This window comes from Rhizobium sp. CC-YZS058 (assembly GCF_034720595.1).
Lineage (GTDB): Bacteria > Pseudomonadota > Alphaproteobacteria > Rhizobiales > Rhizobiaceae > Ferranicluibacter.
This window is the reverse complement of the sequence record NZ_JAYESJ010000001.1, coordinates 227,110-284,780: the sequence shown is the minus strand read 5'-3', so window position 1 is coordinate 284,780 and position 57,671 is coordinate 227,110. Positions and strand designations below refer to the sequence as shown.

Genomic DNA, 57,671 nt, shown 5'->3' with positions numbered 1-57,671 from the left:
GAAAATGTAGAGCGTGCCGAAGACGATCGGATAATCGCGCTTGATGATGGACTCATAGCCGAGCCGACCGAGACCATCGAGCGAGAAGATATATTCGATCAGCAGCGAGCCGGTGAAGAAGGCGGAAATGAAGGCCGAGGGAAAGCCGGCGATGATGATCAGCATCGCATTGCGGAAGACATGGCGATAGAGCACCTGCCGCTCTGCCAGGCCCTTGGCCCGCGCGGTCACGACATATTGCTTGCGGATCTCGTCGATGAACGAGTTCTTCGTCAGGAGCGTCGTGGTGGCGAAGGCCGATAGCAGCAGCGTGATCAGCGGCAACGTCATGTGCCAGAAATAGTCGAGCACCTTCTGCCACCAGTTCAGCTGGTCGAAATTGTCCGACACGATGCCGCGCAGCGGAAACCAGTCGAAGAAGGACCCGCCCGCGAAGAGCACGATCAGCAGAATGCCGAACAGGAAGCTCGGCACGGCATAGCCGACAACGATCAGGGTCGAGGTCCAGACGTCGAAGGGCGAGCCGTCGGAAACCGCCTTCTTGATGCCGAGCGGAATGGAGATGACATAGGAGAAGAGGAGGATCCAGATGCCAAGTGAAATGGAGACCGGCATCTTGTCGAGGATCAGATCGACGACGCTCGTATTGCGAAAGAAGCTCTCGCCGAAATCGAAGCGCGCATAGTTCCACATCATGCTGACGAAGCGCTCCAGCGGCGGCTTGTCGAAGCCGAACTGCCGCTCGAGCTTGGCGATCAACTCCGGATCGAGCCCCTGGGCGCCACGATAGCTGCCGCTGCCTTCCAGGTTGAAGTTCTGCCCGGACAGCTCACTGCCGCCGCCCGACAGGCGATCGCCACCGCCGCGGTCGCCCTTGGTCAAGTCGGAAATCACCTGTTCGACCGGGCCGCCCGGGGCGAACTGCACGACGGCGAAGGAGATGGCCATGATGCCGATGAGGGTGGGAATCATCAGCGCCAGGCGCCGGAGGATATAGCCGCCCATCAGCTGCATGCCCTTTCGCAAGCGGGTGCCAGGCACCCGCTTGCGATTGCATTCAAGAGTACGTCCACGCCTTGCTCGATCCCCATGATTGATTCGTGACCTGCATTTGACAGGGAGGGTCTTCTGTCATGCAAGGCTTTCATGGGGCTGTCGACCACCAGATGGCCGGGAAGCCGATCGAGTAGTACGGTAGCGTATCGGGATGAGCCAAGGTGTTGACATAGGCGAGCCGCTCGTCCGTGGCGCCGTAGCTAGGCACGACGATATGCTTGGAGAGCAGCACCCGATCGAGTGCCCGGGTCGTTGCCACAAGGGTCTCGCGGTCCTTGGCAAAGATCACCTGCTGGACCAGCGCATCAACTGCCGGATCGGAAAGACCCGCGTAATTGTCCGAACCCTCTACATCAACGGACGTCGAACCCCAGAACCCTGTCTGTTCGTTTCCAGGATGCAGGGACTGCGACCAACCGTCATACAGAACGTCGAAATCCATTGTCCGTCTGCGGTTGCCGTACTGCGATTCATCGGCTGTACGTATGCTGGCGTCGATCCCGATCTTGCGCAGGTTTTCCGTCCAGGTCAGAGCGATGTCCTCGATGGTGTCTCCTTCCAGCAGGACCTCAAAGGTCAGCGGCTTTCCGGTCTTCACATTCACCATCTTGTTTTTCTTGAGCTCGTAGCCAGCCTCCTTGAGAAGCGCGATTGCTTTCTTCAAATTCTCGCGCAGCGCCTTCGGCGTGCCGCCTACCGGGTTCTCATAGGGCTTCGTGAAAATTTCCGGCGGCAGCTTGTCCTTAAGCGCAGTCAGAATTTCCAGCTCCTTGCCCTGCGGCAAGCCGGAAGAGGCAAGTTCGGTCGGGAAGAAGAAGCTGTTGATCCGCTTGTACTCGCCAAAGAACAGCGTGCGCTGAATCTCTTCGAAATCGAAGGCGTAGTTGAGCGCCTCGCGCAGCTTCGGCTCCTTGAAGATGTCGCGCCGCATATTCATGATGAAGCCGACCAGGAAGCCGCTCGACCGATCTTCGTTCTCCAGCCGGACGCGCTTGATGCGGCCATCCTTGACGGCGGGGAAATCATAGCCTGTCGCCCAGCGTTTCGAGCCGTTCTCCCATCGATAGTCCGCATTGCCGGCCCTGAACGCCTCGAAGGCCACATCGAGATCGGCATAATAGGTCGACGTGATTTCCCGGAAGTTGTTGAAGCCGACGTTGATGTTGAGGTCCTTGCCCCAGTAATCGTCGCGCAGACGGTACTGCAGGACTGCGCCTGGTTCTGCTTTGACGAGTTCATAGGGTCCGGAACCGACCGGGATCTCGAGCGTCGTCTTCGAAATGTCGCGCGGATTTCCGGATGCATCCTTGCCTTCCCACCAGTGCTTCGGCACGATGAGCAGACTTCCGACGATTGACGGCAACTCGCGGTTTCCGGGCGCATCGAAGGTGAAGGTGATCTCGCGCTCACCTGTCTTTTCGGCCTTGGTGACGTGCTCATACTGCATCGCCTTGCTGGGATCGAGCTCCTTGGCCTTGTCGAAGCTGAAGACCACGTCCTCGGGCGTCACCGGCTGCCCGTCCGACCACTTCGCCTCCGGCCTCAGTCGGAATTTGGCCCATGTGAGGTCATCCGGGTAGGAGACGGCCTCCGCGAGCAGGCCATAGGACACGCTCAGTTCATCGAGGGAGTCCTGCATCAGCCGCTCGAAGACGAGCCCAGCCGTAAAGCCCGAGGCATCCGCGACTGGCCCGCGAAGCCCGAAAGCAATCTCGCCTTTGTCGAGGACCGGGTTCAGCGTGTCGAAGGTGCCGAAGTTGGTCAGCCGCAGGGTGCCAGCTTTGGGTGCATTCGGATTGACGAAATCGAAATGGGCAAAGCCGGCCGGATATTTGACCGGCCCTTCGATGGAGATGGCGTGGCGCCAGATGGGTTCGGCAACGGCGGTTGGGGTTGCCGCGGGGGCTGGAGAACTCTGCGCGTAAGACGCCTGCGGGGCAAGAAGCAACAAGGTTGCCAGTGACAAGGCCGCCGCTGTTCGCGCGGGTCTCAAAAATTGCATTCCCCTTCTCCTTTGTTTTATTGGTTTCGGATGAGCTAATTATCGATTGCGGCCGAATAAGGGCCGGAACCCAACGATCTGCCCCATTTTTGCCTCAATTCATCGACCGCAAGTCTGACACAAAGACAGTGTGAAAGATGGCGGATCGACCGACCATGCCCAGCCCGGGCCGTTCCCTTTCAGGATCACGTCTGCATGAGAGTTGCTTCCTCTGCTCCGCTCCGCGCCTTGCGCCCGCTCCGCCGCTGCCTGCCAGCTCTTCTTGCGGTCTCGCTTCTTGCCACACCCGGCACGGGCTTTGCGGCAGATGCAAGACCGGCCAAGGAAATCTTCGGCGCGGTGACGCTGCCGAGCGCCACGGCGCCGGCTTCGCTCGGCTCCTATGCCAAGGGCTGCCTGACCGGGGCGGTGGCGCTGCCGGCGGATGGGCCGACCTGGCAGGCCATGCGGCTCTCGCGCAACCGGCGCTGGGGCAATCCGCACATGATTGCCTTCCTCGAGCAGTTCTCACAGGACGCACGGCAGATCGGCTGGGGGTCCGGCATTCTGCTCGGCGATATTTCCCAGCCGCGCGGCGGGCCGATGCTGACCGGCCATGCCTCGCACCAGGTGGGGCTGGATGCGGATATCTGGTTCCAGCCCATGCCCGCAACGCGGATGAGCGCCGCCGAGCGCGAGTCGAAGCCCTTCGTCTCGATGCTCGACAAGACCAAGTTCCTCACCGTCAACCCGGCCCGCTGGACGCCGACCCATGCCCGCGTCGTCATGCTGGCGGCGAGCTACCCGCAGGTAGACCGGGTCTTCGTCAATCCGGCGATCAAGAAGAAGCTCTGCGAGAGCTGGACGGGCGATCGCAGCGCCATGGGCAAGGTGCGGCCGATCTACGGCCATGACGAGCACTTCCACATCCGCATCAAATGCCCGGCCGATTCCCCCGGCTGCAAGCCGCAGGCGCCGCCGCCGCCGGGCGATGGCTGCGACAAGTCGCTTGCCTGGTGGTTCACCAAGGAGCCCTGGGCCAAGCCGAAGCCGGACCCGGCGGCAAAGCCGGTCAAGCCGCGATTCACCATGCTCGCCGATCTCCCGCAGGCCTGCACCACGGTGCTGAATGCGCCGGCGGCGTCCGAAGCCTCCGCCACCTTCACAGGCGGGCCCGATGGAGGCCCGGCCACCCCGCAGCCGGTCGCCTCCCCTGCCGTGCCGGTCACCATCGACCCCGTCCCGCCGGAATCCGTGGTTCCGAAGCCGCGGCCGGCGCCTTGAGGGAAATTCAATCGATTTGATCTTGATCCCTGCGGATTTCTGGAAAAGATGCGGCGCAGGATGATGCGCGGTCGCTCCGGCTGCGCCGTCCGGCGCGGCTGGGGCCGCAAGGAGACGCCATGGACAGGAAGCGATGCGTGGCGCTGATCGCCCACGACCTGAAGAAGCAGGACATGGCGGATTTCGCCAAGGCGCACGAGCAGGCGCTCGCCCGCTACGACATCGTCGCGACCGGGACGACCGGTGGACGGGTGCTTGCCGCCTGTCCGGATCTAGCCGTGACCCGACTGAAGAGCGGGCCGCTCGGCGGCGACCAGCAGATCGGCGCCCTGATCGCGACGGGCGATGTCGATATCCTCGTCTTCTTCATCGACCCCCTGACGGCGCTTCCGCATGATGTCGACGTGAAGGCGCTGACGCGGCTTGCCACGGTCTATGACATTCCCATGGCACTCAACCGGGCGACTGCCGAGCGCATGATCGATTTCCAGCCCGCCTGAGAGAGCACATGGGTCCGGCATCCTGTTGGCCGCGCCGCCAAAATCCACTAGACGGAACAGGAACGCAGGCGCCGCGCCTGCCGCCTGTCTGACATAACCGCGACGACTGCAGGAGACCTCATGACCGCCTCTGCCCCCAGCCTGACGAGCAGCTTCGCCTTTCCGATTCTGATCGGCGATATCGGCGGCACCAATGCGCGGTTTGCGATCCTGGCCGATGCCGAAAGCGAGCCCCGCGTGTTTCCGACCGTGCCGACCGGCGGTTTCCCGAGCATCGAGGCGGCGCTGGAACAGGCGGTCCTGCCGCAGGCCGGATTGCGGCCGCGCTCGGCGATCATGGCCGTCGCCGCGCCGGTCAAGGGCGACCAGATTCCGCTCACCAATGCCGGCTGGGTGATCACCCCGTCCGACATGATCGCCGCGCTTGGTCTTGTCGAGGTCGTCGTGATCAATGATTTCGAGGCACAGGCTCTGGCCGTCGCGGCCATTTCCAAGGGCGATCACGAGCGCATCGGCGGGGGCGCCGCGCTGGAGGGGGCCTCCTGCGCCATCCTCGGCCCCGGTACCGGCCTCGGCGTCGCCGGCCTCCTGCATGCACGCGGGGCCTATTTTCCCGTTCCGGGCGAAGGCGGCCATGTCGATCTCGGTCCGCGCAGCGCCCGCGATCTCGCCCTCTGGCCGCATCTGGAGGCGATCGACGGGCGGATCTCCGCCGAGCAGATCCTCTGCGGCCGCGGCATCGTCAATCTCTACCGCGCGCTCTGCCTGGCCGACGGCCTGACGCCGCAGTTTTCCGATCCCGCCGATGTGACCACGGCAGCGCTGGGCGGAACGGACAAGACGGCCGAAGAAACCATCTCGCTCTTTTCCACCTATCTCGGCCGTGTCGCCGGCGACATGGCGATGATCTTCATGGCCCGCGGCGGGGTCTATCTGGCGGGCGGCATCTCGCAGAAGATCCTGCCGGCGCTGAAAAAGCCCGAATTCCGCGCCGCCTTCGAAGACAAGGCGCCGCATTCGGCGCTGCTGCGCTCCATCCCCACCTCGGTCGTCACGCATCCCTTCGCCGCCCTGTCCGGTCTTGCCGCCTATGCGCGCACGCCCGGCCGCTTCGGGGTTGCGACCGAAGGCCGGTGCTGGTTCGGATAGTCGCAACCGCCCCGACTCGCCAAACGGCGCTCAAGGCTCTATAGAGCGCGGCGCAGTGTTGCTTTCCGCGCAGCCGGAGAGATCAGGAAGAGCCTTTGGGAAAACGCACGTCAAAGCCGGCCGATATCGACGCGGAAACGATCACCAGCGTCCTCAAGCGCGTCGCACGCGAAAATGGCCGCGACCACATCAAAGGCTATGTCTTCGCCATCCTGTGCCTTGCGGTGATCGCGGGGACGACGGCCTTTACCGCCTGGATCATGGAGTCGGTCGTCAACGAGGCCTTCGCCAACAAGCGGGCCGATATCGTGCTCGTCATCTGCGCCTCCATCTTCGTCGCCTTCGTGCTGCGCGGCTTTGCCAGCTATGGCCAGGCGGTGGCGCTGTCGAAGATCGGCAACGATATCGTCGCACGCTACCAGCGGCGTCTTTATTCGCATCTGATGGCGCTCAGCGTCGGCTATTTCACCGAAACGCGCTCGGCCCGCATCTCGGCCAAGATCAGCCAGAATGTCGGCGGCATCCGCGACGTCCTGAACATGACGGTCACCTCGATCGCCCGCGACTTCCTGACCCTGATCGCCCTGATCGGCGTGATGATCAGCAAGGATTGGCTGCTGACGATCATCGTCTTCGTCATCGCGCCGCCGCTGCTGCTCGGCCTGCGCTATGTCTCGCGCCGCCTGCGCCAGGCAACGCGCGAGTCGGTGGAAATCAACAGCCATGTGCTCGGCGCCATGCAGGAGACGATCCAGGGCATCACCATCGTCAAGGCCTTCACGATGGAGGACGAGCTCAAGGCCAAGGTGGAAGGCATCATCAGCCGCGCGGAAAACCGCGCCAACCGCATTGCCCGCCTTTCGGAGCGCACGGCGCCGATGACCGAGACCTTTGCCGGTTTCGCGATCGCAAGCGTGCTCGGCTATGCCGCCTTCCGCTCCATCTACAACGACGTGCCGCCCGGCGCCTTCTTCGCCTTCGTCACCGCCTTGCTCATGGCCTACGATCCCGCACGCCGGCTGGCCCGGCTGCAGGTGGCGCTCGAGCGCGCCGCGGTCAATGCGCGGATGATCTACGAGGTGCTGGACACGGTTCCTCACCAGCGCGATCTGCCGGACGCGCGCAGCCTCGTGCTGAGCGAGGCAACGATCGAGTTCCGCGATGTGCGATTCGGCTACTCGGAAAGCGAGTCGATCCTGAAGGGCGTCTCCTTCACGGCCGAAGGTGGCAAGACGACCGCGCTGGTCGGTCCGTCGGGGGCCGGGAAATCCACCGTCATCAGCCTGATCCCCCGTTTCTACGACCCATCCGGCGGCGAGATCCTGATCGACGGGCAGGACATTGCCCATGTGACAAAACAATCGCTGCGCAACGGGCTCGCCTATGTCTCGCAGCAGCCCTACCTGTTCGAAGGGTCGATCCGCGACAACATCCGCTATGGCCGCCCCGGCGCCAGCGATGCCGAGATCGAAGAGGCCGCACGGCTCGCCTATGCGCATGACTTCATCCTGGCGCAGCCGCAAGGCTACGACACGCCGGTCGGCGAAAACGGCGTGACGCTTTCCGGCGGGCAGCGCCAGCGCCTGTCGATCGCCCGTGCGCTCGTTCGCCAGGCACCGATCCTGCTGCTCGACGAGGCCACCTCGGCGCTCGACACCGAATCCGAAGCGGCGGTGCAGAAGGCGCTCGACCATGCCATGTCCGGCCGCACCGTCGTCGTCATCGCCCACCGCCTCTCCACCATCGCCAATGCCGACAAGATCGTGGTGATGCGAGACGGGCTGGTGGCGGAAGAAGGCACGCACGACGCGCTTGCGCAGCGCAAGGACGGCCTCTACGCTCGCCTTCACAATCTGCAGGGCGCCGGCAGCACGATCGGGTTCGAGGATATCGTCGTCGGCGTCGACGACCGGGAATTGGGGAAGGACAGCGCGTGAGCGGCGACGAGATGAAGCTGGTGGTCGTGGGGGCCAGCGGCCGCATGGGCCGCACCCTGATCCGCATCATCCATGAAACGCCAGGCGCCACCCTCTCCGCCGCCGTCGAGCGTCCGGGCTCAGCCAGTCTCGGCCAGGATAGCGGGCTGCTGTCCGGTATCGGCGAAAACGGCATTGCGGTGACCGACGATCCCTTGTCCGCCTTCGTTTCCGCCGATGGCGTGCTGGATTTCACCGCCCCGGCAGCCTCCGTCGAATTTTCCGAGCTCGCCGCCCAGGCGCGTATCGTCCATGTCATCGGCACGACCGGCTGCTCGGTGGAAGACGAGGCGGCGATGAAGGCGGCGGCGCGCCATGCGCGCATCGTCAAGTCCGGCAATATGAGCCTCGGCGTCAATCTGCTGGGCGTGCTCGTGCGCCAGGCCGCGCGCGCCCTGCCGGCGGCCGGCTGGGACCTCGAAATTCTCGAAATGCACCATCGCCACAAGGTGGATGCCCCCTCCGGCACCGCCCTCCTGCTCGGCGAGGAAGCGGCCGCAGGCCGCGGCGTCGATCTCGCCGGACACGCCGTCCGCGTGCGTGACGGACATACGGGCGCCCGCGCCGAGGGCAGCATCGGCTTCGCCACCTTGCGCGGCGGCTCGGTGATCGGCGAACATTCGGTGATTCTGGCCGGCGAAGGCGAACAGGTGGTTCTCTCCCACAGCGCCACAGACCGCTCCATCTTCGCCCGCGGCGCCGTGACCGCCGCGCTCTGGGCGCGGTCGAAAAAGCCCGGCTTCTACTCCATGCTCGACGTGCTCGGGCTTTCAGACAGCTGATCATCTCGCGAAAGGAACTGACCCGATGACCGGTACCCTCGTGCTCGTGCGCCACGGCCAGAGCGACTGGAACCTGAAAAACCTCTTCACCGGCTGGAAGGACCCGGACCTGACGGAGCAGGGCGTCGAGGAGGCCAAGGCCGGCGGCCAGGCTCTTGCCGCAACCGGCATCAAGTTCGACATCGCCTTCACCTCGGCGCTGACGCGCGCCCAGCGCACCTGCCAGTTCGTGCTCGATGCCGTCGGCCAGAGCGATCTGGAAACGATCCGCGACCAGGCGCTGAACGAGCGCGACTATGGCGATCTCTCCGGCCTGAACAAGGACGATGCCCGCGCGAAGTGGGGCGAAGAGCAGGTGCATATCTGGCGCCGCTCCTATGACGTGCCGCCGCCCGGCGGCGAAAGCCTGCGTGACACCGGCGCCCGCGTCTGGCCCTACTACCTCACCGAAATCCTTCCGCGCGTACTGAAGGGCGAAACCGTGCTGGTCGCCGCGCACGGCAATTCGCTGCGCTCGCTGGTGATGGTGCTCGACCGCCTGACGCGCGAGCAGATCCTAGCGCTCAACCTCGCCACCGGCGTGCCGATGGTCTACCGCCTGAACGCCGATTCGACCGTGGCCTCCAAGGAGGTTCTGGGCGACATGAGCGGCGCGCACTAAAACCGATCTTCAAGGCGCGGCAGCCGGCAACGGGCTGCCGCGCCTCTCTTTGGCTCGCGCCTTGCGTAGAGACGACGGCTGCATGACTTTCATGCAGAGCCCTTTCGGCACCGACGGACCACGCGCCTGCCGTTTGCCCCGGCCCGCTCCGAAAATTTCAGCAATCCCCCTCCCGTTTGAGCTGTGTCAAAGCAGACGCGGCACCTCTCGTTAGACTGGCGACATCTTCACCGGCTGCGAGGTGTTCGCCATGTCGACTATGATGAGAGCTGCGCGGGTGACCGCGTTCGGTCAACCGCTGACCATCAGCCAGATTCCAGTGCCCGAGCCCGGACCGGGCGAAGTCCTGGTCAAGGTGATGGCCTGCGGTGTCTGCCACACCGACCTGCACGCCGCGGATGGCGACTGGCCGGTCAAACCCTCCCTGCCCTTTACGCCCGGCCATGAGGCGGCGGGCATCGTTGCTGCCCTCGGACCGGGCGTCACCGAACTTGCCGTTGGCGATGCGGTCGGCGTCGTCTGGCTTCATGATGCCTGCATGCACTGCGAACATTGCCGCACCGGCTGGGAAACGCTGTGCGAGAGCCAGCATAACACCGGCTACAGCTGCGATGGCGGATTTGCCGACTATGTGATCGCCGCCGCGCCCTTCGTCGCGCGTCTGCCGAAGGACGCCGACCTCGCAGCCCTGGCCCCGATCCTCTGTGCCGGCGTGACGAGCTACAAGGGCCTGAAGGAAACCGAAGCGCGCCCCGGCGAATGGGTGGCGATCTCCGGCTGCGGCGGGCTCGGCCATCTGGCGATCCAATATGCCCGGGCCATGGGGCTGAGGGTGGTCGCGCTCGACCTTTCGGAAGAGAAGCTGGCAGCGGCCTTGCGCGAAGGCGCCGAAGCCGCGATCAACGCCGGCGCGGCAGACGCTGTCGACCAGGTCAAGGCCATCACCGGCGGTGGCGCCCATGGCGTGCTGGTGACCGCCGTCTCGCGCTCCGCCTTCGGCCAGGCGCTGCAATTCGTTCGCCGCCACGGCACGATCAGCCTCGTCGGCATGCCGCCGGGCGATTTCGCCACGCCGATCTTCGATGTCGTCCTGAAGCGGATCACGCTGCGCGGCTCGATCGTCGGCAGCCGGCAGGATCTTGCCGAAGCGGTGGCCTTCGCCGTCCAGGGGAAGGTCCATGCCGAAATCACCCGTGCGCCGCTGTCCGACATCAACCGCATTTTCGAGGAGCTGAAGGCAGGCACGGTGAACGGCCGCTACGTGCTGGATTTCACCCTGCCGGATGCCGCCGCGGTCCAGACCGAGGTCGAGGTCGCCGCTGCCTGAGGGCGCGGCCCCACTCCGTCCCCCATCAGACGCCGTGCCGAGTGGGATCGCGCGGCGACTGACGGCCTCGGGGCGCGGGAGCAGAGACCTGCTCGCCCGTTCGCGCCCCGAGGCCACCTGCAACCAGAACAGAGGAGCGGCCACTGCCAGCCCGCTCCGGAGAGGAAATGCCATGTCCTTCAAGACCATTCTCGCCGTCACCGCACCGACCTTCGACCCGGAGGATATCGACCGGGCCGCCAGCCTGGCAGAGGAGGCGGATGCGCATCTCTCCGTCCTGCTGCTCGGCATTGCCAGCCCACCGCCCACCATGGCCGAGCCGATGATTCCCAGTCTCTGGCTGGCTGAGCGCGAGGAGGAGCTGGAAGCAACCCGCGCCAGGGCGGCAGCACTGCGCGAGCGCCTTGCGGCGCGCGGCATCTCCTACGAGGTCAAGTGGGATTATCCCTACCTGTCCGAAGCCGACGATGTGATCGCCCGTCATGGGCGCTATGCGGATGTGACGCTGCTCGGCCGCTCGGCCGGCCGGGATCCCGATTTCCGTCGCAAGGTCTATGACGGCGCGCTGTTCTCATCCTCCCGCCCGCTCCTGGTAACGCCGGAGGACGGACGGTCGACGCTGGCGCCGCAATCGCTGGTGATTGCCTGGAACGCCAGACCGGAGGCGGCCCGCGCAGTGCGCGAGGCCTTGCCCATGGCGATTGCCGCCGAAGAGGTGATCATCGCCGTCGTCGATCCGATCGAGGCCGACACCCATCATGGTGCCGATCCCGGCGCCGACCTCGCCACCTATCTGGCCCGCCACGGCGCCCGCGTGACGGTGAAGCAGATCCGCACGCGCGACGAGACGGTGGCCGAAGCGCTGGGCCTGTTCTCCAACAGCATCGGCGCCGATCTGCTGGTCATGGGCGCTTACGGCCATTCGCGGCTGCGCGAGCGCATTTTCGGCGGCACGACGCGCGACCTGCTGATGCGCCCGCCCCTGCCGCTGTTCTTGGCGCGGTGAGACCGAGCGCCGGGTGAACGAAGGAAGTCGGCTCGCGCCGGCTTCCTTCGTCTCAATCCACCGCCGTTAAGAAATGCCGCCCGGTCAGGCTACGGATCGGCACGCGATAGAACAGATGCGGCGAGTGGTCGGAGAGCGGCAGGGCCTTGGGCTTGAGGGCGCCCGGTTCCCACCAGTCCGGCAGGCGGCTGATGAGCTCCCAGGCCTTCTGCCAGAGCGGTGCCGTATCACCCTCCTCCGACAAGGCCTCGAACCGGCCTTCCACCAGCACGCTGCGCCAGCTGGTCTTCGCATAGTCCTCGACCAGAATGGCCACCGCCGGGTTGTTGCTCAGAATGTCGATCTTGCGGCCCGGCATGGAAAAGCCGAACAGGCAGTTCTCCGCATAGGCATAGGTGATCGGCACGACATAGGGCTGGTTGTCCTGCGCGCAGGCAAGCCGCGCCACCCGGCCGTGCGCAAGCACGTCGTAACACTCCGTCTGTGACAGTTCGGTCACTTGCATGGCCGTTTCCTCCTCTTGCATCGCTTTCCTTTCGAAAGCCAAACCGATCATAGGCAGATCGAAAGGCGGGGCTTTGCTTTAGATCAATGCCGCGGATCCCGGCACGGCTAGTCTCCTCCTCATCGAAACGACGCAGCCGCGAAAGGACGCCCCATGCCGACCGATGATGTGCAAACGACGCTGACCACCCGCACCGGCGAGGTCATCCATCTCCGCCGGGCAACGCCGCAGGACCAGGCGGCCCTGGCATCCTTCTTCACCCATGTCACGGCAGAGGATCTGCGCTTTCGCTTCCTGACCGGCATGAAGGATGTCTCGCCCGACCGCCTGAAGCAGATGACCCGGCTCGACGATCCGGCGATCACCAACGTGCTGGCCTTCAACGAGGACGCAACCCTTGTTGCCGTCGCCGTGCTGGCCGGCGAGGAAGAGACCCACCGCGCCGAGGTTGCCCTGACCATTCGCGCCGATTTCAAGCAGCGCGGCATCAGCTGGGCCGTGCTCTCCCATCTCTGCCACTACGCCGCACGCCACGGCTATCAGTCGATCGAGTCGATCGAAAGCCGGGCCAACCATGCGGCAATCGCGCTGGAGAAGGACATGGACTTCGAGGCCTATGACGACGAGGACGATCCGACACAGGTGCTGCTGAAGCGCAGCCTGATCCGCCGGCCGGATACCCAGCCCGCCTGACAAGGGGCGGCGAATGCAGGATCGTGCGGCGGACCGTCGCCCGATCCTGAAACAGGCCGGAAGCGGGGCGTCACCGCCCCCCGGACCAAGCCATCCAGACGGCGACGCCGACCAGAAGGAGCGACAGAGCCCGCCGTGTCGCCTGCTCGCGTTTCGGCTGGTTCATGAAGCGGGTGAAGCTGCCCGCAAGCAGGACGATGGCCGCATGCACGCCGGTTGCGACGCCCACATAGGTCAGGGTCAGGACAAGCGCGTCGCGTGCGGCCGAAGGCCCGGGCATCACGAAGGTCGGCAGGATGGAGACGAAGAACAGCGCCGCCTTCGGGTTCAGCAGATTGGTGATGAAGCCGCGCCGGAGAAAGCGTCCCTCGCCGCTCGGCCCTGCCTCCTCGCCCCTGCCGGTCCACCCTTCCCAGGCAAGAAACAGCATGAACAGCACGCCGCCTGCATGCAGCACCGCCTGCAGGACGGCCGAGGCCGCGACGAGCCGTGCAACGCCATAGGCCGCAGCGAGGCCGATCACCCCGAGACCGAGCGCCACGCCCGCCACCGTCGAGAAGCCGCTGCGTCGCCCATGGCGGGCGGCAATCAAGGCAAGATAGGTCATGTTCGGACCTGGCGTCACCTCCAGCAAGAAGGCGGCAAGCAGGAAGGGCAGGAAGCGGTCCGGCAGGGCGGGAAAGGGTAAGGTCATGCCGGAGGCTAGCCCGACCGCCAGCCCCTCGCATTGACATGGATCAGTCGCGGCAGCCCGGCGTCCTCTGGCCCGGCGCCCCGATCACCGGCCGGGCGGGCGGCGGTCAGGCAGCGAGCGCATGCGGCAAGCGCGCATCCAGCCGGAAGCGGGAGAGAAGTGCCGCAAGATCCTCGACCTCCGTCTGCAGTTGGTCGCTGGCCGAATGGGTTTCCGCCACCAGCGCCGCATTCTGCTGGGTCATCTGGTCCATGGCATTGACGGCGGCATTGACCTCCTGCAGGCCCAGCGCCTGTTCCTGGCTGGCCTTCGCCATTTCCGAGACATTGCGGCCGATATCGAGAATGCGCCGGTTCATGCGCTCGATCATCTCCCCGGTCTCGCCGACCGATTTCACGCCGCCATTCACTTCCGCCACCGTGTATTCCACCAGCTTCTTGATGTCGCGCGCCGCGGTGGCGGAACGTTGGGCGAGTTCGCGCACCTCATGGGCAACCACGGCAAAGCCCTTGCCCGCCTCGCCGGCGCGCGCGGCTTCCACTCCGGCATTGAGCGCCAGGAGGTTGGTCTGGAAGGCGATGCTGTCGATGAGCCCGATGATCTGGCTGATCTGCTGGGAGGCGGTTTCGATGCGGCCCATGGCGCCCACGGCCTCGGCAACGACGGCGCTCGAGGTACGCACGTCGGACAGGATTTCCGACGCCATACGGTCGGTCTCGCCGGCGCGCCTGGACGAAACAGCCACCGTCTGGGTCATCTCGTCGACCGCCGCCGCGGTTTCCTCCAGCGAGGCCGCCTGATGGCCGGTGCGCTGGGCAATATCCTCGGCGCCGGCGCTCAAGATCCCGCTCTTGTCGTGAATGGCCTCGGCAGCGTGGCGCACCCGCGCCAGCGTTTCGTTCATTTCGGCAACGGAGTCGTTGAAGGACAGGCGGATCTCGTCGAGATCGCCGGCGAAACGGGTGTGGATGGTGCAGGTCAGGTCGCCCTGCGACAGGCTCTTCAGGCCGACGGCCAGCGCATCGATGGCCTGGCGCACCGCGCGGGAGGCCTCCTCCTTCTGCTGGTCGGCAAGCCGCCGCTCGGCCTCGGCGCGGCGCCGGTTCTCCGCCGCCTCGTTCTCGAAGTGCAGCTTCTCGGTGGCGTTCGACTTGAAAATGCCGAGCGCGCGCGCCATCGCGCCGATTTCGTCGCCGCGATCGGTCCCGTCGATCTCTGTTTCGAGTTCGCCCGAGGCAACCCGGCGCATGGCGAGGATCAGCCGCGAGAGCGGCCTCTTGATCGCGCCGACCAGCGCCAGAGTGGCGATCACGGTAAAGACCACCGCCGTGCCCGCCGCGGCGACCGAGAGGGTCATGGCGTGATCGGTGGTGCGCGTGGCGGTGCCGCGCTGGGAATCGGCGAAGGCGACGATCTTCATCCAGGCCTCGTCGATGACCTGCGCGGTCTTGGCGAAGGAGGCCTTGCGCTCGCTCTCGATCGTGACGAGTTCGAGCACCAGCTTGGAGACGATGACGCCGGGCTCGACCGCGGCCTGGGAGAGCCGCCGGAGTTCGCCGGCCGTGGCGACGCTCGGAACATTGGACAGCGCCGTCTGCATGTCCTTCAGCTGGAGGAGAACGGCATCGGCCTGCGCCTGGCTCGGCTCACCCATCATGGTCATGAGGTCGATCACCGTCTGGTTCATCGCATCCCGCGCCTGCGCCTCATAGGCGGCAAGCTGTGTCAGGTCCTTCATGCTGGCGCTGAGCTCGGCAAATTTCTTGATCGAGGCCTCGGCCATGCCCGCACCGATTGTCCCGGCCTTCGCCGCATGGGCGGCAAGCGCCGGGAGCAGCTGACGGATCTCGGCAAAGGCTGTCTCGCTCATGGTGCCGCTGTCTCGCGCCTCCTTGGCGATCCGCCCCAGATCCTTGCCGAGCAACAAGGCCAGCTCCGCCTCTTCCGGCGGCAAGGCATCCTTGATTCGGCTGGCGATCCGCGACAGGCGGCGCGCACGGCTGTTGACGATTGCCTGGGCGGCATCCGGCGTCGCCGCCTCTTCGAGCTGGCGAAGGATTCCGCTCAAATCCTTGGCGCTGGCGCCGATCTGGTCGCCGCTGGCAATAAGGGTCTTCGCCTCGGCATTGAGCGTGCCGAGGCCGGCGCGCTGGGTATCGGCATGCTGGCGAATGGCTTCGGCCGCGGCCTTCAACCGCTTGATCTCGGCATTGATGCCCTGGTTGTCGGCCAGGGACTTTTCATGCAGGGCCCAGAGAGCATCGACCTGGGGCAGCAGTCCATCGATCACGCTCTGGGTGTCTTCAAGGATCGCGCCCATCTCCGTTCCGGCGAAGGCGCCCTTCGAACGGGCAAGGTCGGCGGAGCGCTCCTTCAGCCGTGAGATCAGCAGATCCCGCTTTTCCACCGTGGTCTCGTTCAGGAACTCGCTCATATCGGAATAGGCCGTCTTGAAGCCGCTGAGCTCGCCGATGCTCCGCCCCGCCCCCTCGACCTGGACGCGCACGAGCGTCCCCGTCATGAAATTCAGGGCCGCGATCGCGATGATCATCAGCGAGATCGGGACGACGAACATCATCAGCTTGGCCGGGATCGAAAAAGACGCCATCCATCGGCGCGAGACTGCCCACATTCCCATGACTCCCCAATGCATTGCCCGGCTGATCAGGCGGCAGGTGCCGACTGTTGGCGAGAACGGCGGAGCGCGTCCGCCGGCTCGGCAAGAACAGCCTCACACTCAATCGCTCCTTACGTAATTTAGTCCTATTAGTTTAAGTCGCAGTTAATCGATCGGCGCCTTGAACAGGGGAAACGACGGTCATCCGTACATTTCAGACAGAGCACTCAAAGAACCCGTTCAATTAGAATTTTATTAATGTGAGTCTTTTAAAACACAGCCATCGTTAACCGTTGGATCGGCCTTCCCCCTCCAACCAATCACGCGGGATACTGATGTTTCGTCGACACTTTCTCCTCGGCGCCGCCATGGCTCTGGCCACGCCCTACGTCTCGCGCGCTTCGGCCGCAGAACCGAACACGATCTTCTACAACGCCGTCGAAACTGTCGACGACACGTCCTTGGCGGCGAAGGCGCTGAAACTGGCTCTTTCCAAATGCGCGACGAAATATTCGCTCCAGCCCTCTCCCACCGGCTACCCCACCCAGTCGGGTGCGATGAATGCGCTGGGGAATGGTGGCCAACTGGACATTCTCTGGGTCGGCACGGAGAAGTCGCTCGCCAAGCAGGCACTGCCCGTTCTCTTTCCCATCGATGGCGGCCTGCTCGGCTATCGCCTGTTCCTGATCAACGCCGCGCGCCAGGACGAGTTCTCGCAGGTCAAGTCGCTCGATGATCTGCGCCGCTTCATCGCCATCCAGGGTCCCGGCTGGGGCGATATCGCCATTCTCAGGAACTCAGGCCTGACCGTTCGCACCGGTCTTTACAAGAACCTCTTCCGCATGACCGTGGGCGGACGGGCCGATTATTTCCCCCGCGCCGGCTTCGAGGCCTTGAACGAGCAGGCCCAGCATGTCGGCGAGGCGCCGGGGCTGGCGGTCGAAAGCTCGCTCATCCTCAAATATCCCTTCTGCCTGATGTTCTATGTGTCGAAATCGCGCCCGGAGCTGCAGCGCGACATCCTGGCCGGCCTGATCGCCGCCCATGAGGACGGCTCCTACCAGGCGATGTTCAAGGCCGATGCCAATATCGGCAAGGCGCTGACCGCGGGGCATCTCGACCAGCGCCGGCTGATCGAGATCCCCAATCCCAACATGCCGGACGACGTGGCCGCCATCGACCGTCGCTACTGGTTCTCCGTCTGATCCTGCCCGAAAGAAAGGGTTTTGCTCATGAAGAATAGCACGTCCATTCGCAATCAGATCCTGTTCCCCTCGATCGGCATGGTGGCGCTCGGCCTCGTCCTGGTCACCGGCTATGCCACCTGGTCCCGGTCGCAGATGCAGGATACGATGTTTGCCAAGAAGGTCGAACTGACCGCCCAGATGGCCGTCAGCGGCTCGGCCAACGCCATGTGGCAGTTCGACAAGGACATGGCGAAAGAGACCCTGGCACCCGCCACCTCCGATCCCGACTTCCGCGCCGGCGTGATCCTCGACGAAAAGGGGCAGCCGCTCTACGCGATCGGGGATACGTCGATCGTCGACCGTGTTTCCAAGGTCGAGACCGATACGATGCTCGATGCGCTCCTGGTCAAGCCGATCCCTCTCAAGCGGACGGAAGAAGGCAAGGAGATGGTGATCGGCCGCATGGTGGTGGCTTTCGACACCGCCGCCGCCGCAGCGAGCGCGCGCGATTCCGCGCTGACCATGATCGCCATCTCGCTCGCCATCCTGGGCGCCGTCGCCACCGCGCTCTTCCTCATGCTCAAGCAGCTGACCCGGCCGATCGTTGATCTGTCCGACGTCATGCACCAGATGAGCGGCGGACGGCTGGACATGGTCGTGCCTGGAACCAAACGGCGCGACGAACTGGGTGGCATGGCCAAGGCGCTCGAAGTCCTCAAGCTGGAATCGCTGAAGGCACGGGATCTGGAGCGCGAAACGGCCTCGCTGAAACAGTCGGAGGAGCAGAGCCGCGCCGCCGAGCAGGATCGCCTGCTGCGCAATGCCGAACAGCTGCGCGATGCCACGAGCGCGCTCGGGCGCGGCCTGAAGCACCTTGCCGCCGGCAATCTCGACTGCCGCATGGACCAGCCGCTGGCGCCGGAATACGAGCCGATCCGCATCGACTTCAACCACACGGTCAACCAGCTGAATGCAATGATGGCCGCCGTGGCAGCCTCGATCCGCAACATCGACAGCGGCACAGGCGAGATCGCGCAGGGCGCAAACGATCTGGCGCGCCGCACCGAGCAGCAGGCCGCGTCGCTGGAACAAACCGCTGCGGCGCTGGACGAAATCACGGTCACCGTGACCCAGGCCACCAAGCGCACCGAGGAGGCACGAAGCCTGACCGCTCGCGCGAACGGTGCAGCCGCCCAGTCGGCCGGCGTCGTCTCCGAGGCCGAGATCGCCATGCAGCGGATCGAGGAGAGCAGCCAGAAGATTTCCAACATCATCGGCGTGATCGACGAGATCGCCTTCCAGACCAATCTTCTGGCTCTCAATGCGGGTGTCGAGGCGGCGCGCGCGGGGGAAACCGGCAAGGGCTTTGCGGTCGTGGCCCAGGAAGTGCGCGAACTCGCCCAGCGCTCCGCCCAGGCGGCCAAGGAGATCAAGCAGCTGATCCAGGAATCCTCGGTCGGTGTCGAGGCGGGTGTGACGCTCGTGCGCAGCACCGGCGTCGCGCTGAAGGCGATTGGCGAGGATATCGCCCAGATCAACGGCCATATGGAGACCATCGCCAGCTCGGCCCGCGACCAATCGGTCGGCCTCGGCGAGATCAACTCGGCGATCAACCACATGGACCAGGCAACCCAGCAGAATGCGGCCATGGTGGAGGAATCTGCCGCCGCTTCCGCAACCCTGGCCGAGGAAGCCGCCAAGCTGCGCTCCCTGATCGCCGGCTTCAAGACCCAGGACGACGCGGCGCAGATTGCCGCCCGAAGCGGCTACAACCGCGCCGCCTGACGGCGCCATCCGCCCCGCCTGACCACCATCCGGCCCCGCATCCGGGGCCGGACTTCTCGTTTCCGCACGATCGACGGTCCGATCGCACCATCAGATCGGCCGGCGTCCATTCGTGCGCCTCACTCTTGCTAACCGGAATCATCGAGATCGCGGCCAAGCTGGCGCAGATAGCGGGCGATCGGTTCCAGCGCATGATCCCGCGGCCCGAAGGCGGCGAGGATGAGCGCCACATCGCCGGCCTGCGGCTCCTCCTGCGGCTCGCCGATCACATAACCGTCGCCCAGCGCCCACATGTTGCAGCCTGCGGCCAGAAGCGCATCGACCAGTTCAGTGATAGGCGTGGGTATGGGCTGCACGCGCCTCGCTCCGCTCCGGCAGCGTGTTCTTCACATCCACCACCCGCTCGATATTGAGAAGACACATGAGGCCGGTGTCGATGGTGATCATGCCTTCGGCAAAGCGGAGGTGCGGCGCGGTGGGGCCACTCGGCATGTCCTGCACCCGGTCCCGCCCGAGTGTGAGGATGTCCGACACCCGATCGACCACGAGGCCGACGACGCTCTCGCCAGCTTCGACGACGACGATCGCCGAACGCTCATGACCCTCCTGCCGGTCCATGCCCAGCCTGTCGGCCAGGTCGATGATCGGAATGACCGTGCCGCGCAGGCTGATGACGCCGATGACTGACGGCGGCGAATGCGGAACCGGCGTGCAGGGCGACCAGCCACGAATTTCCCGCACCAGCCGCGTCTCGACGCAATATTCCTGTTCGTTGACGCGAAATGCGATGATGTCCAAGGCATGGCTTCCATCGAAATGCGACTTGAAGGGGTTCATCAGAAGTCCTCCCACTGTTCGGCAACGGCGGCATTGCCGTTGAATTGACGGCGCACGCGCTGCTGCAGGCCGCGAGGGTCGGCGGCCGGTGCGGCGGCTCGCTTTCGTTCGGTGGGCGGTGCAAGGCCGTCGATGCGGAACTGCCCGATCAGGGCGAAAAGTGCCTGGGCTTCCTTGGCAAGACTGTGGCTTGCAGCATTGGATTCCTCGACCATCGCAGCATTTTGCTGGGTGCTTTGGTCGATGAGATTGACGGCGGTGTTGACCTCCCGCAGGCCGGCTGCCTGCTCCCGCGCGCTCTCCACGATGGCGCTGACATTGGTGTTGATGTCCTGCACCCGGACGACGATCTGATCGAGCACGCGCCCGGTCTCGCTGACGAGATGGACGCCGCGGCGAACCTCCTCTCCGGAGCTGTTGATCAGCGCCTTGATCTCGCGCGCGGCCGCAGCCGAGCGCTGAGCCAATTCGCGGACCTCCTGCGCCACCACGGCAAAGCCACGTCCGGCCTCCCCCGCCCGCGCCGCCTCGACGCCGGCATTGAGAGCAAGCAGGTTTGTCTGGAAGGCGATGTCGTCGATGACGCCGATGATATTCGATATCTCGCGCGAGGACCGCTCAATGGCCCCCATTGCCGCCACCGCTTCGCCGACCACCTGGCCCGAGCGCTCCGCATCCGCCTTGGTATCCGAGACGAGCCGTCCCGCTTCATGGGCACGCTTGCTGGCATCGTTCATGGTCTGGGTGATCTGTTCGAGAGCGGCGGCCGTTTCTTCGACCGAAGCGGCCTGCCGCTCGGTCCTCTTGGCAAGATCGTCCGCCGCGGCGCTGATCTGGTTGCCGCCACCGGTAATCGCCTGCGCATTGTCGCGCACGCTGACCATCGTGTCCTGCAGCCGCGTTGCTGTCTCGTTGAAGCCGATCCGAAGCGGTTCGATGGAGGGAATGAAAGTGGTCGCGATACGGGCGGCCAGGTTTCCCGCCGCCATGTCCTGCAGGCTGCGTCCGAGCTCGATGACATTCTCGACGCGGCCCGTCACATCCGTGGCGAATTTGACGATCTTCACCACCTTGCCATCCAGGCCGCGAACCGGATTGTAGGTTGCCTGGATATAGACCTTCTTGCCGAAGCGGCTCAGACGGGTGAACTCATTGGAAGCAAAGACGCCATTGCGCAGTCGCTCCCAGAAGTCCTGATAGTCGGGGCTGCGGACGTAATCCGGCTCGCAGAACATGGCGTGGTGCTTGCCGACGATCTCCTCCAGCGAATAGCCGAGCACATCCAGGAAGTTCTTGTTGGCGTTGAGAACGTGGCCTTCCGGCGTGAATTCGATGATCGCCTGCGACCGCGAGAGCGCATCCAGCTTGCCGGCGTCCTCAAGCGCCTTCTGGCGAATGGCCGTGATATCGGTCGCAAACTTCACGACCTTGTAGGGCTTCCCGCGCCGCAAGACTGGATTGTAGGACGCCTCGATCCAGATCTCGCGGTTGCCCTTGCCGAGCCGGCGCAACTGGCCCTGTTCGTAGCGCCCTTCTCGCAGGCGAGACCAGAAGGCCTCGTACTCCCGCGAGGCGGAATCCTCGGGATAGAGGAAAAGGCGATGATGCTGACCGATGATCTCGTGACGCGCATAGCCGAGCGCAGCACAGAAATTGTCGTTGGCATTGAGAACGGTGCCGGACAGATCGAATTCGATGATGGCCTGGGATTTGCCGACCGCGGAGAGAACGGCATCGGCATCGAATGATGGAAGAAGACGAAGGGTCATGATGGGGTCTTTCAAATCCGGCCTCAGCAGGGGCCGGCGCGAAAGCGCACAAACGCCCGCGACGGTTGATGATCGATGATGTCAGTGATGGATCGACGGCGCGCCGATCCGACAGATGGGGAGAGGCCCATTCGCCGGCTCTTCGCTCTTGGACAGCCCCGTTTTTTCGGCGTCTCTGTCTTTCGATGAGCTAATGGATAGTCCCTGCGCCTTTTCCGTTCGTTAGCGGAATCGATCGCTTTTGATTGAACGTCCTGCTGGGCCGCGTATCGGCGCGGTCGGTCGCGGGCATTAACGCCCCTGCAAGGTTTTCAACACCTCGAAGGGCGCAGAACGGCGGGCGAAGAGCAGGTCTGCAAGTTTAAGATTAGTAAATATGAATGTCATGGCGTGATGATATTTTTTTCGCTGCCGGCTGATCCGCCTTCCACCTTGCGGCGTAGGCGCGCCCTCGCGTGGTGGGTAAAGCGGCGGAAACAGTCAGCGACAGTTGGCGATCGACGAACAGACTATTTTGAAAAACGCAGGAGAACATGCATCTCCGCTGTTAAACTCATGCCGGTTTTGTTCATGATCTATGAAACAATGTTTCGTAAGCTGCGACTTGTCAGGCTGGGAACAGCCGTTCCGGCATGATGCCGGCCATGTACGGCCATTGCCCCCGGCGGCGGGCCGCTGGACAGACAGCTGGAACCCTTTCCCCATCGCCCGTGACCGCGCCTTTTTAGCCTTGGCGCGGGGAGGAACATGCCGTGATAGCCCAGTCCCTCAAAACCCTGTTTGCCTGCCTGCTCTTGGTGGCGGCCAGTGCCGCGCCGGCCCTGGCGCTCGACGCGCCGAAGGGGGAGCCGATCCTGACGATCATCGGTCCGCAGCTTGCGCATCCGAATGTCGGCCAAAGCGCACAGTTCGATCTTGAGATGCTCGACAAGCTGGCCGGCCGCCAGGGCACGATGGAGACCCCCTGGACCAAGGGTGAGGTGCAGTTTACCGGTCCCCTGCTCCGATCCGTTCTGGAGGCAGCAGGCGCCAAGGGCAGCACGCTGACCATCAAGGCGCTCAATGACTATGCCGCCAAGATCCCGATGGAGGATGCCACGACGCTCGACACCATCCTGGCGACCCGCATGGACGGCCAGCTGATGTCGGTGCGCGATAAGGGCCCCCTCTTCCTCATCTATCCCTTCGATCTCGACAGCGGCCTGTACAACGAGAAATACTTCGCGCGCTCGGTCTGGCAGATTAAGGAAATCGAGGTCGGCGAGTGAGCGAGACGCTGCATTCCGACAGCAGCGCCGCGATCCGGAAAGCCAGCCGGGCCACGGCCATGCTGCAGCTTTTCGCCGTGGTTCTGCTGCTGGGGCTGGTGGCCATCCTCATCGCCATCGCCAACCGGTACTCGACGCTGCAGGACGGCATTCGCGAGAACGCGCTCTGGTCGATCTACCAGCTCGACCGCGAGGCGCGGAAGCTGCATGAATTCGTGCATGACCTGAGCCGGGAAGCCGGGCAGACGCCTGAGGATCTCAAGCAGATTTCGACGCGCTACGATATTCTCTACTCGCGCATGACGATCCTGGAGCAAGGCACCTTCGATCGAACCTTCGGCGGCGACAAGGATGCCGGGACCGATATTGCGCGGATCCGAACCACGATTCTCAAGTTCGAGCCCGTCTTCGATACCCTGGCCAAGACCGGGTCGATCGAAAAGGCGGCTCTTCGGGCGATGGACAGCGCGCTCGAGCCGCTGATCGGCGACACGGAGCGGCTGCTGATCTACGCCAACAACGCCGTCAGCTCAGACCGGGCGGAGGCGCGCTCCGAGCTTCTCTCCCTGCAGGTGAAGTCGGGCGTGCTGGTGTCGCTGCTCGTGCTCTGCGTCGTCTTCCTGGTCTTCTCCCTGCGCCGCCAGCTCTTCTCGGTGCGCGCCGCCAGCCACGGGCTCGAAACCATGGCAGCCGATCTGCAGACCTCCTATCTCGCGGCCGAAGCCGGCAATCATGCGAAATCGCAGTTCATGGCCACCATGGGGCATGAGATCCGCACGCCGCTCAACGCCATTTTGGGCACGACCGAACTCCTGCAGCTTGCCAGCCCGCATCTGTCCATGGCGCAGGGCCTGGCCACCATTCGCCATTCCGGCGAGGCACTTCTGGAAATCATCAACGAAATCCTCGATTACGCCAAGCTCGACCATGGCAAACTGTCGATCGAGCTGCGGCCGACGCTGGTGCGCGAGACCGTTGCCTCCGTCGCCGACATGCTGAAGGCGCGCGCGGCCGACAAGGGCACGGGTCTTCAGGTGCGGCTGCCGGACTCGCTGCGCTGCCCGGTGATCGAAAGCGACCCGACGCGATTGCGCCAGGTCCTGCTCAACCTCGTCAGCAATGCCGTCAAGTTCACCAATGGCGGCATGGTGACCATCTCGGTTCTCGAACTGCAGCGCGGGCGCAGCCAGGTGCTGCGCTTCGAAGTGTCCGATACGGGAATCGGGATCGACGAGAACGGGTTGAAGCGTCTGTTCCAGCCCTTCTCGCAGGTCGATGCCTCGATCAGCCGCCGCTATGGCGGCACGGGTCTCGGTCTGGCGATCTCCAAGGAGATCGTCGAGCGCCTGGGCGGAACGATCGGCGTGCGCAGCCAGCGCGGCGCGGGCAGCACCTTCTGGTTCGAAATCCCGGCCAAACACGCGGCCCTCCCCGCCGAGGAGGATAGCGCATCGCCGTCCGCAGCGGCCATCGGGCCGCCGTTTACGGGCACCGGCGGGCTGGACGTTCTGGTGGTCGAGGACAACAAGGTCAACCAGGATGTCGCTGCCGGCTTCCTGCGCCATCTCGGCCATCGCGTCACGATCGCCCAGGATGGCCTGGAGGCTGTTGAGAAAGCGGGTGCCAAGGCCTTCGACCTCATTCTGATGGACATGCAGATGCCCAACATGGACGGGATCGAGGCAACGCGGCGCATCCGGGCGCTGGACGGGACCCATCGGCATGTCCCGATCATCGCCATGACGGCCAATGCCTCAGAGGACGACCGCCGCCGCTGCCAGGAGGCGGGAATGGACGGTTTCCAGTCGAAGCCCATCCTCCTCTCGACCCTTCGCGAGGTTCTTTCCCGTTACGCCGGCGCGGCGGCCCCTGCCGCATCGACCGTGGCCGCCACGGACCCGGCTCCTGAACCGCCTCCAGCCGAAGCGCCCACCCCCGAAGCGCCACTGAGCTCGGCCTTCGAGGCGCGGCGGACGGAGATCGTCGAGGCGCTGGGCGAAGAGGCCTTCGCCATGCTGCTCGCCAGCTTTTTCAACGATGCCGAAATCCTTCTGGCACAGCTTCGCGCATCGCGCGACCCGGGCGACGCCAAGCTGGTCGACCGGCTGCTGCACACCATGAAGGGGGCGGCCGCAAGCATCGGGCTCGATGATCTCGCCTCCACCTGCCAGGCCCTGCGCCAGACCGCGCTGGAGCTGGAGGATGTCCAGCGGCTCGACACACTCATCACCCTCCATCGCAACCGCTTGGCGGCCTGAAGGAAACGCAGCATGAAGATTCTGCTGATCGACGACAACCCGACCAACCTCACCTTTCTCACCCTGCTGGTCGAGAAGCTAGGCTGCACGGCGCTTGCCTTCCCCTCGCCCGAAGCCGTGCTGACGGAGATGCCGGCGCTGGACTACGATATTGCGGTGATCGATTACCAGATGCCGGTCTATAACGGCATCGAGCTCCTGATCGAGATTTCCCGCTTCGAAAAATATCGCGGCAAGCCGGCCGTTTTCGTGACGGCGGATACGGATACGGCCACGCGGATCGCCGCGCTTGATGCCGGCGCGATCGACTTCCTGACCAAGCCGATCAACCCGCTCGAATTCCAGGCGCGCATGCGCAATCTGACAGCGCTTGTCGCCGCGCAGAACAAGCTTGCCGACACGGCGTCTTGGCTGCGGGCGGCGGTGGACGAGGCCGTGGCGGAGCTGCGGGCCCGCGAAGAGGAGATCATCGAGCGGTTGACGCTCGCCGCCAGCTTCAAGGACGCCGAGACGGCGCGGCATACGATGCGCGTCGGCGCCTATTCGGAAGCGATCGCGCTTGCTTATGGGCTGCCTGCCGGACTTTGCTCGGACATCCGCCTCGCCTCGCCCATGCATGATATCGGCAAGGTCGCCATCTCCGATGCGGTTCTGCTGAAGAAGGGCGGATTGACGGAGCAGGAGTTTGCGGAGATGCAGCGCCACACGGTGGTCGGGCGCGATATCCTGCGGGAGTCGAAATCGAGCCTGTTGCAGCTGGCCGCGGAAATCGCCAGCAGCCATCATGAGCGCTGGGATGGCCAGGGCTATCCCTTCCGGCTGATCGGCGAGGCCATTCCGCTCTCCGGCCGGATCGTGGCGGTGGCCGACAATTTCGACGCGCTGACCATGGCGCGCCCCTACAAGGAGGCTTGGCCGGTCGAGCGGGCGGTCGATCACATCCTTGCCCGCGCCGGCACCCAGTTCGATCCGCGCTGCGTCGAAGCTTTCAAGACGGCCCTCCCCTCCATCCTCGCCATTCGCCTTGCCAATTACGACGCCCTGCCGCAGCGGGCCGAGATGGCTGCCAGCGCCTAGGCACGAAGACGAGCCGTCTCTTATCATTCAACCGCAGCGCAAGACCCCGCCTCCTCGCAGGCGGGGTCTTTTTTTGCGCACGAGCGATTCCCGCCGCCTTCGAGAAATCAGATGTTTCTAAAATTAACAACCATCGGCAACGATGGCTTGTAGTCGGTCGGCCACGAAAGTTTGCTGCGTCGGTTTGGGACATTTCGATCCGGTCGCGGCTCATCTTCCGGCAAGGGAGAGTCCTTGCTCGAATGACTCTCTCGGCCTGAAGAGACGGACAGATTGCACGCCTCAGGCAAACGACAAGTGGGGAAAATTCGATTTAGGTTAAATTAACCGATCAGGCAATTTCAGAAGAAAACTGCATCGAAGATACAACTAAGGGTAAAAAATAATGGATGATCCATGCTCCATACAACCCAAGGCAAGGCGTCTCCACTGACTGCATCGCAGGCAACTGATAAAATTTTATGCACAATAAAATCAAATAAAAATCGTTAAGACTCTCTTGATTGACAATAGAGTGCGCATGCCTTTCCCTAACGGAATATTAAATTGGGGTCATTCAAATGCGTTTACTATCTCTTACATTATGGATGGTTGCCACAGTCGCAATTTTTGCTCTCATCCTTCAGCCGGTCGGCGCCGATATTCAGCTGACCGTCTCGATCATCACCATCGCCTTCCTCTTCGTCATCACCCGCTTCCAGTCGAAGGGCGCGCTTCGTTATGTGGCGCTGGCAACGGCGAGCATCATCGTTCTGCGCTACGCTTACTGGAGAACGACGAGCACGCTGCCGCCGATCGACGATCCGATGTCCTTCATTCCGGGCATCCTGCTCTACACGGCGGAGATGTTCTGCATCTTCATGTTCTTCGTCAGCGTCTTCGTGGTGGTTGACCCGATCGAACGCAAGGCCCCGGCAAAGCAGTCCGATGAAGACCTGCCGACGGTCGACGTGTTCGTTCCGTCCTACAACGAGAGCGCCGAGATCCTGTCGCTGACGCTCGCCGCAGCCGCCCGGATGGACTATCCGGCCGACAAGCTGAACGTTTTCCTGCTGGATGACGGCGCCACGGAGCAGAAGCGCAACAGCGCCGATCCGGAAGCCGCGGCAGCCGCCGTCAAGCGCGGTGAAGAGCTGCGCGCGCTGTGCAACGACCTCGGCGTCTATTACCGCACCCGTGCCGAAAACGTGCACGCCAAGGCAGGCAACCTCAATGCCGGCATGGAGCGCAGTGGCGGCCAGCTGATCGCCGTCTTCGACGCCGACCACGCCCCCGAGCGCAACTTCCTGCGCGAAACCGTCGGCTATTTCGGCGAGGATCCGGACCTCTTCCTGGTCCAGACGCCGCACTTCTTCGCCAATCCGGACCCGGTCGAGCGCAACCTCGGCACCTACAAGCACATGCCGGCCGAAAACGAGATGTTCTACTCGCTGATCCAGAAGGGTCTCGACCGCTGGAACGCCTCCTTCTTCTGCGGCTCGGCGGCCGTTCTGCGCCGCGAAGCTCTGGACGAGGTCGGCGGCTTCTCCGGCATCACCATCACCGAAGACTGCGAAACCGCGCTCGAGCTGCATTCCCGCGGCTGGAACAGCGTCTATGTCGACAAGCCGCTGATCACCGGCCTGCAGCCGGAGACCTTCTCCTCCTTCATCGGGCAGCGCTCGCGCTGGTGCCGCGGCATGATCCAGATCCTCCTGCTGAAGAACCCGCTCTTCAAGCAGGGCCTGACCTTCGCCCAGCGCATCAGCTACCTGTCCTCCTGCTTCTTCTGGATGTTCCCCTTCGTCCGCGCCGCCTTCCTGGTCGCGCCGGTCCTGTTCATCCTGTTCAACCTGAAGATCTTCAACGCGTCTGCCGAGGACTTCTTCGCCTACACGGTCACCTACCTCACCGCGTCCGAAATCCTGCGCAACTATCTCTATGGCAAGCTGCGCTGGCCCTGGATCTCCGAGCTCTACGAATATGTCCAGTCGGTCTTCCTGGTCCGGGCGATCGTCAGCGTCCTCCTCAACCCGCGCAAGCCGACCTTCAACGTCACCGACAAGGGCATCTCGCTGCAGCAGCGCCAGCTGTCCAACCTCGCCTGGCCCTTCTTCCTGATCTTCGTCGGCCTCGGCATGGTGCTCGCCTACGCCGTCTACCGCTACCAGACCGAACCGGCTCTGGGTGAGCTCATCATCATCACCGGCGCCTGGAACCTGCTGAACCTGATCATTGCCGGCGCAGCGCTCGGCATCGTCACCGAGCAGCCGAGCGACATCGACGGGATCAGCCTGCCGGTTGCCCGCAAGGCGGAACTCGAGATCGGGACCCAGATCATGCCGGTGACGGTTCGCCAGATCTCCTCGCAGAAGGCAGTTCTGGAACTGTCGAAGGGCATTCCGCCGCGCACCGGCGAATATGGGCGGCTGATCGTCACCGAGGGTGCCAACAATGCCCTGATCACCACCATCCCGCTCTTCATCGGCAAGCCGCTGGCCGACAACAACCGCAGCATCGCCGTCGAGATCGATGCCGAACCGCAGCATTACGATGCGATCGCCAATCTGATGCTGCGCGACCTTGACCTGCCCCGCTCGCTGCGTGCTGCTCGCCAGCAGCGGCGGTCCTATCCGGTCGCACTCCTGACCCTGGTCCGCTGGGCCGTGGTCTGCCCCTTCCTGGCCATCACGGCAGGGCTGTCTTCCAAGCCGACCTCGGAGCGCTCCACGCGCCGCCGTCGTCCGGTGGAAACGCCTTCGTCCGTCGCCAAGGCCGCCTGACGGCCAGCAGAGGAAACCGACCATGTTCAAGACACGCACACTCTCTCTGGCTCTCCTGTCCTCGATCGCGCTGGGCAGCCTTGCCGCCCCCGCCTTCGCCGATACGGCCGTGCCGTTCAAGTTCAACACCCCGGCGGCGGCTCCGGCCGCTGCGGGCAACGGTGCTGCGGCTCCGGCTGCCCCGGATCTCGGTCAGGATGGCGGCACGTTCCGCAAGATGGCCGCCAGCCAGTACGACCTCTTCTTCGGCGGCGAAACCGCCAGCCGCCAGCTGTCCTTCTTCGCGCTTCCCGACGAAGCCTCGACGACGGCGAAGCTGGTGCTGACCCTGCAGACCGCGATCTCCGCCGCTCCGGAACGCTCGGCCCTCGTCGTGCGCATCAACGGCAAGGACATCGGCACGGCTGGTCTCGTTGCCGGCGATCCGCGCCGGGTGGAGTTTGCCGTACCGGCCGGCGTCATCCAGCCGGGCTACAACGCGATCTCGCTCGAAGCCGATCACCGCCACCGCGTCGATTGCAGCATCGATGCCACCTACGAGCTGTGGACGAAGATCGATCCTGCGACGAGCGGCTTCGTCTTTGCCGGCCACAAGACCGGCAGCCTGTCGATGGTCGACCTGATGCCGATGTCCGGCACGGTCGAGGGGCGGACCGATCTGCGGGTGATCCTGCCCGCCGGCGCCCAGATGAACGCCTATGACCGGGCGCTGACAGTCATCCAGGCTCTCACCATCGCCGGCAACTTCAGCCACCCGAAGGTTCAGTTCGCCACGACGCCCGGCACGGGCCCCGGCATCGACATCTATATCGGCACGGTGGATGCGCTGGGTTCCGCTCCGGGCCTCAGCGAAGCCGCCAGCATGCGCGGTGGCGTGGTCGCTGCCGGCGCCACAGACGATCGCCGCAGCCTGGTCATCGCCGGCCAGAGCGAAGGCGACCTCGATGCCAAGGCTGCCGAATTCGTCCGCCAGGCGCTCAACGAACAGCCGGTCGGCACGCCGGAGGGTCTGGCTGCCCTGCAGAACATCAAGGGCCGCCTGCTCGCCCCCGGCGAAACGGTCTCTCTCTCCGACCTCGGCTACATGGCCAAGCCCTTCAACGGTCGTTACGCCAATTCGACCGTTACCTTCACCATGCCGTCCGACTTCTACCCGGGCGCCTATTCCAATATGAACTTCCACCTCAACGCGCTCTATGCCGGCGGCCTGTCGCCCAATGCCGAGCTGGTCGTGAAGGCAAACGACAAGGTGGTCGCCAACATTCCGCTGAGCTCGGCCCGCGGCGGCGCGATCCGCGACCAGCGCCTGCCGATCCCCTTTGCCGCGCTGCGCCCCGGCCAGAACACGCTGCGCATCGAGGCGCGCCTGCCCTCGGAGGCGGACAATGCCTGCCAGTCCGTCGATGCGGCGACCGCCAATGTCCGCCTGTCGATCGATGGCGGATCTTATTTCGACATTCCGAACTACGCACGCGTCGGCCGCTATCCCGACATCGCCGGCCTCTCCTCCGGCCTGCGCTCCGGGATCGACGCGGGCGACGACGCGCCGACCTACCTTCTGGCGCCGAACTACGAGGCCAAGAGCGTCGACGCCGCCGCCACCATGGTCGCCAAGATGGCCTTCTCCTCCGGCCAGGTGAAGACCATGCACTACACCTCCATCCTGCCGACCATGAGCACGAACCTGATCGCTTTCGGTGGCTATGACACGCTGCCCTCGGAACTGGTCAGCCGCATGAACCTCAACCTGGTCAACCTGCGCAACATGGCCGGTGCCAAGGCCTCGCCTTTCGAAGTGGCCGCAATGGAGAATTTCGGCCCGCATGCCGATGCCCAGCGCCAGGTCGTCGCCGGCCTGCTGGACCAGGCGGCGGATCTTTCCGCTCCGACGGACGGCGTTGCCGAAACCGCCATTCACCTCCTGCAGGTCACCCGCCAGAAGGTGGTCGGTGAACTGTCGAAGTTCGACATCGGCCCCTTCCGTTCGCTGCTGGGTGTCGATGGTGCCCGCCCGAGCTATGCCCCCACGGCCGAAACCGCCTTCCTCATTGCCCAGAACACGGCGCGCGACGGCGGGTTGTGGACGGTGGTTGCTTCCAAAAGCGCCAATGAGATTGCAGCCGGCACCGATGTGCTGACCGACGTCAATGTCTGGAACAAGCTTGGCGGCGCAGTCCAGGCCTTCTCCCAGACCGGGAGCGTGCTCGACCGGCAGGAAGCGAAGAACCAGACGCTGTTCCAGACCCAGCCGATGAGCCTCTCCAACCTGCGGCTGGTGCTGGCGAGCTGGCTGGCCAACAACGCCTCGATCTACATCGTCGCGCTTCTTGCCTCGGCGATCCTGCTTGGCATCGGCACCTACATGGCGCTTCTCACCGGGCGGGAAAAGAATGTCTAAGGCAGCATTCGGCCTGGCGGCCGGCGTGGCAATGCTGCTCTCTATCGCAGCGCCTGCCTTCGCCACCGGGCCGGTCACGAAAGGGGATGCCGCGATGACCACCATCCTCCCCGGCGATTACCTGGCCGGTGCCTGGTGGCTCTACAAGTCGGTCTTTGTGGACGAAGGCCGGGTCGTCGATCAGGCGAATGGCGGCATCTCCCACAGCGAAGGCCAGGGCTACGGCATGCTGATGGCGGTCGCCGCCAACGACCAGGCAGGCTTCGAGGCGCTCTGGTCGTGGACACAGAAGGAACTGCGCGTCCGCGGCGATGCGCTGTCCGCCTGGAAATGGGATCCGAAGGCAACGCCGCATGTCGCAGATTCCAACAATGCCACGGATGGCGACCTGCTGGTCGCCTGGGCTCTGGCCCGGGCGGCCAGGATCTGGAACGCACCGGACTATGCCGAAGCTGCCCGGATGATCCTCAAGGATCTGGAAAGCAAGGCGATCATCGAAAGCCAGGACTTCGGCACGATTCTGCTGCCGGCCGCCCATGGGTTTTCGGCGGAGGCCAATCCGGACGGTCCGATCGTCAACCTGTCCTACTGGGTGTTTCCCGCGCTCGACGAGCTCGGCCAGCTGGACGAGAGCTTCCCGGCCAAGGCGCTTCTCGCCTCCGGCCAGCGCCTCCTGGAAAAGGGGCGGTTCGGGAGCAGCAGCCTGCCGGCCGACTGGCTGTCGCTGAAAAGCGGCGACCCGACCCCGGCCAACGGCTTTGCGAGCGTCTTCGGCTACGAAGCGGTTCGCGTACCGCTCTACGCCGCCTGGCTCGGCGGCCCTTCCGTCGCGCTCTTGGCTGGCCTGGAGCGGCGGTGGTCGGAAGACCCGGCAGGCCCGCATGTCATGGAGCTTTCCACCGCGGCCCCGCTCGCCGCCATGCCCCAGCCCGGCTATCGCGCCGTCAGCGGGCTTCTGTCCTGCAGCCTGGGACGCAGCCCCGCGCCCCGCGCGATCCCTGAATTTGAACTGACCGATTATTATTCAACGACGCTTCATTTTTTGAGTGTTATCGCCCTTTCAGAGAGGTTTCCGCAATGTCTTCCCGATCAAAACTGAAGCTGTCTCTCTTCGCAGCCACCGCGCTCTTCCTATTCGATCCGGACCTTCTCCCCGCTCTTCACCAGGGATCGACGCTGCGCGCTCAGGATATTACGCAGCTGAACGCCAACAGCCTCAACATGGCCGATCTGCTTGGCGAAAAGGCCGTGCCCGGCCAGAAGGTCGAGGGCGTGAATGCCGCCTTCGCGCTGCCGGGCCAGTCCTCCGCCGCTGTTTCGGCGCCGCTCGCCCAGCCGATCACGCCGGTCGCTCCCGGGCAGAACCCCTTCCTTCGCCCCCAGCAGGCAGCCGCCGCCGCGGCCCCCGCAGCCCCTGTTCCGGTCGCTCTCGCACCGGCACCGGTTGCCACCGCCGCACCGCAGCCGGATGCAGCGGCAACGGGCTCCATCAATCCGTTTGAAACCAAGCCCGCGACAGAGGCGAACGCAGCCCCCGCCGTCGACGTTACGGCGCTGCGCTATTATGTCTCGACCCGCGACCTGAAGCGCGTCGGTGCGGAAATGCGCCGCCTGCAGAACCTCTATCCGGACTGGCAGCCCCCGCGTGATCTGTTCACGCAAGGTCCGGCGGTCGACGAACAGCCCTTCTGGGATATCTACGCGACCGGCAACTACGCGCTGGTTCGCGCAGAGATCGCCAAGGCACAGAGCGTGAACCCGAACTGGGAACCCTCTGAAGACCTGATGACCAAGCTCAAGCTCGGCGAAACCCGCAAGCTGATCGACAGCGCCTATCAGCAGGGCCGCTGGAACGACGTGATCTCGACCGCAAAGGCCATGCCGCAAATCATGGTCTGCGGCGAGATGCAGGTTCAGTGGAGCGTCGCCGAAGCCTTTGCCAAGACGGAGAACATGGCAGACGCCTTCGACGTCTATCACTATATCCTGAGCAATTGCGATGACCCGGCTCTGCGCCTCGCCACGGTGCAGAAGGCCGCCCTTCTCATGCCGCAGGCCGGCACCACCTCGCTTCTCGCGCTCGGCCGCACCCTGGCCGACGGCAGCAACGAGTTCGAGGATATCGGCTATGACGGCCTGCGCCGGCAGATCGGTGCTTTCATCGAGAATGGCGACTTCACCAAGACCCCGGACGCCGACGAGATTGCACGCTTTGTTAACTTCATCGAGCGGAAATCCTCCGCTGCCGATGCAAATCTGATCGGCTGGTATTTCTATGCCCAGAAAGAATGGGAAAATGCCGGCGCCTGGTTCCTGCAGGCTTCCAAGTACAAGCGGGATCCAAAGAGCATCGAAGGGCTGATCCTGTCGCTGCGGCAGATGGAGAAGGACGAGGACGCGTTGAAGCTCGCACGGCGCTATGCCAAGACAGCTCCCGAAGTGGGCCGCCAGTACATCGAGATCGTTGCCGGGGCTCTGACCGAGAAGGGCTCGAAGCTGGAGCTCGCCAAGGAAGACGATGCCATGTTCGAAGAGCTCGTGACCGACCAGAAGTCCGCGCTCGGCGCCCAGGCGCTCGGCTGGAAGTATCTGGCCGCAAACGACAAGGCGACGGCAAGGACCTGGTTCGACGAGTCCGTTTCCTGGGAGCCGACCGAGGGTGGGGTCGTGGGCCTTGCCGTTCTGGCGGCACGCGCCAAGAATTACCGCTCGCTCAGCGCCCTGAAGGCGGAATATGGCGACGATTACGCATCGCTGGATGCCTTCAAGATCTACAAGCAGGGCAGCAAGCGCCGCGCGCCGACGCAGGCCCGCCGGGTCGAGGTTGAAGCAAAGACCAAGTCCAAGCCGAAGACCCTGCTCGACTACCTGCGCGCGTCCGACAGCTGATCGTTCCGTCTCTTAAACGAAACACGTGATTTCGACCGGCACTTCGGTGCCGGTCAGGCCCCTCTTCTCGTCGATCAGCCAGAGGCCTGATCCCCTTACGGACCTGCTCCCATGAAGAAAAAGCTCATTTCCACTTCGACCACCGGGCCCTATGCGTTCCAGGATCCGGACACGATGCTGATCCTTGTCAAGGACGTGCTGCTCTATTCGGACCGGGAAGGCATCGTGGCGAGCGGCAATGCCCCCGATCGCATGATCGTGATCAACGGGGAGCTGACGGCCGGCGGCACGGGCATCGTGTTCGGCAGCGGTGCGGCCGGCGATATCCATGGTTCGGTGGTCGTTTCCGGCACCGGGGCGATCAATGCGCAGCGGGCCGGGATCACCGCGATCGCGGACGGCATGGAGATCATCAACCGCGGCGGAATTTCCGCCAAGCTCACCGGCGTCATCGTTACCGGCGCCGGCGCCCAGATCACCAACGAGGGAAGCATCACCTCCGGCGCCAGCAACGCGATCGACATCCATGGCGCAAAGAGCATGATCGTCAACAACGGCGCGATCGACGGCACGAAGGACACGATCCTCGTGGCCGGCGACCGGGCCAATGTGACGAACAATGGACGGATCGGCTCCACGACCGCCGATGCCATCCACCTCACAGGTGCCAAGGGCCTTGTCACCAACAATGGCACGATCGGCAACAAGGGGGACGGGATCTTCGTCAGCGGCACGGCCGACACGATCACCAACAACGGCAAGATCGGCAGCGGCGGCAGCGCCATCATCGCCCGCGGAAAAGACCAGATCGTCACCAATTCAGGCGCCTTGAATGCCGGCAAGGACGGGATCGCGCTGGTCGGCGACGAGGGCATCGTGACCAACCGCAAAAGCATCGAAGTGGGTGGTGTTGCGCTGCGGATCGCCGCCGACGATGCCATCGTCAACAATACCGGCTCGGCAAAGGGAGCCATTGGCCTCCTCGTCACCGGCGCCCATGTGGACGCCGCCAATCGCGGGACGATCTTCGGCTGGAAGGGCGCGGCGGTCGATCTGTCCAAGGCCTCCGGCGGCACGTTCGACAATGCCGGCACGCTGATCTCCGCGTCCGGCGCGACCCTGGTGGGCGGACAGGGGAAGCAGACAATCGTCAACAGCGGCACCATCAAGGGCGATGTCGACCTTTATGGCAGCAACGACTATTTCGATAACCGGGGCGGCGTGGTCATGGGCCACATCGCCGGCGGCAAGGGCAACGACACCTATGTGATCGATGATGCCAAGACCCTGCTGCTCGAAGCCGCGAATGGCGGCCACGACACGGTTCAGAGCACGAAGAGCTATACGCTCGGCGCCAATTTCGAGGTGCTGACCTTGATCGGCCATGGCACGATCAACGGCGCGGGCAATGCTGCCAATAACGGTCTGAACGGCAACGATGCCGCCAATATGCTGAACGGCATGGGCGGCAAGGACACACTGTGGGGCGGTCTCGGGGCCGATATCCTGACCGGCGGCACCGGTGCGGACCAGTTCGTGTTCAAAGCCGTCGAGGAATCGACCCTGCGGCACCCGGACGTGATCACCGATTTCAGCCGCAAGGAGGGCGACAGGATCAACCTTTCCGCGATCGACGCCAATACGCTGCGGCCGGGAGACCAGACCTTCCATTTCATCGGCGAGAAAGAATTCCACAAGAAAGCAGGTGAATTGCATGTCGATTACGCAAAGGGCGCGACGGTTCTCTCCGGCGATGTGAATGGTGATGGTAAGGCCGACTTTGCAATCAAGCTGCAGGGGCATCTGACCTTCGACAATGGCAGCTTTATTCTTTAGGAAAATCTAACTTTCATTAGATTAACCTTGAGCTTCAACAGGCGGCGTAACAACATTACGCCTCCTGCTTTGGCGAACGATCCTTGCGTGGACCCCAAGCGCAAGGAAGCGTTCGCCTTTTTTTCGCCAACTCCACTTTTGACGGTCTGCGACCGTAGGTTATCCACGTAAGCTTTTAGGCACGCATTTTCCAATTGATGAAGTGGTCGCGATTGAGGCGAATGAGCGCATTCGAAAAAAATATTTTAAGTGCCTGTGATCCAAACCGCAAGGCCTTTCGTAATTTAGATGTTACTTTATAACAATTTAATCAATCTCCGTGAAGATCGTCCTCAGCGATCAAGGTTTCGCTGAAGAGGCATGAGGCGCCTTGCCAAATCCACTGGATCATACGGAGGTAGGACAATGCTCGGAATGGGCGGAAAAGATGCGAGGGCTGTCTTGGCGGCCATGAGCAAGTCGCAGGCAATCATCGAATTCAAACTGGACGGCACGATACTCACGGCGAACCCGAATTTCTGCCGCGCCCTCAATTATGATCTGGCTGAGATCGTCGGCAAGCATCACCGGATCTTCGTCGATCCGGCAGAGGCGGCAACGGACGCCTATCGCGAGTTCTGGGCCAAGCTGGCGCGGGGCGAGTTCGACCAGCGCCAGTACAAGCGCATTGCCAAGGGTGGCAAGGAGATCTGGATCGAGGCGTCCTACAACCCGGTGTTCAGCGGCGGCAAGCCCTACAAGGTCATCAAGTTCGCAACCGACATCACCGCGCAGAAGCTGAAATCCGCCGAAGACAGCGGCAAGCTGGATGCGCTGTCGCGCGCCCAGGCCGTCATCGAGTTCACGCCGCAGGGCGAGATCCTGACGGCCAACGACAACTTCCTCAATACGCTCGGCTACCAGCTGTCGGAGATCAAGGGCCAGCGGCACGCCATGTTCTGCGACCCGGCCTATACGCAGACCCATGAATACCGCCAGTTCTGGGCGAAGCTTGCCGGCGGCGAGTTCGTAGCGGACGAGTTCATGCGCATCGGCAAGGGTGGCCGCAAGGTCTATATCCAAGCCTCCTACAACCCGATCTTCGACATGAACGGCCGTGTCTTCAAGGTGGTGAAGTTCGCGACCGATGTCACCGGCCGCGTCAACAACGTCAACACGCTGGCGGACGGCCTGCAGGCACTGGCACGCGGCGACCTGACGCGGACGATCGACCAGCCGTTCCTGCCGGCCTTCGAGCCGATCCGGATCGACTTCAACGACACGACGCAGAGCCTGTCGTCCACCATGTCGACGATTGCCGCCAATGCGGCAGCGATCGCAGCCGCGTCGCAGCAGATCCAGTCCGCCTCCAACGATCTGGCGCACCGGACCGAACAGCAGGCCGCCTCGGTGGAAGAAACGGCCGCGGCTCTGGAAGAGATCACCACGACCGTCAACGATTCCAGCCATCGCGCCAAGGAGGCCGGCGACCTCGTGCGGCTGGCCAAGAGCAATGCCGAGCAATCCGGGACGATCGTCAGCGAGGCGGTCGAGGCGATGGGCGACATCGAGCGCTCCTCCACCGAGATCTCCAACATCATCAGCGTGATCGACCAGATCGCCTTCCAGACCAATCTTCTGGCGCTCAATGCCGGTGTGGAAGCCGCCCGCGCCGGCGAGGCCGGCAAGGGCTTTGCCGTCGTCGCGCAGGAGGTTCGTGATCTCGCCCAGCGCTCCGCGGTCGCCGCCAAGGAGATCAAGGATCTCATCACCGCCTCCAACCAGCTCGTCGCCAAGGGCGTCTCGCTGGTCGATACGACCGGCAGCGCGCTGCGCAGCATGGTGGCGCAGGTGGTCGAGGTGGACAGCAATGTCGGCGCGATCGTCAAGGCCGCGCAGGAGCAGGCAACCGGACTGAAGGAAATCAACACGGCGATCAACTCGATCGACCAAGGCACGCAGCAGAATGCCGCCATGGTGGAAGAAACCAGCGCTGCCGCCCACAGCCTGGCGAATGAATCGCAGAAGCTCTTCCAGCAGATCGGCCGGTTCACCCTGCGCGATCAGATTCCGTCCTACGCGCCGTCCCGGCCCCAGGCCGCCCCCGCCGCGCCGGCTGCCCCCCCGCTGCGCGTCGTCGCTGCCCAGCGCGGCAATGCCGCAGTGAAGGAGGAACGCTGGAGCGAGTTCTGATCCGAACCCCGCCGCGCGCCTCCCACGCGGCGGGGTTCGGCACGGGCAAGAGCACCCCTTTCGCTCCTGCTCGACGGAAGGGGTGGCGCCACCGGCTCCCGCGCCACCCCTTTGTCCTGCGCAAGGACCGACGTCCGCCTTCGATACTCGGTCTGAGTGGGCTCCGACCATTCGGCCAACGCGGCCATGAGCAGACCGCGCCTTCGCAGATCGAAGGAGGAATGCTCAGGACGCAAGCTTCGGCAGGCTCGGTCGGTAAAGCTTGAGGCTCAGCGCGGAGAGCCAGCCTGTGCCCGTCATGACGCACACTTCAATTTCTGCTAATATGCACCGAACGCCACCGGTTGCCTGATGCGCCTGATCCGCCTTGCCCTCCCCCCGCTCCTTGCCCGCCAAGTCCATCAGATCTGGCTGTTCGAGAGCGCGTGCGGGTTGCCGGTGGGGGATCTGCGGACGGTGGTGCCGAATGGGCGGACGCGGCTGATCCTGCCTCTGGTGGGCGGGCTGACGGCTTCGGCGGGGTCCACACGCTGGGAGGTCCCTGCCGGCCGGGCGGTGCTGGTCGGCCAGTGGGAAAGGCCGGCTGTTCTCTCCGCACCAGCAGAGCCGCTCGCCACCATCGGTGTGGAGTTCACGACGACCGGGCTTGCGGCCTTTCACGCAGGCCCGCTCTCCGCCCTTTCCGGAGAGATCGTCGATGTCGAGGATGTTCTGGGGCCCTTGGCCCGGCGTTTGATGGAGCGCACGCGCAGCGCGCCGACGCCGCTGGAGGCGGCCCACTTGGTGCGCGCCGGGCTCGCGGCCTGGCTGCTTGGCCGCGATGTGCCGACGGCGCGCCTTTCGGATGTCGCGCTCCAGATGATGCGGAAGGGCAACTACAGAATGGGGCTGGAGGAACTGGCACAGCGCACCGGCTATTCGCGCCGGCATCTGCTCACCCAGTTCCAGCGCGACATCGGCCTTTCGCCCAGCCGGATCCAGACGATCCTCGCCTTCGAGCAGCTGTATCGCGGCCTGGCGCAGCATGGCTCGGCACGGCTGATGATCCAGTCCGCGCTCGATCGCTTTCACGACCAGGCCCATTTCACCCGCGTCTTCCGCAATCTGGCCGGCCTGCCGCCGGCCCGCTTTGCCGCCCGGGACAACCGTTTCGGCCGGCTGTTCTACGAAGAGGCCGCAGATCGATCTCCCGTCTCCTCAGCCTGAGCTCGGGGGACGCGCGCAAAGCGTCCAGCCCCTCGTCTCTTTCAAGCCGCGGCGCTGCGCAGGGCGAAACGGACCATGAGGGCCGCGGTGACGACGAGATGATAAAGCACGCGCGGATCGGCGACATTGCCGATCAGGGCGCCGAAGGCGAGCACGGTCACGAACCAGGCGAGAAGGCCGGCAAGGATCAACAGCGACAGCCCCTTTCCCGCCCCGCTTGCCTCGGCATAAATGCAGAGCGCCGCCAGGAAGAGGGCGAAGAAGGCGGAGCCCACCGACCAGGCAAGCGCCGGGTCGCTGCGCGAATAAGCAGGGAAGGAGCCATAGCCATGCAGGCCGGCGCCAATGGCGAGGATGACGGCGAGACCCTGTCCGATGCGTTCTACGATCATGGCGGCCTCCCTCAAGCCGCGGCCGAAAAGGCCGTTTCCACCCAGCGCACCAAGCGTGCGTCGATGGCCTCCGGCGTGGCAAGCCGAAGGCTCTGCCCGGCAAGGCGTTCGATAGTGGCAAGCTGCGTTCTGCTCGAAGGGGCGGTGAAATCCATGGCTCATCTCCGTGTCTCAATGGTGCGAGCTTAGGGCTCTGCCTTTCCGCGGTCTTGTATGTTTGGGAACAGCCGATGGCCCGAAGCTCGCCGCGCGGCTACGGCGCCGTCAAGCGGCAGATCCGTCCGGTCTGACAGGACGGACGTTCGATTTCGCAGACACGGGCGCAGCGCGCTCCGCCTGAGGCGAAAGAAGGACGGGCCGCAGCACCGTGCGGCGCTTCAGAAAAGGGTTTTCGAACGATGCGTCTATGCTTGGTATTGACCGCAGCCAGCCTTGCCGCCTGCTCGGCAAAGCCGCGTATGGGACATTCACTACGTACTGTCGACTATAGATAACAGGTGGGTGCGAGAGCTTGGAACTGGGTATCCCCGATGACGGTCTGGTCCGTTCGGAACGTCTGGAACACCGGCGCTCTGCAGGGCTTCACACCGAGCGAACGGAGAGCATGAGAAGACACGCGCCTACATCCGCCCGGCCTCCCAGCCGAGCATGGCGCGCTTTCGGGTCAGGCCCCAGTGATAGCCAGTGAGTGCGCCGCTTTTGCCGAGCGCGCGGTGGCAGGGGACGACGAAGGAGACGGGGTTGCGGCCGATGGCGGCGCCGACGGCGCGTGAGGCCGTCGGTTGGCCGATGCGCCGCGCGATGGTGGAATAGGTTTCCGCCCGGCCGAGCGGAATGTCGAGCAGCGCCGTCCAGACACGGAGCTGGAAATCCGAGCCGATCAGCACGACGCGCAGCGGTTCCTCCGCCCGCCAGCGCTCGGGCTCGAAGATCCGCGCCGCAAAGGGCGCCGTGGCCCGGCTGTCCTCAAGAAATGCGGCGGCGGGCCAGCGTACGGCCATGTCCGCAAAGGCCGCCTCTTCGCCGCCGGCATCGCTGAAGGCAAGACCGGCAAGCCCACGGTCGGTGACCATGACCAGCGCGGTTCCGAAGGGTGACGGGTGGAAGCCGTAGCGCAGGGTGAGCCCCTCGCCCTTGCGCTTCCACTCGCCGGGCGACATGGCCTCGTGGGTCACGAAGAGATCATGCAGGCGGCCGGGGCTGGAAAGGCCGAGCTCCAGGCTGGTTTCGAGCAGCGGCAGATCGTCCGCGCCCAGGAGCCGCTTGGCGTGATCGAGGGTGACGGCCTGCAGGAACGCCTTGGGCGAGAGCCCGGCCCAGCGCGTGAACGTCTTCTGCAGCTGGGTCGGCGATTGGCCGAGCGCGGCGGCAATCGCCTCCAGCGAAGGCTGGTCCCGGTAATCCTCGGTGATCAAGGCCACCACGCGCGATACGGTTTCGTAATCGGCGCCGGAGGGCGTGATTTCGGTTTGGAGGCGGGGTGCGATCATCATGGCGGGGCTCCTCTGACGAAGGAGAGAAGAGCATGGCAGTGAGCCCGTCGCCACCCGATTCTTGCGCCGGCCACAAAGCCCTATCGCCGCTTCACCGTGGCGAGCGCGCCGCTCAGCGCGGTGGCGAAGGTTTCGCGGTCGTCCCGGTTGAGGAAGGAGCCGATATCGGTCGCGCGCCGCCGGTCGCTGAGGCGCATGGAGACGATGCCGATCTCCTGGTGACGATCGACGGTGAACCGGGTCCAGAAGGGATTGAAGCGCAGCTCGGTCATCCGCCCGGAGGCGGCGAACTTGCGCACCGAGACATCCGTGCGCGACACGCTGACTTCCTCTCGCGCCCGCGCCGCCCGGTTGTTGAACCAGAAGGCTGCAAACAGCGCCACGAAATCGAGGCCGAAGAACAGGACGATCGGCCAGGCGCCGATCACCAGAAAGACGAAGACGTGCACGAGGCTCATCAGCCCGGCGATCATGAGGAAGACGCGCAGGCCCTTGCGACCAAGCGAGCGATAGGGCGTCAGCTCGGCGCTGAAGACAGGCCTGTCGGCCGGCGGCATCGCTTCGGCCGGCGGGGGCTGAAGGGTCGGGTCTTTCTCACCGTCGCGCATGTTGCCTTCCTTCCACACTGCAGAATATAGAGCGGCAAAGCCGCAAGCGGGAGAGGCCGCCTTGGCCTTGCCCTCCCAGAACGCCGGGACATCTCGCCGCATGACGACGCCGAAGACCAAGACGGGCCCGCATTCCAGCGCCAAGGCGCGGACGACAGTCAAGCCCGGCCCGCGCAAGAGCAGCCGCGCCCGCCGCGTGAAAACAGCCTATACGCCGGCCGAGATCGAAGAGATCTTCCGCCGCTTCTCGATCCAGCGGCCGGAGCCGAAGGGCGAGCTCGAACATGTGAATCCCTTCACGCTCGTCGTCGCCGTGGCGCTTTCCGCCCAGGCAACGGATGCCGGGGTGAACAAGGCGACACGGGCGCTCTTTGCCGCCGCCGACACGCCGGAAAAAATGCTGGCGCTCGGCGAAGACCGGGTGCGCGACTACATCCGCACGATCGGGCTCTACCGCAACAAGGCCAAGAATGTCATGGCGCTGAGCGAGATGCTGGTGCGCGACTTCGGCGGCGTGGTGCCGCAGACGCGCGAGGCGCTGGTGCTTCTGCCGGGGGTGGGGCGCAAGACCGCCAATGTCGTGCTGTCCATGGCCTTCGGCCAGGCGACGATGGCGGTCGATACCCATATCTTCCGCTTGGCGAACCGGCTGCAGCTCGCGCCGGGCAAGACGCCGGATGCGGTGGAAGATGCCCTGCTCGCGGTCATTCCGCAGGCCTATCTCTACCATGCCCATCACTGGCTGATCCTGCATGGGCGCTATGTCTGCAAGGCCCGCAAGCCCGACTGCGAGCGCTGCATCATTGCCGATCTCTGCAAGGCGGCGGAGAAGACCAATGCCATCCCCGCGCCGCTCGTCGAGCTGCCTGCCCAGGCAATCGCCGCCGAAGCCGCCACGCCGGAAGAAGCCGCAGCCTTGCCCTTGACCGACGTCTGAAACGCCGCCGGGCCGTTTAGGCTCAGCGCCTTTCCGTGCCGCTGTAGAGCAGCGCTGCGGCCGGCAGAGCGAAGCCGAGAAGCGAGGCGCCCCACCAGCCTTCCCGCGCATAGATCCACACGCCGGCCGCCGAGCCGATCGCCCCGCCGACGAAGCAGAAGGCCATGAACAGGCCGTTCAGCCGGCTGCGATGCGCCTCGCTGAGGCCATAGATCGCCCGCTGGCCGAGAATGAGATTGGTCGAAACCGCAAAGTCGAGCGTGATGGCGGCCAGCACCATCAGCGCCAGAGCGCCCGTGCTGCCGAGCGGCAGGATATGGGTGAGCAGGAAGGAACTGGCGGCTGCGACCAGCGCGATGCGGGTACCGAGGTGGCTCCAGCCGCGATCGGCGAGCCGGCCGGCAAGCGGCGCCGCGAAGGCGCCGGCCGCACCCGCCAGCGCAAACAGCGCCAGGCCGAACTGCGACAGGCCGAAGACCGGGCTCGACAGGAGGAGCGGCGTCACGGTCCAGAAAAGGCTGAAGGCGGCGAAGAGACAGGCTTGGTAGAGCGCGCGCCGGCGGAGCACCGGCTGCGTCAAGGCCAGATGCGGCAGCGACCCGATCAGCGCGCCATAGGTTAGCCCGGCCGAAGGCTGGCGGGTGGGGAGCTTGCGAGCAAGAACGAGGCCCAGCACCGCCATGGCGGCAGCCGAAAGCACGAAGACCATGTGCCAGGACAGGACGGCAGCGATCAGGCTGGAGATCGGGCGGGCGAGCATGATGCCGAACATCAGCCCGCTCATGACATTGCCGACCGCGCTGCCCCGCCGCGCTGCCGGCGCCATCTGGGCGGCATAGGGCACGATGATCTGGACCGTGACCGAGGTCAGGCCGATCGCCAGGGCAAGGCCGAGGAACAGCACCGCCCCGGTCGCGAGCCCGGCAGCCAGCACCGCCAAGGCGCCGATCGACAGCATGATGAGGATGAGGCGCCGGTTCTCGAACAGGTCTCCGAGCGGAACGATCAGCAGCAGGCCGATCGCATAGCCGATCTGCGTCAGCGTGACGACGAGACCGGAAAAGGCCGGCGTCAGGCCGAGCGAGGCGCTGATCGGCCCCACCAGCGGCTGAGCATAATAGAGGTTCGCAACGATCAATCCGCAGGCGAAGGCGAGCAGCAGGGTGAGCGCGGGCGACAATGCAGCCGGCGCGGATCGGACATCATCCACCATGTCAAACCTTTCTCCCTCCGCCGGCGCACCGCGTGGTCGTCTGCCGGCGGCCCGGCCGGTCTTCGCCAGCCGATACCTCGCCAAGGCCTATCGCACGCCGCCTGCCGGCCCGCAATGCCGGCCGGGCCTGCGCGACGATTCGCCCGGCCGCACTTAGGCAGCCGGTTTTCTCGCCGCAAGCGGGCAGCAGCATGGCGAAGAGACTTTCCTTCCGCGCGGCAAATCCGCTAAGACCCGGCCGAAGGCCATATCGAAGGCGGGGTTCATGAGCACATTCGACGTCCTGACGATCGGCAACGCCATCGTCGACATCATCGCGCGCTGCGAGGATCGCTTCCTCGACGACAACGAGATCATCAAGAGCGCGATGAACCTCATCGATGCCGAGCGCGCGGAACTCCTCTACAGCCGGATGGGCCCGGCGCTCGAGGCCTCCGGCGGCAGCGCCGGCAATACGGCGGCCGGCGTTGCCAGCCTCGGCGGCCGGGCCGCCTATTTCGGCAAGGTGGCGAGCGACCAGCTGGGCGAGATCTTTACCCACGACATCCGCGCGCAGGGCGTTCATTTCCAGACCCGGCCGCTCGGAAGCCAGCCGCCGACCGCCCGTTCGATGATCTTCGTCACCCCGGATGGCGAGCGCTCGATGAACACCTATCTCGGCGCCTGCGTGGAACTGGGTCCGGAGGATGTCGAGCCGGACGTGGTGGCCGAGGCTCGCGTCACCTATTTCGAGGGCTACCTTTGGGATCCGCCGCGCGCCAAGGATGCGATCCGCGATGCCGCGCGCATCGCGCACGCGCATGGGCGCGAGGTTGCGATGACGCTGTCGGACAGTTTCTGCGTCCACCGCTATCGCGCCGAGTTTCTGGAGCTGATGCGCAGCGGCACGGTGGACATCGTCTTCGCCAACCGCGCCGAGGTTCTGGCGCTCTACGAGACGGAGGACTTCGAGGCGGCGCTCTCGGCACTTGCCAAGGATTGCCGGCTCGCGGCAGTGACGCTCTCGGAGGACGGATCGATTATTCTGCGCGGGACAGACCGCGTGCGGATCGCCGCGCATGACGTCGCGCGCGTTGTCGACACCACGGGGGCCGGCGATCTCTATGCTGCAGGCTTCCTGTTCGGCTACACGGCAGGCTTGCCGCTTGAGCGCTGCGGTGCGCTCGGCAGCCTGGCGGCCGGCATCGTCATCGAGCAGGTGGGCCCACGGCCCATGGTATCGTTGAAGGTGGAGGCGGAGCGGCTCGGGCTTCTCTAAGACGGTTCACGCGAAGCGCGGTCGCTCCCAAGACAAGCCCTATTTGAACGCCTCGCCCGGATAGGCGCCCCAGATCTCGCCCTGGACCAGCCAGCCCTCGGCGCCGTTGACCTCGGCTCGGCACCAATCGCCCGTGCACTCGCCGACCTTGACGACGACGCCGGGCTCAATACGCGCAACGATGGCAGCATTGGCCTGCGGCTCGCGGCGCATGTTGACGAAGACGCCCTCGCCCTTTCCGCGCATCCAGGGTGCGGTCAGTGCCGTGCGCTCGCCGGACAGAAGCGCCTGGTTGACCCAGCCTTCCGTACCGTCGGCATCGCGGATGCGGCGCCAATTGTCATATTCCTGAATGATCTCCACCGGCATGCCGGAGCGCAGGTAGCGCCAGGCCACGGCGTAATCGAGGCTGGGCCCGACCCGCAGGTTGACGCTCTTCGACTTCAAGCTGACGAAGCGCGGCAACGGCAGGCCGCTCGTGCCCTTCGCCGCCTGGGCAAAGGCCTCCGCAGAGCCTCCGGCGCCACTGAGTGCAAGCATCAGGGCCAGGAACAGAAGGCGAGGGAACCGGCGCATGAGATATTCCGTTTTCAAACCGTCGATCATCGACATCTTGCCACTCCGGCATCGCTGCGCGCCCATCGGTCGCAACCTGCGTCGGGCGGCAGCGCGGGCCATGTTGTGTTCGCCTGTGTCTCTGCTAGATAACGTTTCTGCTAGATAAGGCTGCAGGACCAACGATCCCGCATCTTGGTTAAAAACCCGTCAACAGGCTGATCGTGGCAATGACATCGAAGAAGAAGCCGAGGGTCTACATCACGCGCAAGCTGCCCGATCTCGTCGAGACGCGCATGCGCGAATTGTTCGATGCCGAGCTTAACATCGACGACGTGCCACGCAGCCGCGAGGCGCTTCTGGAAGCCGTTCAGCACGCCGACGTGCTGGTGCCGACGGTGACCGACCGGATCGACCAGACGCTGATCGAACAAGCCGGACCGCAATTGAAACTGATCGCCAGCTTCTCCAACGGCGTCGATAATATCGACATCGACGCCGCCGCCCGGCGCGGCATCACGGTCACCAATACGCCGAATGTGCTGACGGAAGACACGGCGGACATGGCCATGGCGCTGATCCTCGCCGTGCCGCGCCGGCTGGCGGAAGGCGCCACGATCCTGACCGACCGCCGCCATGAATGGGCAGGCTGGTCCCCCACCTGGATGCTCGGCCGCCGCCTCGGCGGCAAGCGGCTCGGCATTGTCGGCATGGGGCGGATCGGCACTGCGGTCGCCCGCCGCGCGAAAGCTTTCGGCCTGTCGATCCACTACCACAACCGCAAACGAGTGAGCCGAGAGACCGAGGAGCAGCTGGAGGCCACCTATTGGGACAGCCTCGACCAGATGCTGGCCCGCGTCGATATCGTGTCCGTCAACTGCCCGTCGACGCCCGCGACCTATCACCTGCTCTCGGCCCGCCGGCTGCAGCTGATGCGGCCGACCAGCATCCTCGTCAACACCGCCCGCGGCGGCATCATCGACGAGACCGCGCTGATCAAATGCATCCGCGAAGGCCGGATTGCCGGCGCCGGGCTCGACGTCTTCGAGAACGAGCCGGTGGTGAACCCCAAGCTCGTCAAGCTCGCAGCGGAGGGCAAGGTGGTGCTGCTGCCGCATATGAGCTCGGCCACCATCGAGGGCCGGGTCGACATGGGCGACAAGGTGATCATCAACATCCGCACCTTCTTCGACGGGCACCGCCCGCCGGACCGCGTCCTGCCCGGCCGCAACTGACTGAAAAGAACGCCAGCCGGATCACACTCGCTTTCGGCGGTAGCGGATCGTCTCGAAGCGGGCGGCCAGACCGTCATAGAGCAGGAGCCGGCCGATCAGCGGCTCGCCGGCGCCGGTGATGAGCTTGATCACCTCCATGGCCTGAAGCGTGCCGATGACCCCCGTCAGCGCACCCACCACCCCGGCTTCCGCGCAGCTCGGCACCGTACCCGGCGGCGGGGCCATGGGAAAGAGATCGCGATAGCCTGGGTTTTGCCGCCCGTCCGCATCGTGTGCATAGGGCATCAGGACGGTCACCGACCCATCGAACCGGCCGACGGCGCCGGTGACCATGGGCACACGGGCCGCCTCGGCGTGATCGGCGGCGAGGAAGCGCGTGTCGAAATTGTCGGAGCCGTCGACGATGATGTGATAGCCGGCGAAGAGATCGGCAGCACTGGCAGTATCGAGGCGCTGCGCGTGGGGCACGACAGCCACATGCGGGTTCAGACGCAACAAGCTCTCCGCCGCGCTCTCCACCTTCGGCCGGCCGATATCCGACGTGCCGTGGATGATCTGGCGCTGGAGATTGGAAAGCGAAACGGTGTCGTCATCGACGATCCCGAGCGTGCCCACACCGGCGGCGGCGAGATAGTGCAACACGGGCGCGCCGAGCCCGCCCGCCCCGATGACCAGCACCCGCGCGGCTTTCAGCGCCTGTTGCCCGGCGCCGCCGATTTCCGGCAGAACGATGTGGCGGGCATAGCGCCCGATCTCGTCAGGGGTCAGCGCCTCGGTCATGGGCTCAGTCTTCCTCGCGGATGGTGCCGTTGGCAACGGTGAAACAGCGGGCGCGGTCTCCAAGCGCGGCAAACATGGCGCGATCGGTGCCGGTCATGAAGGCCTGGCCGCCGAGGTCGTCGACGAGATCGAAGAGCGCCGCCCGCCGGCCGGCATCGAGATGGGCGGCAATCTCGTCGAGCAGCAGGATGGGCGCTGCGCCGGTCATGTTGGCCACCAGGCGGGCATGGGCAAGCACGAGCCCGACGAGCAGCGCCTTCTGCTCGCCGGTGGAGCAGCGCTCGGCCTCGATATCCTTCTCCTGATGGCGGATCAGCAGATCGGCGCGATGAGGGCCTTCGAGCGTGCGCCCGGCTGCCGCATCGCGCCAGCGGCCGCTGCGCAGCCTGGCCTGATACTCCTCCTCGAGGTCGAAGGCGAAACGCTCGGTCTCGCCATCGAGAAAGCCGGTCAGCGCGAGGCTCGCTTTGGGGAAGCCGCCATCGGCGCGGCTGTCGGCGATCAGGGCCGTCAGCAGGCCGAGCATTTCCGTGCGGGCCAGCGCCATGGCGACGCCGAGCCCGGCCATCTGCTGCTCGATCCCATCCAGCCAGACGGGATCCGGCGAAGGCTCGCAGAGCAGCTTGTTGCGGCTGCGCATGGCGCGCTCGAAATCGCTGGCGCGCCGGCCATGGTCCGGATCGAGCGAGAGGACCAGACGATCGAGAAAGCGGCGCCGGTCGCCGGCCGGACCGGTGAAGAGCCCATCCATGGAGGGGGTGAGCCAGAGCACGCGCAAATGGTCGAGCAGTTCGTCGATCGTCTTCGCCGGCGTGCCGTTGAGCCGCAGGCGGCGCGACTGGCCGTCCTCGCTGCCCGCCGTGCCGGTGCCCATCTCCACCTCGCCCTGCATGCCGTCGAGCACGGCAAAGACGGAGAACCCGTCCTGCGCACCCACACGGGTCACATCGGCATAGGGCGCGCGGCGCAGTCCACGTCCGGGGGAAAGGAAGGAGACGGCCTCCATGAGATTGGTCTTGCCAGACCCGTTTTCCCCGGTCAGCACGATGTGATGCGGCGAGAGCGGCAGGGTAAGCCCGGTATAATTCCGGAAATCCGTGAGCTTGAGCCGGGAAAGGGAGATTTTCTGCGCCATGCGAAGCTTTCAAGCAGGACCGCATGGCTGCAACGACCATGACGGCAGAGCACCCGGCAGGCTGGAACCCTCGACGCGGATCCGCGCCTGAACCGGTTGCACACCGGCTGCTGTAGAACCTCGGCCCCGGACTGACAAGCGCCTGACAAGCGCCGACCGCCGCTTTGCCGGAGCGGGATGACGCGAAGCCCAACGCCCGGTCAGCCGGAGGGTCCGTCGAGCTCCGGATAGGCGCGGAAAATGCCGTTCTCATTGAAGGCGATCCGCCGCTCCGAGGCGAGATAGGCGGCGATTTTCGGCAGCGCGGCCACCCGGTCGTGAAGGGCGGTCAGCGCCGGATAGCGCGCGGCGTCGCCCTCCATGGCCCGCGGGAAGGCGTAGCGCAGGCCCTCCACCAATTGGAACAGCGAAAGATCGCCATAGGTCAGATGGTCGCCGACGAGCCCCTCGCCAGCCTCGTTGTTGGCGATGATCTGCTCGAAATAGGTCAAGAACTTCGGCAGGCGCTCGGCGCGGAAATCCTTGGCGCGGCGCAGCGCCTCGGGCCGCTGGTCTTCATAAAACAGGCTGCTGGCAATCGGGTGGTGAGTGTCGTGCACCTCCGTCACCATGTCGGCGATCGTCAGTTGCAGCCCGTTCAGGCGCAGGCGAAGCCCCTCTTCACTGGGCGCCAGGCCGAGCTTCGGCCCGAGATAGAAGAGAATGTTGGCGACATGGGAGACGAGCAGCGCTCCATCCTTCAGGAAGGGCGGCGCGAAGGGCGCATCGGGAAGCTCGGGATGGCCGAGCATGTCCAGCATCTGCGTCGTGCCGCCCTCCTCGCGGGCGATATCGACATAGGGCACCCCGGCTTGCTCCAGGGCCAGCCGCACGAATTCGCCGCGCCCCTGAAGACCATCCCAATAATAAAGCGTGTAGGCCATGCGTGTTCTCCGGTCTTGCCGCCGGACAGGAAGATGGAGCGCGGCAGCAGCGAGGCAACAAAAAACCGGGGGCGAGAGGCCCCCGGTTTTGCAAACGATTGGACGCGAGCAAGCTTCAGCCCTCGAAGAATTCCTTCATCCGCGCGAAGAAGCCGCTGGACTCCGGATTGTTGTCCTTCGACGAAATCTCGGCAAACTCCTGCAAAAGCTCGCGCTGGCGCTTCGTCAGCTTTTGCGGCGTCTCGATCTGGATCTGGATATAGAGATCGCCGACCTGGTTGGAGCGCAACACCGGCATGCCCTTGCCCTTCAGGCGGAACTGCTTGCCGGCCTGCGTGCCTTCCGGCACGGTGACGCGCGACTTGGTGCCGTCGAGCGTCTGCACGTCGAACTTGCCGCCCAGCGCTGCCGTCGTCATCGAGATCGGCACCGAGCAGTAGAGATCCGATCCGTCGCGCTGATAGAACTCATGCGGCTTGACGGACAGGAAGATGTAGAGATCGCCGGACGGGCCGCCGCGCATGCCGGCCTCGCCTTCGCCCGAGAGACGGATCCGCGTGCCATCCTCGATGCCGGCCGGGATGTTGACGGACAGCGAACGCTCCTCGGTGACGCGGCCCTGGCCGTGGCACTTGGTGCAGGGTTCGGGGATGATCGTGCCGCGGCCCTGGCAGGTCGGACAGGTGCGCTCGATCGAGAAGAACCCTTGCGCGGCGCGCACGCGGCCGGAGCCCTGGCAGGTGGTGCAGGTCTTGGGCTGGGTGCCCGGCTTGGCGCCGGAGCCGGAGCAGACATCGCAGGTGATGGAGGTCGGCACGCGGATCTGCGCCGTCTTGCCGGCAAAGGCTTCCTCCAGCGTAATTTCCATGTTGTAGCGGAGATCGGCACCGCGCTCGCGCCCACCCGAGGCGCGCTGGCGCTGGCGGCCGCCGCCCATCATCTCGCCGAAGATATCCTCGAAAATATCGGAGAACCCGCCGGCGCCGCCGCCCATGCCGCCCATTCCGCCGGGGCCCATGCCGCCCTGCTCGAAGGCCGCATGGCCATAGCGATCGTAGGCCGCCCGCTTCTGCGGGTCCTTCAGCGTCTCATAGGCCTCGTTGATCTCCTTGAAGGTATGCTCCGCCTGGGCATCCCCCGGATTCTTGTCGGGATGGTACTTCATGGCGAGCTTGCGAAAAGCGCTCTTCAGCTCCTTCTCGTCCGCCGTCTTGGCAACGCCGAGCGTCTCGTAAAGATCACGTTTCATATGGTCGAGGGTGTCCTGTTGAACAGACGCGACAGGACCGGACCTCCGGTCGCCGCCTGATTTCCTGTTTCCCGATTTAGTGATCCTTTGCGCGCGATGCCATAGGCAAGAGCGGCCGGATGCGATCTTTTTGTCGAAAAAACGGCGGTCAGGCCGCAGCTTGCTCCGGCGCGACAGGCCCACTGGCGTGCCGGCTGCCGAAGCGCCGGTTCAGCCAGCCGCTGACAGGGCGCTCGAACCATCGGTCCGAGGCAAGCGCAACGATGACCGTGATCGCCATGGGCACGAGAAGGAAGACGTAGAAATTCACGAGCCCGAGCGGTGCAATTCCGTGTTTCCAGCCGATCGCCAGAACCAGCGTCTCGACCACCGGGTGCCAGAGATAGATGCCGAAGGAGACGGCGCCGAGCGGCGCGAGGAGGCGCAAATGACGCGCGCCATCGGGGTTGTTGCGCTCCGCCAGCGCGGCGAGGAACATCGACACGGCCAGCAGCACGACGATGAGGAAGGCGGGCCAGACGAACAGCATGGCGGCGATGGTCAGCGCGAAGGCGCTCCAGGCCGGCAGATGGCTCTGGAGCTGCCAGCGGCTTTGCCGCACCAGCAGCATGACGAGCCCACCCAAGGCAAAATCGGCAAAAGCCCGGTAGGCGCCGAACGTATCGGCCAGAAGCCAGCTCGAGAAGGGAATGACCCCGGCTTCGGTTGCCGCCTCGAGTAGCGCGATCGCCGCGAGAGCCAGAGCGGCAAGCCCCTTCCAACCGGCATGGCGGATCACCAGGACGAAGACGGGCAGGAGCAGATAGCAGAACCACTCGGCCGAGAGCGACCAGGCGACATAGTTGAAGCTCAGCTGATCCGTCGTGCCCCAGGCCTGCACCAGAGCCAAGTTCTGCCAGAGGAAGCCCGGATCATAGCGCCCGGGCTGGGTGGAGCTGACGAGGCCGGCATGCAGCGCCATGCAGACCAGGACGAAGAACAGGAAGGTGACGAGATAGAGGGGATAGAACCGCGCCAGCCGGCGGACGAGGAAGGACCGGTAGGCGCGAACGCTGGTCAGCGTTTCGCCATAGCGCAGAAGGATCAGGAAGCCCGAGATCATGAAGAACATGTCCATCAGCGGCAGCAGCCGATAGAGCATGTCCGACACATGATGCTGGGTGGCATCATCCGGCCCGAAGCGCAGGAAGTGATAGACCATCACCAGCATTGCGGCGGAAAGCCGCCAGAATTCGAAGATGCGAAAGTGCATGCGCCGTGCCTTCAGGTCCTGGATCGGCCTGGATGCCGACGAGCCCAGTCTAGCGGATCGACGTGCTTGAACCGTTAATATAGCTTTACGTAATTAGAGTTGAACGCTGCCGCCCCTGGTCAAACCTGGGGGTGTCGCGGCGGCGGCGCGCTTCGGCGACGATTATGCAGCACTAGGTTCGAAAGAAAAAGCCCGGGCAGATCTCTCTGCCCGGGCTTCGTCCTGTCTGCCTGAAAGCGGATCAGGCGGTCTTCTTGCGATCGTCGTCGTCGCTCACGTCTTCGTAGTCGGCATCGACCACATTGTCGCGGGCGGCATCGGCGGCTGCGTCGGCATTGGCCGCTTCGGTCTGCTGCGATTCATACATCGCCTGGCCGAGCTTCATCGAGGCTTCGAGCAGGGTCTGCGTCTTGGCCTTGATGTCTTCCGCATCCGGTTCGGACGCTTCGACGGCCGTCTTCAGCGCGGCGATCGCATCCGAAATGGCGTTGCGGTCGGCTTCCGTGACCTTGTCGCCATAATCCTTCAGCGACTTCTCCGAGGAGTGGATCAGGCTTTCGGCCTGGTTCTTCGCCTCAACGGCGTCACGACGCTTCTTGTCGGCCTCGGCATTGGCCTCGGCATCCTTGACCATCTTTTCGATGTCGGCGTCCGACAGACCACCCGATGCCTGGATACGGATCTGGTGCTCCTTGCCGGTGCCCTTGTCCTTGGCCGAAACGTTGACGATGCCGTTCGCGTCGATATCGAAGGTGACCTCGATCTGCGGAACGCCGCGCGGTGCCGGCGGGATGCCGACCAGGTCGAACTGGCCGAGCAGCTTGTTGTCGGCCGCCATTTCGCGCTCGCCCTGGCTGACGCGGATGGTGACGGCGTTCTGGTTGTCCTCGGCGGTCGAGAAGGTCTGCGACTTCTTGGTCGGGATCGTCGTGTTGCGCTCGATCAGACGGGTGAAGACGCCACCCAGCGTTTCGATGCCGAGCGACAGCGGGGTCACGTCGAGCAGCAGCACGTCCTTGACGTCGCCCTGGAGAACGCCGGCCTGGATGGCGGCGCCGAGTGCGACCACTTCATCCGGGTTGACGCCCTTGTGCGGCTCCTTGCCGAACAGCTGCTTGACGACTTCCTGCACCTTGGGCATGCGGCTCATGCCGCCGACCAGCACGACTTCGTCGATCTCGGAAGCCGAGACACCGGCATCCTTGAGCGCCGCCTTGCAGGGCGCGATGGTGCGCTGGACGAGATCGTCGACCAGGCTCTCGAACTTGGCGCGCGACAGCTTCATCGTCAGGTGCTTCGGACCGGAGGCATCCGCCGTGATGAAGGGCAGGTTGATCTCGGTCTGCTGCGAGGAGGAGAGCTCGATCTTCGCCTTTTCGGCAGCTTCCTTGAGGCGCTGCAGAGCCAGCTTGTCGTTCTTCAGGTCGATGCCCTGGTCCTTCTTGAACTCGGCTGCCAGATATTCGACGAGGCGCATGTCGAAGTCTTCGCCACCGAGGAAGGTGTCGCCATTGGTCGACTTCACCTCGAAGACGCCGTCGCCGATTTCCAGGACCGAGACGTCGAAGGTACCGCCGCCCAAGTCGTAGACGGCGATGGTCTTGCCTTCGTTCTTGTCGAGGCCATAGGCGAGCGCAGCCGCGGTCGGCTCGTTGATGATGCGCAGGACATCGAGACCGGCGATGCGGCCGGCATCCTTGGTGGCCTGGCGCTGGGCGTCGTTGAAATAGGCCGGAACGGTGATGACCGCCTGGGTGACCTTTTCACCGAGATAGGATTCAGCGGTTTCCTTCATCTTCTGAAGGATCATGGCCGAGACCTGGGAGGGCGACTGGTTCTTGCCGCCGGCTTCGACCCAGGCGTCGCCATTGTCGCCCTTGACGATCTTGAAGGGAACGAGGCCCTTGTCCTTGGTCACGGTCGGATCTTCGTAGCGGCGACCGATCAGGCGCTTGACGGCGAAGAGCGTGTTTTCCGGGTTGGTGACCGCCTGGCGCTTGGCCGGCTGGCCGACGAGGCGCTCGCCATCATCGCTGAAGGCGACCATGGACGGCGTGGTGCGCGCGCCTTCCGCATTTTCGATCACCTTCGCGTCCTTGCCGTCCATGACGGCGACGCAGGAGTTGGTCGTTCCGAGGTCGATACCGATAACTTTAGCCATGTCGTTCTCTCCTTGCAGCGGGCTGTCGGAACCCGGTCAGGCATTCATGTGACAGCCCCTAACGGGATGGTCTTGCGAAGAATTTGCCGCGCCTGAAAGCCCGGCGATGCGGCGTATATAAGGACGGGTTTTTGCCACTGCAAGGCAGCACAAGCCCGCCGCGTCGGGAAAAAACGGGGGCCCGGGCGGCGGGGCGCTTGCAGGAGGAAGGCCTGGGCATGCGGGCACCGCAGCCCAGGCCGGCAAGGCGGAACACGGGGCCTTACCCTCCCGTCAGGATGTCGAGGAGCGTGGTGCGCCGCGGCGCGGGCGGCGGTGTCGCGCCGGTCGTCTGGCCGACATCGGCGGGCGGCATGGGTGCGGCGCTCATTGCATCGCCGCTGCCTGGCGGCGGCAGTTCGGCGTCGGGCGCATCCGGAAATTCCTCGCGCGACGGCTTGCGGCCCAGCGCGCCGGAAATCACGTCGGCGATCGTGCGCTGGATGCCGGGATCCTCGAAGGAGGGATCGTTGCTGCGCGCCTCGAATGTCGGCTCGACGCCGGCGGTGCCGAAGATCGGGCTGGGCGTCAGCCCCTCATGCGCGCCGGTCATGAACGTTTTCCAGGCCTTGGCCGGCAGGCCGCCGCCCGTCACCTTCTTCATCGAGCGTCCATCATCATTGCCGAACCAGACGCCCGTGGTCAGATTGCTGGTGAAGCCGACGAAGAGCGCGTCGCGGAAGGACTGGGTGGTGCCGGACTTGCCAGCGGCCGGCCATCCCTTCAGCCGCGCATTCTTGCCCGTTCCATGCTCGACCACGCCCACCATCATCTGGTTCATTTCCGAAACGATCTCGGGATCGAGCACGCGCGGCGGATTGGCGAAATCCGTCTGGTAGAGCACCTTGCCCTCCGGCGTCAGCACACGCGAGATCACATGCGGCGTCGCCTTGAAGCCGCCATTCATGAAGGGTGCATAGGCAGAGGTGAGCTCCAAGAGGCTGACTTCCGACGTGCCGAGCGCGATGGAGGCATTGGCCTGCAGCTCCGATTCGATGCCGAGGCGATGCGCAAGCTTGGAGACCTGGGCGGGCCCGACTTCCATGACCAGCTGGGCAGCGATGGTGTTGAGCGAATTGGCAAGCGCGCTCGCGAGCGTCACCTCGCCGCGATATTTCTGGTCGTAATTCTCCGGCGTCCAATTGCCGAATCTTACTTTTTCATCGACGCGGACCGACATGGGCGTGCGGCCGATCTCCATCGCCGCCGCATAGACGAAGGGCTTGAAGGCCGAGCCCGGCTGGCGCTTGGCCTTGACCGCGCGGTTGAACTGGCTGTCGGCATAATCCCGCCCGCCGACCAGAGCCCGGATGGCGCCGCGCGAATCCAGCGAGACGAGCGCGGCCTGCGAGGCCTTCAGCTTTGCGCCCTCGCCCTCCAGCGCGTCCGCGATCGTCCCCTCGGCAAGCGTTTCGAGCGCCGGGTCGAGCGTGGTCTCGACGACGATATCCTGCTTGATCGGCCCGAGCACGCGCGGCAGCTCGTCCATGACCATATCGGCAACGTAATACTGCGCGCCCGACCAGAAGCTTTTCGCCCGCGTCGGCGGCTGCGACATGGCCGTCTTCACCTCCGCATCGGTGATCAGCCCCTCCTCGCGCATGGCGCCGAGCACGATCTGCGCCCGCTCCTCCGCCGCTGCCGGATCGCGCGCGGGGGAAAGGCGCGAAGGCGCCTTGAGGAGGCCGGCCAGCATGGCGGCTTCGCCGAGGTTCACGTCGCGGGCCGACTTGTGGAAATAGCGCTGCGACGCGGCCTCGACGCCATAGGCGCCCGAACCGAAGAACACCCGGTTCAGATACATGGCGAGGATCTGATCCTTCGTGTAGCGATGCTCGAGCCAGAGGGCGAGCAGCACCTCCTGTACCTTGCGCTCCAGCGTGCGCTCCGGCGAGAGAAACAGGTTCTTGGCAAGCTGCTGGGTGAGCGTCGAGCCGCCCTGGACCGTTCGGCCGCTCGCCAGATTGGTGATGACGGCGCGCGCAAGGCCGAGCGGATCGACCCCGAAATGCGAATAGAACCGCCGGTCCTCGATTGCCATCACGGCCTGGGGAATGAAGGGCGACATGCTTTCGAGCGGAATTTCCTCGCCGCCGGTCGCGCCGCGATTGGCGAGCGTTTCGCCGGTGGAAGCGAGGATTTTTACATTGGGCGGCCGTTCCGGAATGGTCCAGCTGGTGGCGCTCGGCATGCGGGCGCCATAATAGAGCACGAGGCCGCCAAGGCCGATTGCCCCCCAGATGCCGAAGACGATGCACCAATAGATGCAGGCGCGCAGAAAGCCGAACAGGCCGCCACCCGAGCGGCGGGCCCGCCGCGTCCGCGCCGGCTTTGCCGCCTTGGCCGGTCTGGAGGCGGCCTTCTTCCGGCCTCCGCCGCCGCGCGATCCGCCATTGCCGGCTACACGATCGCCGGCACCGAGCCGCAGGTCGCCATCCCGGCCCCCGCTGCCCGAAAAAGAGGGTTCGACGCGCGGCCGCGATGATGTGCGCTTTCCTGCCATGCCGGGGATTACATCGCTCCAAACTGTGCGTGAAAGACAGCGACCAGCCAAGCCGCATGCGGATGTCGCCCCGCAGGTGAAGCGTAAATGCGGCGATTTAAGGAGAGGTTAACCCCGCTTTAACCGACACGCGCCGGCCCAACAGAAGCGACAGGATGGACGTCGTCCCGAATTTTCTCGCGTCGGGACAGTGGCTTACCGCCGATAAAGGCACTTCGGGCGCTCCGTTCGACGTCCGCGTCGGAATTGCCGGACAGGGGAAC

The 57,671-nt window shown here is 64.7% G+C and carries 46 protein-coding genes (1 of these 46 running past the window's edge); 25 read left to right on the top strand and 21 right to left on the bottom strand.

Going from position 1 to position 57,671, the window contains the following annotated elements; all coding sequences use genetic code 11:
• A protein-coding gene (locus U8330_RS01350; RefSeq protein ID WP_323103352.1) for a microcin C ABC transporter permease YejB crosses the window boundary here: on the bottom strand, positions 1-1,005 show its 5' portion. 90 nt of this gene lie to the left of the window's left edge; the window shows 1,005 of its 1,095 coding nt (coding positions 1-1,005); the start codon lies at positions 1,003-1,005; the stop codon falls past the left edge of the window.
• A gap of 139 nt (positions 1,006-1,144) precedes the next feature.
• Positions 1,145-3,058: an extracellular solute-binding protein gene (locus U8330_RS01345; protein WP_323103351.1), complete on the bottom strand. Its 1,914-nt coding sequence runs from the start codon at positions 3,056-3,058 to the stop codon at positions 1,145-1,147.
• 195 nt (positions 3,059-3,253) lie between these two features.
• On the opposite strand from U8330_RS01345, the gene mepA reads away from it, so the two are divergent.
• The 8 genes from mepA (at position 3,254) to U8330_RS01305 (ending at position 11,722) form a co-directional block, all read left to right on the top strand.
• Positions 3,254-4,321 carry a penicillin-insensitive murein endopeptidase gene (gene mepA / locus U8330_RS01340; protein ID WP_323103349.1) on the top strand — a complete coding sequence of 356 codons (1,068 nt, stop codon included), beginning with the start codon at positions 3,254-3,256 and terminating at the stop codon, positions 4,319-4,321.
• Positions 4,322-4,440: 119 nt separating this feature from the next.
• The gene (locus U8330_RS01335) at positions 4,441-4,821 is read left to right on the top strand and encodes a methylglyoxal synthase (RefSeq protein WP_323103348.1); all 381 of its coding nucleotides are present in this window, start codon (positions 4,441-4,443) and stop codon (positions 4,819-4,821) included.
• 120 nt (positions 4,822-4,941) lie between these two features.
• Positions 4,942-5,970: a glucokinase gene (locus tag U8330_RS01330; protein WP_323103346.1), complete on the top strand. Its 1,029-nt coding sequence runs from the start codon at positions 4,942-4,944 to the stop codon at positions 5,968-5,970.
• A 95-nt stretch (positions 5,971-6,065) separates the two neighbouring features.
• Entirely contained in the window at positions 6,066-7,907 is a 1,842-nt protein-coding gene (locus tag U8330_RS01325) for an ABC transporter ATP-binding protein (protein WP_323103345.1), read from the top strand.
• 11 nt (positions 7,908-7,918) lie between these two features.
• Entirely contained in the window at positions 7,919-8,728 is an 810-nt protein-coding gene (gene dapB, locus U8330_RS01320) for a 4-hydroxy-tetrahydrodipicolinate reductase (protein WP_416236890.1), read from the top strand.
• 25 nt (positions 8,729-8,753) lie between these two features.
• Positions 8,754-9,389, top strand: coding sequence for a 2,3-bisphosphoglycerate-dependent phosphoglycerate mutase (locus U8330_RS01315; RefSeq protein ID WP_323103343.1), 636 nt, complete (start codon positions 8,754-8,756; stop codon positions 9,387-9,389).
• A gap of 250 nt (positions 9,390-9,639) precedes the next feature.
• Positions 9,640-10,716 (top strand): zinc-dependent alcohol dehydrogenase, encoded by a 1,077-nt coding sequence (locus U8330_RS01310; RefSeq protein ID WP_323103342.1) that lies wholly within the window; start codon positions 9,640-9,642, stop codon positions 10,714-10,716.
• A gap of 172 nt (positions 10,717-10,888) precedes the next feature.
• Entirely contained in the window at positions 10,889-11,722 is an 834-nt protein-coding gene (locus tag U8330_RS01305; RefSeq protein WP_323103341.1) for a universal stress protein, read from the top strand.
• Positions 11,723-11,774: 52 nt separating this feature from the next.
• On the opposite strand, the gene U8330_RS01300 is transcribed toward U8330_RS01305, so the two are convergent.
• The gene (locus tag U8330_RS01300; protein WP_323103339.1) at positions 11,775-12,227 is read right to left on the bottom strand and encodes a pyridoxamine 5'-phosphate oxidase family protein; all 453 of its coding nucleotides are present in this window, start codon (positions 12,225-12,227) and stop codon (positions 11,775-11,777) included.
• 153 nt (positions 12,228-12,380) lie between these two features.
• Between U8330_RS01300 and U8330_RS01295 the strand changes: the two genes are divergently transcribed.
• The gene (locus tag U8330_RS01295; RefSeq protein ID WP_323103338.1) at positions 12,381-12,920 is read left to right on the top strand and encodes a GNAT family N-acetyltransferase; all 540 of its coding nucleotides are present in this window, start codon (positions 12,381-12,383) and stop codon (positions 12,918-12,920) included.
• Between the two features lie 70 nt (positions 12,921-12,990).
• On the opposite strand, the gene U8330_RS01290 is transcribed toward U8330_RS01295, so the two are convergent.
• Together U8330_RS01290 and U8330_RS01285 are read right to left on the bottom strand one after the other, a co-directional pair.
• Positions 12,991-13,614 carry a LysE family translocator gene (locus tag U8330_RS01290; protein ID WP_323103337.1) on the bottom strand — a complete coding sequence of 208 codons (624 nt, stop codon included), beginning with the start codon at positions 13,612-13,614 and terminating at the stop codon, positions 12,991-12,993.
• A 106-nt stretch (positions 13,615-13,720) separates the two neighbouring features.
• Positions 13,721-16,222, bottom strand: coding sequence for a methyl-accepting chemotaxis protein (locus tag U8330_RS01285; RefSeq protein WP_323103335.1), 2,502 nt, complete (start codon positions 16,220-16,222; stop codon positions 13,721-13,723).
• 344 nt (positions 16,223-16,566) lie between these two features.
• On the opposite strand from U8330_RS01285, the gene U8330_RS01280 reads away from it, so the two are divergent.
• Complete coding sequence (locus U8330_RS01280; RefSeq protein ID WP_323103334.1) at positions 16,567-17,436, top strand: hypothetical protein; 870 nt, start codon at positions 16,567-16,569, stop codon at positions 17,434-17,436.
• 27 nt (positions 17,437-17,463) lie between these two features.
• Positions 17,464-19,203, top strand: coding sequence for a methyl-accepting chemotaxis protein (locus U8330_RS01275; RefSeq protein WP_323103333.1), 1,740 nt, complete (start codon positions 17,464-17,466; stop codon positions 19,201-19,203).
• 128 nt (positions 19,204-19,331) lie between these two features.
• On the opposite strand, the gene U8330_RS01270 is transcribed toward U8330_RS01275, so the two are convergent.
• Genes U8330_RS01270 through U8330_RS01260 form a run of 3 tightly spaced genes read right to left on the bottom strand, consistent with a single transcriptional unit; the run spans position 19,332 to position 21,809 of the window.
• A complete protein-coding gene (locus U8330_RS01270; RefSeq protein WP_323103332.1) occupies positions 19,332-19,559 on the bottom strand; it encodes a hypothetical protein in 228 nt (75 codons plus the stop codon).
• The gene (locus tag U8330_RS01265; protein ID WP_323103330.1) at positions 19,531-20,040 is read right to left on the bottom strand and encodes a chemotaxis protein CheW; all 510 of its coding nucleotides are present in this window, start codon (positions 20,038-20,040) and stop codon (positions 19,531-19,533) included. Before U8330_RS01265 ends, U8330_RS01270 begins: the two co-directional genes overlap by 29 nt.
• A complete protein-coding gene (locus U8330_RS01260; protein ID WP_323103329.1) occupies positions 20,040-21,809 on the bottom strand; it encodes a PAS domain-containing methyl-accepting chemotaxis protein in 1,770 nt (589 codons plus the stop codon). Before U8330_RS01260 ends, U8330_RS01265 begins: the two co-directional genes overlap by 1 nt.
• A gap of 752 nt (positions 21,810-22,561) precedes the next feature.
• Here U8330_RS01260 and U8330_RS01255 point away from each other — a divergent pair.
• The 10 genes from U8330_RS01255 to U8330_RS01210 all read left to right on the top strand — a co-directional run bounded on the left by U8330_RS01255 (position 22,562) and on the right by U8330_RS01210 (position 39,675).
• On the top strand, positions 22,562-23,077 hold the full coding sequence (locus U8330_RS01255) for a molybdopterin-dependent oxidoreductase (protein WP_323103327.1): 516 nt from the start codon (positions 22,562-22,564) through the stop codon (positions 23,075-23,077).
• A complete protein-coding gene (locus U8330_RS01250; protein WP_323103325.1) occupies positions 23,074-25,335 on the top strand; it encodes an ATP-binding protein in 2,262 nt (753 codons plus the stop codon). The genes U8330_RS01255 and U8330_RS01250 overlap by 4 nt, the downstream gene beginning before the upstream one ends.
• A gap of 12 nt (positions 25,336-25,347) precedes the next feature.
• Positions 25,348-26,412: an HD domain-containing phosphohydrolase gene (locus U8330_RS01245; RefSeq protein WP_323103323.1), complete on the top strand. Its 1,065-nt coding sequence runs from the start codon at positions 25,348-25,350 to the stop codon at positions 26,410-26,412.
• A 560-nt stretch (positions 26,413-26,972) separates the two neighbouring features.
• On the top strand, positions 26,973-29,174 hold the full coding sequence (bcsA, locus tag U8330_RS01240) for a UDP-forming cellulose synthase catalytic subunit (RefSeq protein ID WP_323103322.1): 2,202 nt from the start codon (positions 26,973-26,975) through the stop codon (positions 29,172-29,174).
• 22 nt (positions 29,175-29,196) lie between these two features.
• Positions 29,197-31,572 (top strand): cellulose biosynthesis cyclic di-GMP-binding regulatory protein BcsB, encoded by a 2,376-nt coding sequence (locus tag U8330_RS01235; protein ID WP_323103320.1) that lies wholly within the window; start codon positions 29,197-29,199, stop codon positions 31,570-31,572.
• Positions 31,565-32,671, top strand: coding sequence for a glycosyl hydrolase family 8 (locus U8330_RS01230; protein ID WP_323103319.1), 1,107 nt, complete (start codon positions 31,565-31,567; stop codon positions 32,669-32,671). Before U8330_RS01235 ends, U8330_RS01230 begins: the two co-directional genes overlap by 8 nt.
• A complete protein-coding gene (locus U8330_RS01225) occupies positions 32,650-34,461 on the top strand; it encodes a hypothetical protein (protein WP_323103318.1) in 1,812 nt (603 codons plus the stop codon). Before U8330_RS01230 ends, U8330_RS01225 begins: the two co-directional genes overlap by 22 nt.
• Positions 34,462-34,572: 111 nt before the next feature.
• On the top strand, positions 34,573-36,297 hold the full coding sequence (locus U8330_RS01220) for a calcium-binding protein (protein WP_323103317.1): 1,725 nt from the start codon (positions 34,573-34,575) through the stop codon (positions 36,295-36,297).
• A 405-nt stretch (positions 36,298-36,702) separates the two neighbouring features.
• The gene (locus U8330_RS01215) at positions 36,703-38,469 is read left to right on the top strand and encodes a PAS domain-containing methyl-accepting chemotaxis protein (protein ID WP_323103315.1); all 1,767 of its coding nucleotides are present in this window, start codon (positions 36,703-36,705) and stop codon (positions 38,467-38,469) included.
• A gap of 351 nt (positions 38,470-38,820) precedes the next feature.
• Positions 38,821-39,675, top strand: a complete 855-nt coding sequence (locus U8330_RS01210) for an AraC family transcriptional regulator (RefSeq protein ID WP_323103314.1) — start codon at positions 38,821-38,823, stop codon at positions 39,673-39,675.
• Positions 39,676-39,716: 41 nt separating this feature from the next.
• Here the strand turns inward: U8330_RS01210 and U8330_RS01205 are convergent, their stop codons facing one another.
• The 4 genes from U8330_RS01205 to U8330_RS01190 form a co-directional block, all read right to left on the bottom strand.
• Positions 39,717-40,067 carry a hypothetical protein gene (locus tag U8330_RS01205; RefSeq protein ID WP_323103313.1) on the bottom strand — a complete coding sequence of 117 codons (351 nt, stop codon included), beginning with the start codon at positions 40,065-40,067 and terminating at the stop codon, positions 39,717-39,719.
• A gap of 11 nt (positions 40,068-40,078) precedes the next feature.
• Complete coding sequence (locus tag U8330_RS01200) at positions 40,079-40,222, bottom strand: hypothetical protein (protein WP_323103312.1); 144 nt, start codon at positions 40,220-40,222, stop codon at positions 40,079-40,081.
• A gap of 465 nt (positions 40,223-40,687) precedes the next feature.
• Positions 40,688-41,560: a bifunctional helix-turn-helix domain-containing protein/methylated-DNA--[protein]-cysteine S-methyltransferase gene (locus tag U8330_RS01195; protein ID WP_323103310.1), complete on the bottom strand. Its 873-nt coding sequence runs from the start codon at positions 41,558-41,560 to the stop codon at positions 40,688-40,690.
• 80 nt (positions 41,561-41,640) lie between these two features.
• Positions 41,641-42,117, bottom strand: coding sequence for a DUF2244 domain-containing protein (locus tag U8330_RS01190; RefSeq protein WP_323107078.1), 477 nt, complete (start codon positions 42,115-42,117; stop codon positions 41,641-41,643).
• Between the two features lie 151 nt (positions 42,118-42,268).
• Between U8330_RS01190 and nth the strand changes: the two genes are divergently transcribed.
• Complete coding sequence (gene nth / locus U8330_RS01185; protein WP_323103308.1) at positions 42,269-43,105, top strand: endonuclease III; 837 nt, start codon at positions 42,269-42,271, stop codon at positions 43,103-43,105.
• 22 nt (positions 43,106-43,127) lie between these two features.
• Here the strand turns inward: nth and U8330_RS01180 are convergent, their stop codons facing one another.
• A complete protein-coding gene (locus tag U8330_RS01180) occupies positions 43,128-44,318 on the bottom strand; it encodes an MFS transporter (protein WP_323103306.1) in 1,191 nt (396 codons plus the stop codon).
• Here U8330_RS01180 and U8330_RS01175 point away from each other — a divergent pair.
• Positions 44,317-44,475: a hypothetical protein gene (locus U8330_RS01175; protein WP_323103305.1), complete on the top strand. Its 159-nt coding sequence runs from the start codon at positions 44,317-44,319 to the stop codon at positions 44,473-44,475. The two genes, U8330_RS01180 and U8330_RS01175, sit on opposite strands and share 2 nt — an antisense overlap.
• Positions 44,476-44,583: 108 nt before the next feature.
• Positions 44,584-45,576, top strand: coding sequence for an adenosine kinase (locus tag U8330_RS01170; RefSeq protein WP_323103304.1), 993 nt, complete (start codon positions 44,584-44,586; stop codon positions 45,574-45,576).
• Positions 45,577-45,615: 39 nt separating this feature from the next.
• Here U8330_RS01170 and U8330_RS01165 read toward each other — a convergent pair whose 3' ends face one another.
• A complete protein-coding gene (locus U8330_RS01165) occupies positions 45,616-46,152 on the bottom strand; it encodes an SH3 domain-containing protein (protein WP_416236889.1) in 537 nt (178 codons plus the stop codon).
• A 209-nt stretch (positions 46,153-46,361) separates the two neighbouring features.
• On the opposite strand from U8330_RS01165, the gene U8330_RS01160 reads away from it, so the two are divergent.
• Positions 46,362-47,366 (top strand): D-glycerate dehydrogenase, encoded by a 1,005-nt coding sequence (locus U8330_RS01160; RefSeq protein ID WP_323103303.1) that lies wholly within the window; start codon positions 46,362-46,364, stop codon positions 47,364-47,366.
• Positions 47,367-47,387: 21 nt separating this feature from the next.
• Here U8330_RS01160 and U8330_RS01155 read toward each other — a convergent pair whose 3' ends face one another.
• The 7 genes from U8330_RS01155 to U8330_RS01125 all read right to left on the bottom strand — a co-directional run bounded on the left by U8330_RS01155 (position 47,388) and on the right by U8330_RS01125 (position 57,408).
• A complete protein-coding gene (locus U8330_RS01155) occupies positions 47,388-48,146 on the bottom strand; it encodes a molybdopterin-synthase adenylyltransferase MoeB (protein WP_323103302.1) in 759 nt (252 codons plus the stop codon).
• 4 nt (positions 48,147-48,150) lie between these two features.
• Entirely contained in the window at positions 48,151-49,281 is a 1,131-nt protein-coding gene (gene recF, locus U8330_RS01150) for a DNA replication/repair protein RecF (protein WP_323103300.1), read from the bottom strand.
• Positions 49,282-49,481: 200 nt separating this feature from the next.
• Entirely contained in the window at positions 49,482-50,204 is a 723-nt protein-coding gene (locus tag U8330_RS01145) for a glutathione S-transferase (RefSeq protein WP_323103298.1), read from the bottom strand.
• A gap of 115 nt (positions 50,205-50,319) precedes the next feature.
• The gene (gene dnaJ, locus U8330_RS01140; protein ID WP_323103297.1) at positions 50,320-51,453 is read right to left on the bottom strand and encodes a molecular chaperone DnaJ; all 1,134 of its coding nucleotides are present in this window, start codon (positions 51,451-51,453) and stop codon (positions 50,320-50,322) included.
• A gap of 148 nt (positions 51,454-51,601) precedes the next feature.
• On the bottom strand, positions 51,602-52,705 hold the full coding sequence (locus U8330_RS01135; protein ID WP_323103295.1) for an acyltransferase: 1,104 nt from the start codon (positions 52,703-52,705) through the stop codon (positions 51,602-51,604).
• 241 nt (positions 52,706-52,946) lie between these two features.
• The gene (gene dnaK, locus U8330_RS01130) at positions 52,947-54,866 is read right to left on the bottom strand and encodes a molecular chaperone DnaK (protein ID WP_323103293.1); all 1,920 of its coding nucleotides are present in this window, start codon (positions 54,864-54,866) and stop codon (positions 52,947-52,949) included.
• Positions 54,867-55,128: 262 nt separating this feature from the next.
• A complete protein-coding gene (locus tag U8330_RS01125) occupies positions 55,129-57,408 on the bottom strand; it encodes a transglycosylase domain-containing protein (RefSeq protein WP_323103291.1) in 2,280 nt (759 codons plus the stop codon).
• Between the last annotated feature and the right edge of the window lie 263 nt (positions 57,409-57,671).

Coding starts and splice junctions, on each gene's coding strand:
- recF (WP_323103300.1), bottom strand. CDS start 49,281: ATGGCGCAGAAAATCTCCCTTTCCCGGCTCAAGCTCACGGATTTCCGG.
- U8330_RS01310 (WP_323103342.1), top strand. CDS start 9,640: ATGTCGACTATGATGAGAGCTGCGCGGGTGACCGCGTTCGGTCAACCG.
- U8330_RS01275 (WP_323103333.1), top strand. CDS start 17,464: ATGAAGAATAGCACGTCCATTCGCAATCAGATCCTGTTCCCCTCGATC.
- U8330_RS01305 (WP_323103341.1), top strand. CDS start 10,889: ATGTCCTTCAAGACCATTCTCGCCGTCACCGCACCGACCTTCGACCCG.
- U8330_RS01145 (WP_323103298.1), bottom strand. CDS start 50,204: ATGGCCTACACGCTTTATTATTGGGATGGTCTTCAGGGGCGCGGCGAA.
- U8330_RS01265 (WP_323103330.1), bottom strand. CDS start 20,040: ATGAACCCCTTCAAGTCGCATTTCGATGGAAGCCATGCCTTGGACATC.
- U8330_RS01200 (WP_323103312.1), bottom strand. CDS start 40,222: ATGGATTTCACCGCCCCTTCGAGCAGAACGCAGCTTGCCACTATCGAA.
- dapB (WP_416236890.1), top strand. CDS start 7,919: ATGAAGCTGGTGGTCGTGGGGGCCAGCGGCCGCATGGGCCGCACCCTG.
- U8330_RS01290 (WP_323103337.1), bottom strand. CDS start 13,614: ATGACCTTACCCTTTCCCGCCCTGCCGGACCGCTTCCTGCCCTTCCTG.
- U8330_RS01230 (WP_323103319.1), top strand. CDS start 31,565: ATGTCTAAGGCAGCATTCGGCCTGGCGGCCGGCGTGGCAATGCTGCTC.
- nth (WP_323103308.1), top strand. CDS start 42,269: ATGACGACGCCGAAGACCAAGACGGGCCCGCATTCCAGCGCCAAGGCG.
- U8330_RS01215 (WP_323103315.1), top strand. CDS start 36,703: ATGCTCGGAATGGGCGGAAAAGATGCGAGGGCTGTCTTGGCGGCCATG.
- U8330_RS01175 (WP_323103305.1), top strand. CDS start 44,317: ATGTCAAACCTTTCTCCCTCCGCCGGCGCACCGCGTGGTCGTCTGCCG.
- U8330_RS01245 (WP_323103323.1), top strand. CDS start 25,348: ATGAAGATTCTGCTGATCGACGACAACCCGACCAACCTCACCTTTCTC.
- U8330_RS01195 (WP_323103310.1), bottom strand. CDS start 41,560: ATGATGATCGCACCCCGCCTCCAAACCGAAATCACGCCCTCCGGCGCC.
- U8330_RS01180 (WP_323103306.1), bottom strand. CDS start 44,318: ATGGTGGATGATGTCCGATCCGCGCCGGCTGCATTGTCGCCCGCGCTC.
- U8330_RS01295 (WP_323103338.1), top strand. CDS start 12,381: ATGCCGACCGATGATGTGCAAACGACGCTGACCACCCGCACCGGCGAG.
- U8330_RS01285 (WP_323103335.1), bottom strand. CDS start 16,222: ATGGCGTCTTTTTCGATCCCGGCCAAGCTGATGATGTTCGTCGTCCCG.
- U8330_RS01345 (WP_323103351.1), bottom strand. CDS start 3,058: ATGCAATTTTTGAGACCCGCGCGAACAGCGGCGGCCTTGTCACTGGCA.
- U8330_RS01235 (WP_323103320.1), top strand. CDS start 29,197: ATGTTCAAGACACGCACACTCTCTCTGGCTCTCCTGTCCTCGATCGCG.
- U8330_RS01300 (WP_323103339.1), bottom strand. CDS start 12,227: ATGCAAGTGACCGAACTGTCACAGACGGAGTGTTACGACGTGCTTGCG.
- U8330_RS01220 (WP_323103317.1), top strand. CDS start 34,573: ATGAAGAAAAAGCTCATTTCCACTTCGACCACCGGGCCCTATGCGTTC.
- U8330_RS01210 (WP_323103314.1), top strand. CDS start 38,821: ATGCGCCTGATCCGCCTTGCCCTCCCCCCGCTCCTTGCCCGCCAAGTC.
- bcsA (WP_323103322.1), top strand. CDS start 26,973: ATGCGTTTACTATCTCTTACATTATGGATGGTTGCCACAGTCGCAATT.
- U8330_RS01260 (WP_323103329.1), bottom strand. CDS start 21,809: ATGACCCTTCGTCTTCTTCCATCATTCGATGCCGATGCCGTTCTCTCC.
- U8330_RS01125 (WP_323103291.1), bottom strand. CDS start 57,408: ATGGCAGGAAAGCGCACATCATCGCGGCCGCGCGTCGAACCCTCTTTT.
- U8330_RS01315 (WP_323103343.1), top strand. CDS start 8,754: ATGACCGGTACCCTCGTGCTCGTGCGCCACGGCCAGAGCGACTGGAAC.
- dnaJ (WP_323103297.1), bottom strand. CDS start 51,453: ATGAAACGTGATCTTTACGAGACGCTCGGCGTTGCCAAGACGGCGGAC.
- U8330_RS01165 (WP_416236889.1), bottom strand. CDS start 46,152: ATGCGCCGGTTCCCTCGCCTTCTGTTCCTGGCCCTGATGCTTGCACTC.
- dnaK (WP_323103293.1), bottom strand. CDS start 54,866: ATGGCTAAAGTTATCGGTATCGACCTCGGAACGACCAACTCCTGCGTC.
- U8330_RS01190 (WP_323107078.1), bottom strand. CDS start 42,117: ATGCCGCCGGCCGACAGGCCTGTCTTCAGCGCCGAGCTGACGCCCTAT.
- mepA (WP_323103349.1), top strand. CDS start 3,254: ATGAGAGTTGCTTCCTCTGCTCCGCTCCGCGCCTTGCGCCCGCTCCGC.
- U8330_RS01225 (WP_323103318.1), top strand. CDS start 32,650: ATGTCTTCCCGATCAAAACTGAAGCTGTCTCTCTTCGCAGCCACCGCG.
- U8330_RS01330 (WP_323103346.1), top strand. CDS start 4,942: ATGACCGCCTCTGCCCCCAGCCTGACGAGCAGCTTCGCCTTTCCGATT.
- U8330_RS01135 (WP_323103295.1), bottom strand. CDS start 52,705: ATGCACTTTCGCATCTTCGAATTCTGGCGGCTTTCCGCCGCAATGCTG.
- U8330_RS01205 (WP_323103313.1), bottom strand. CDS start 40,067: ATGATCGTAGAACGCATCGGACAGGGTCTCGCCGTCATCCTCGCCATT.
- U8330_RS01280 (WP_323103334.1), top strand. CDS start 16,567: ATGTTTCGTCGACACTTTCTCCTCGGCGCCGCCATGGCTCTGGCCACG.
- U8330_RS01155 (WP_323103302.1), bottom strand. CDS start 48,146: ATGACCGAGGCGCTGACCCCTGACGAGATCGGGCGCTATGCCCGCCAC.
- U8330_RS01335 (WP_323103348.1), top strand. CDS start 4,441: ATGGACAGGAAGCGATGCGTGGCGCTGATCGCCCACGACCTGAAGAAG.
- U8330_RS01160 (WP_323103303.1), top strand. CDS start 46,362: ATGACATCGAAGAAGAAGCCGAGGGTCTACATCACGCGCAAGCTGCCC.
- U8330_RS01170 (WP_323103304.1), top strand. CDS start 44,584: ATGAGCACATTCGACGTCCTGACGATCGGCAACGCCATCGTCGACATC.